We start from the raw sequence: 57,308 nt of genomic DNA on the forward strand, positions 1-57,308 counted from the left end.
GCCAACGAGCCCGGCATCGTCGCTCCTCGTGACCGCGAGGAGCGTGGGTTGAAACAACTGCCAACGTCGCAGCGGCCAACGCCGTGGGAGTCGCTCCTCGTGACCGCGAGGAACGTGGGTTGAAACAAGTCCGGGGAATCAACGCTCGCCCGCGAGGGACAGTCGCTCCTCGTGACCGCGAGGAGCGTGGGTTGAAACACCGTGAAGGACCAGTCCGCGCTGCTGCCCAGTCGCTCCTCGTGACCGCGAGGAGCGTGGGTTGAAACACGACCTGCCGCGCCTCGACCGCGCCGGAGTACAGTCGCTCCTCGTGACCGCGAGGAGCGTGGGTTGAAACATGGGGTTCCCTGCCGAGGCAGGCGGCCGACTCGGTCGCTCCTCGTGACCGCGAGGAGCGTGGGTTGAAACCTCGGCGGGGGCGGTGTACGAGCCGGTCCAGAAGTCGCTCCTCGTGACCGCGAGGAGCGTGGGTTGAAACAGGAAGTACGGTTTGGCGCGCAGGTCCGCCACGAGGTTGCTCCTCGTGACCGCGAGGAGCGTGGGTTGAAACTGACGCGCGCCGCGCAGAACCCGCGCATCGTCGTCGCTCCTCGTGACCGCGAGGAGCGTGGGTTGAAACAAAACTGCCGCGGCGGCGCTCACGCTGTCGAGTCGCTCCTCGTGACCGCGAGGAGCGTGGGTTGAAACTCGTGGACCTGGTCGAGGCCCTGATGGAGCGCAGTCGCTCCTCGTGACCGCGAGGAGCGTGGGTTGAAACTCGCGGGCGTTGTAGTCGGCGCCGTCGGCACGGGTCGCTCCTCGTGACCGCGAGGAGCGTGGGTTGAAACTCGATGACGGAGCCAAACAGCCCCGCTGCCATGTCGCTCCTCGTGACCGCGAGGAGCGTGGGTTGAAACGGCTCACCGGCGAAGGCGATGACGTCCGGGCTGTCGCTCCTCGTGACCGCGAGGAGCGTGGGTTGAAACGGTGGGCCTTCGCCGCGCCGCTGCTGACTGAGCAGTCGCTCCTCGTGACCGCGAGGAGCGTGGGTTGAAACACATCGCCGCTTCGGGTGATCATCACGTTGTTCGGTCGCTCCTCGTGACCGCGAGGAGCGTGGGTTGAAACCGCTCGCGAGCGAGAGCAGCGCCCTTCGCTCCAGTCGCTCCTCGTGACCGCGAGGAGCGTGGGTTGAAACGGCAACGGTACCCCTCGACTACACCCTCACCGTCGGTCGCTCCTCGTGACCGCGAGGAGCGTGGGTTGAAACGTGACCTATCAGGGGGTGCTGGGAGGCTCGGAGGTCGCTCCTCGTGACCGCGAGGAGCGTGGGTTGAAACCACTCACGCCCGAAGCGCGCCCCCAGGGGCCCGCCAGTCGCTCCTCGTGACGGTGAGGAGCGTGGGTTGAAACGAGGGAGTGCCCTTCGCCGAGCAGGAGGGGCACCTGTCGCTCCTCGTGACCGCGAGGAGCGTGGGTTGAAGCCCCGTCGGGGGCTGGCGCGTCATCGACATCGCGTCGTCGCTTCTCGTGACCGCGAAGGGCGTGGGTTGAAACGAGGCGGGTGATGAGCCGGGCCGGGCGTACTACGTCGCTCCTTGTGACCGCGAGGAGCGTGGGTTGAAACCGTTCCCAGGTAAGTCGCCGCGACGTAGTCGGGTCGCTCCGAGTGACTGCGAGGAGCGTGGGTTGAAACGTCTCCATCGTCATCCTCACGATGGTGAAGATGAGGCGCTCCGCGTGACAGCGAGGAGCGTGGGTTGAAACTCGTTGGCCGTAATCAGGCCACCGAAAATATGGTCGCTCCTCGTGACCGCGAGGAGCGTGGGTCGAAACTATTCGCGGGTGTTGGGGTAGCCCGTAATTCCGCCAGTCGCTTCTCGTGACCGCGAGGAGCGTGGGTTGAAACGACGAGTTGCAAAAGTACGGGACTCACCTCGCGCTGTCGCTCCTCGTGACTGCGAGGAGCGTGGGTTGAAACAAGGTGTACCTGCCCACGGGGCACCTCGCGCCGTCGCTCCTCGTGACCGCGAGGAGCGTGGGTTTAAACGGCATCTCGTCGACCAACGGCGTCAACGACTACGTCGCTCCTCGTGACCGCGAGGAGCGTGGGTTGAAACACGAGCACGCGCGTTGTGCCAGCCGCAACCCGGTCGCTCCTCGTGACCGCGAGGAGCGTGGGTTGAAACCCTGGGTGGCAGGTGGCATCGGATGGCCGGAGCGTGTCGCTCCTCGTGACCGCGAGGATCGTGGGTTGAAACCTCCATATCACTGTTCCGGCGTGACAGCGTGTCGAGAGTCGCTCCTCGTGACCGCTAGGCGCGTGGGTTGAAACGAGAAGGACGTTGGCTTCCAGATGGGCCAGATGGTCGCTCCTTGTGACCGCGAGGAGCGTGGGTTGAAATCACAACATTCTCATCCTCGAGGCTGAGCCGGTTGGGTCGCTCCTCGTGACCAGGAGGAGCGCGGGTTGAAACGCAGACGGCGCTATGCGAGTCGTAGCGAAGCGTCTGTCGTCGCTCGACGTGGCGGCGGGGAGCATAGGTTGAAACGGTGGTCATTGACACCTTTGGTGAACGCGATGTCGTCGCTCCTCGTGACCGCGAGGAGCGTGGGTTGAAATCAGCACGCTGGGCAGATGCACTGAACAAGAAGGTCGCTTTGGGCAACCGGGAGAAGCGTGGGTTGAAATGACGATGTCCTCAAGTCGCTCAATGGGCGCTAAACGCTCCTCGTGGCAGAGCGGCGCTTGATGCCAAGCCAGTTTCTGCGCGAGGGGTATGCAATACCCCAGGTGCTGCCCTCACCCGACGCGACGACAGACCGGAGTGATAGGCCTCGAGGTCTATGCCAAGACTTCGTGCCTTCTGGCTTTCGCTGATCGTCGTGTCCTGGATGGGCTGCTCGACCAACGGAAAGCCTCCCATGCAGCTGGCATGGGAGAGTGCTGAGGTGGAGTGCGAAGACCCTCGGGAGGACCGATGCGTCGTCCTTCTCTGCGCCGAGGATGCCTGCGGTTTCTTCCCCTGCGAGGACAGCCCACGGACTGTCGAACTGGCACGATTTCCACCCGCCAGACCGCCTGTGGCCGCCGCTGCTCCGGGTGGGGGACCTCGGAGGAATTGGGGTGGAGCCCAGAAGCTCCCTCGCGGTGCGCTCATGACGTTCCCCAACTGGAACGGGGCACCCGAACAACTCATCCCTCCTTCACGACAGCTCTCGACGGGGCGATGGGAAAAACACCACCTCTTCCCCCAGGAAGAGGAGCTTCGTCTGTGGTTCGAACAAAGAGGGGCCAAGATCCACGACTACACCATGCCGATTCCGCGTGACCTTCATCAGCGGATTCACAGCACGGGAGGTCGCGGAGGTCCGTGGAATGAAGCCTGGCGAGAGTTCAAGAAGAACAATCCGAGGGCTCCGCCGAGGGAGATCTTCAAGCATGCAGGAGAGCTGATCTACCGGTTTCAGCTCATGGGAGGCCCGATTCAGCCCTACTATGCCAAGCCAGGAGCATGAGGACGAATGACCCGTTTCTACTGGGTGGACGAGGACATCGAAGTCGCCAGGAAGTATGGCGGAGAGGCGCATGGCTCGCCGCGGTGGGCGCTCCCTGGCCTGATGCAGTGTCCTGCTTGCGGAGAAACGTGGAGCGATGTCGGCCACCACTTCCCTGGCGTCGACCTGACCGCCCTTCCTCAGCGGCGCGAGTTCGAAAGAGCCAGACCTGAGCCCTTCCCTGAGTTTGTTCGCCTGCGGGAGTTGGTCCGTCCCCTTGTTCCGCCCGAGGAGGCACTTCCTCCTGGCGCTGGCTTTGGGCCTTTGGTGGGAACTGCTGTGGGAACGTTCCCTGCCTTTGCCTGGATCATCGAGGTGCTGCTCATCCGGGCTGAAGTGCTGGGCCAGCTCCATGCCCAGGGAATGAGGAACCTCCAGGGACATCCCACGGCGCTTCGGTCTCGGCGCAATCCGCCACCCGAGTTGCTGGAACTGCACGTGCTCCCGCGCGGGCGACTTCATGGCGATTGCCTTCCGCCAGATGAACCTCCTCCGTGCCCCACTTGTGGCTGGTTTGGCCTCCGTCGACCCGAGGAGCCCATCCTGGACGAGGCTTCCCTCCCCTCGGACATGGAGCTGTTCCGCGTGGGCAACTTCGCCACGATGGTCATCGGCACGGAGCGCTTCAAGGACACCGTCGAACAGCTCGGCCTCGATGGCCTCACCTTCCTCGAGGTCCCCACTCGCTGAGCCACAACGACAACGAGGAGACCCTGCTCATCGCGGGGCCTCCTCGCGGGTTCTTGGACTCGAGTCGCCTCAGAACTTGAACAGGCTCGACACGCCGTCCTTGATGCTCTTGCCGACGTCCTTCGCTCCGTCCGCAATCTTCTCACCGACGTCCTTGGCGCCCTCGGCCACCTTCTCGCCGACGTCCTTGGCTCCCTCGGTGACCTTCTCCTTCACGTCCTTCACGGCCTCTCCCACCTTGCCGTTCGTGACGTTGTCCACCGTGTTCTTCAGCTTGTTGAAGTCGATGGTGTACGTCGTCCCCACTCCCACGCCCAACCCCAACGCCGCCTTCGCCTTCGCTCCAATCGTCAGCTTCCCATCCTCGAACGCGAACTTCCCATCCACCGCCGCCCCCACCCCTGCAATCGCAGTCCCCGTCACCGAGCCACCCACCGGACCGAACTCACCCTTCGCCGTCGCGCTCGCCTCCGCACCCACCAGCGCGCCCGCCCCCGCCTCCACGCCGACGTCCCCATCCTTGAGGTTGAAGTCCGCCTTCGCCTTCGCATCCGCGTTGGCTCCCACCAACGCCTCACCGTGCACCCCGCCGTAGACCTTCCCGTCCACCTTCCCCAACCCGATGTCCTTCAAGTCCTTGCCGAACCCCGCATCCCCTCGCAGGCTCGCCAGGTTCGCCTCCGCTCCCGCCCTGCCTCCAATCTCCCACGGCATGATTCGATAGGACGCGTCACCCTGCGCCTCGAGCGCGCTCGCCTCGAACTGCGCTCCCGTCCCGCTCTTGTCGAACCCCGTGCCCGTCTTGAACTCGGCCACGTCCTTCTGCCAGGACACGTAGTTGCCACTCTCGTTGCCCGCCACCTGCCCAGGCCCCGAGTTGCCCTTCGTCACCTGACGCCCATCCTTCTTCGCCGCGCTGGCGTCCGCCTTGTCGCCCTTGCGCGAGTCCAGGAAGATGTCCTGCCCCCACTGCCCATCCAGCTTCGTCTCCGGCTGGTGCTTGTCGATGAACCCCTTCTTCCCCGCCGCGGAGTCAGCGCCGGAAGTCGCAGGGGAGGATGACGGAGGGGGGCGGGGGGACTGGGCGACGCGCATGGGAGCTCTCGGGGGACCGCGGGGGCGAGGGCGGCTAGAGCACAGCCCATGCCAGGGGTTCCGACACCCCTCGCGCCACCGTCCCTCCTCTGAAGCCACCCACCCGGGAGCACCCCGCCGCCCCCTTCTCCTGATGACGGGAGCCATCACCCCTGATGGCGAACGTCACCAGACCCGCCGCGCCCTCACACGCCCCAGGGGCGCAGGAACGTCGCCGTCTGCTCGAGGATGAAGGGCAGCGACGCCGTCAGCTCGTGCCCGTCGTCCACCTCCACCAGCTTCACGTTGCGACGGCCCTCCGCCCACTGGCGCGAGTTGGCGATGTCACACGTGTCGTCCGCGCGCCCGTGGATGAGCAGCGTGGGCACTCGCACGTCGGGCCAGTTCCCCAGGCGCTCGTCCAAGCGCTGCGCGTCCTCGACGAAGCTCCAGTGGACTTTCGACGTGCGCTTCTCCACGAAGTCCTCCGTCGGAATCCAGCCCGACGTCCGCCAGTGCTCCCAGAACGCCTCGCCCATCCGCTTGCGCAGCTGCGTCACGATGTGGAACGCCGGCGCCATCAACACCAGGCCACACACGCGCGCGTCCTCCGCCGCGATTCTCGCCGCCGTCAGCCCTCCCAGGCTCGAGCCCAGCAACACCACCCGGTCCTGCTGGCCACCCAGCGCCGCTCGCACCGTGTCGGTGATGGCGCTCAGCTTCAGCTCCTCGAACGAGGGCACCCGCAGGTTCAGCCGCTCGATGTGGATGCCCAAGGGCTCGAAGTGACGGCTCAATGCCAGACCCTTCGTCGAGTTCGGTCCGGACGCGAAGCCATGCAGATACATGAAGCGAGGAGCCAGGGGCACGGGCACTGGAGGTAGGTCGCTCATGGCCGTCACTGTAACGTCGGCCCCGGCCCCCGGCTCACTTGATTACCGCGTCACTTCACCTCGCGCGCGAGCCTCGAGTCCCACGGGCACCAGTGGCCGCCGGGAAGGAACGCGCCTCCCGCCTCGTCCAGGTGGTCCTCCACGTACACCATGTTCGCGTCGCAGACCTCGATGGCCATCTGGAAGAAGCGGATGGTCGACGGGTCCAGGTGGAACGAGAACTTGGGGTTGTACGGCTGGGTCCGCTTGATGATGCGCCCATGCACGTGAACCTCGTTCCGCTCCTCGCCGGAGAGAATCTTCCGGGCGTGGGCAATCGTGTTCTCGTCCGTCAGCTCGATGATGAACTCGACACCGGGGGAGCTCGGCTGCGTGAAGGCGAAGCGGGCGGCGTTGGCCATGGGGCAACTCCTGTGAGGGTGAGGAGCGCCGATGTAGAAGCCTGACAACTCCCGCACCACCCGCCCGCAGGGCAGGTGTGCAGAAGCAGTGGGTTCTCAGGGCTCACCCGCTGCCTTTTCGACAGCGGGCCAATCACCCTCGCGGCTTGCGTCGCCTCGCGAGACGAGCTGCGTGCTCCGGATTCAACATCTTCACGTACGCCAGCATCCCGTCGATGCGCGCGCGCTGCTTCGCGTCCCCACCGTCCTCCTGGTGAATCATCGCCCGCAGCTTCCGCCGCTCCTCGCGCGACAGCCCGAGCCCCGCGTTCACCGTCACGCCCGTGACGCGCTGCCGTCCCCCCTTCCGCTGCACCCGCGTCTTCGCGGCGTTCACCTCGAAGCCCTCGTCCTTCACGTACCTCGCGGCGAGCGCTCGCACCTTCTCCAGCGCCCCCACGTCATCCCCGGAGAACGTCAGGTCATCCGCGTAGCGCGTGTATGTGTATCCATACCGCTTCGCCAGCCCCGCGAGCCTCCGGTCCAGGCGCATCACCACCGCGTTGCACAGCCCGGGGCTCGTCGGCGCGCCCTGCACGCACGCTCGCGGCCCCACTGGCACGTGGAACACCGACCCCTCCACCTCCACCGGTTGTCGCTCCGCCTCCGTCATCAACACCGACAGCGTCGCCGCCACCGGATAGCCATACCCCAACGCGAGCAACAGCCCGCGCACCCGCCCCACCGTGACGGAGGGGAAGAAGTCCTTCACGTCCAGCTTCAACACCACCCGGCGCCCCACGTGCGGCGCGGCGCCCGTCTTGATGGAGCGCCCCGACACGAAGCCGTGCGCGTGCTCGCTCTGGGGCAGCTTCGCCACCAGCAACGTCAGGAGCCGGCGCTGCAAGGCCTTGAGCTTGCGCTTGGGCGCATGGAGCCGCCGCGTGCCTCCCGAGCGCTTCGGCACCGAGAACGTCACGTAGTGTGACACCCGCTCCCGGACCCGGTGCGTCGCGTAATGCCGGAGCTGGCCCACGGTGAGCTCCAGCGCCGCCGCGATGTCCTCCTCCGTCCGCCATACCGGCAGCCCGTAGCGCGTCAGCTGCGCCTCGTCCGTCAGCAGGTCGCGCACGTCGCGGTTGCGCGTGCGGAACGTCGTGGAGAAGAAGCGCCTGGCCTCGCCTCGCGTCAACAGCCGCTCGCGTCCCGGCTTGTAGACGCGCTTGCCCTTGGGCAAGAGCCGCGCGTCCCGGATGATTTCGCGCCGGTGTCCGGGCTTCAGCGGGCCCGAGGTGGCCACGGTCTCCCGCACCCTGTCCGCCGCGCGGCCGCTCGCATCACGCGCGGAGGCGTCGAGCCGCGAGACGTCTCGCGTCACCGGCTTGGGGGTGAAGAGCCCCTTGAACCAACCCAGCGTCGAGTCGAACCAGCTCATGGTGCTCCGGGAGGGGCCAGGGGACGACCTGCGAGGCGCTGGACCCGGGGCTCCCTGCGTTCCGTACGCAGGGACCCTGGAGAAGAAGTGGGGACAAAACACCGCCGCGGCGAAACACCACGGCACCGACGGCTCATCTGTGAGCCCCAGCCCTTCCCGTGAGCGTCACCGGTTATCGTCATCGCCGCCGTCCTCGTCAAGCGTCTCGCCCTCGTCCTCGCCGTCCTGCTCCCGCCGGGCCCCGGCGCCCTCGGCCTTTGCCTGTCGGAGGGCCTCGAGCGCGGCCTCCGAGGGCGCCGCCGAGCTCGCCCGCTCCTGACGCCGCGTCTTCGCCAGCCGCAGCAGCGCGAGCAGGTGCGCGCATGGCCCGTGGTTCATCAGGTGCTCGCGGAAGAACTCGCACTTGCACGTGCCGAACAGCAGCCGGTCCTCGTCGTTCAGCACCAGCTCCACCGCGGGCTCGGTCCCCACGCTCCCGTGCACCACCCAGTCGCGGTGCACGACTTCGCGCAGCACCGGGCCCTCGGGGGTCGGCAGCTTGCGCACCTTGCGCGTCTCGCGCACGTCCTCGCTCGTCACGCGCACCTGGCCCGCCGCCGTCAGCCGCTCCGCCTCCTCGCGCCTCGGGTCCGGCGGATACATCCGCCCCAGGTCCACCGGCGTCGCGAACAGCTCACGGTGCCGCCAGCGCCGCGCCTCGACGTCGAACATCACCCGGCCCGCCGCGCACTGCGCCGCCAGCGCCGTGGCCACTCGCGCCTTGTCCGCTCCCAGGGCCTGCGTGACTTCCTCCGTGGACGCGTGGAAGCGCTCGCGCAAGAGGCCGAGCACGCGCTGCGCCAGGGCCTCGTCCCGCTCGGGCTCCAGGAGCAGGTCCATCCCCGCCGTGCCCGTCCACCGGTTCGCCGTCCATCCAGACAGCCCCAGCACGAAGCGCACGCGGGGCCCCAGGTGCACGCTGTAGAAGTGCGGCAGCGCGCGGCCCTTCAGATAGACATCCACCGAGTCCGCGTATGGCAGCAGCGGCTCCAACAGCCGCAGCCGACGCCGTCCCCACGTGCGCACCGTGCGCGGCTCCGTGTGGCCATGCACCGCGCCTCGCAGCGGCACCCCTTGCTCCCAGGGCTCCAGCACCAGCCTCGCGTCCTGGTCCGGCGTGAACTCGTACCGCAGCGCTCGCGGTGACACCCGCGCCTTGGTGAAGGTGAGGAAGCGCACGGCGGCGAGCAGGTCCACCGGACGCACCGTCAGCTTCGTGCCCGGCATCGCCATGCCGCCCTGCAGTTGCAGGAAGCCGCGCACCCAGTCGTCCGGCACCTCTACCTTCTGCTCGAAGCGTCCGCCCGCGCCGCCGGTGCGCACCTCGAAGCCCTCGGCGCCCACGCGCAGGTGCGTGTCCCGGCTCGTGCGAAGCTCGCCCAACGCGGACCACAGCCACGCGGTGAAGTCCACGTTCGTCGTGCCGCAGGCCACCTCACCCTCGGGCTCGAAGCTCTCGCGGTCCACGATGACCAGCCCGTACGCGCTCTGGTCCTGGCTGAACGCCTCGAAGAAGACGCGGTCCGGATGCACGGTGATGATGGGGTCCAGCACTCCCCCCAGCTGCGTCCACTCGTCCGAGTGCCAGATGAGCTGCCCCAGCGCCTGCAGCGCCAGCCGCAAGGGCAGCACGTCCCGGGCCACCTTCGCGTGGAAGCGCACCGGCCGGTGCTGGTCCACCGACAGGCCCAACAGCGCGCGCTCGCGGGTGGACTCGAAGACGGAGGGCGTCGCGTACAACAGGCCGAGGGTCGTCACGAGTGGACCTCCCGCGGGGGCGCGGAGAAGACGCGGGGTGTCTCGGCGGGGCCTCGCAGCTCGGGCCAGCGTTGCAGCACCTTCGCCAGCACCTCCACCAGCTCCTCCTTGGGATAGCGCTGGTCGGGCAGGGCGAAGGCGTCGCGCATCCGGGAGAGCAGCCTCCGCGCCGTGTCCACGTCATGCAGCGCCGCGTTGGTCAGCGCGGTGAAGGCCATCATCCGCGTGCGGCGGTGCAGGGGACGCAGCAGCGCGGCCTGGAGCACGTCCGTGTTGCCCGCGGCCAGCTCGCGAGCGCGCGGTGAGTCGCGACCGAGCAGCCGGAACGCGAGCGCCTGCACGTGAATCTGCGGCGACTCCAGCAAATCTCTCACCGCGCGCGGGTCCGCGAGGTAGAGGTCATCCGAGCGCATGAGCAACAGCCTCGCGAGCCGGTTCTGGGACAGGAGCCGCTTGTCCGCCCAGATGGCGTACGCGGGGATGGCCCCGAGCACGTTGGCGGCGCGGCGCGCGAAGACCCCGTCCTCCTTCGGCAGCTCCTCGTAGTGCGTGGCGAGCGCGTCCAGGACGCGAATCCACTCGCGCTGACGCTTGTTCCCCGAGTGCGCGGGCAGGGCCTGTGTCGCGGCGCGGCTCGCGAGGAAGTCCAACAGCTCCTCGTCCCGTCGCTCCAGCGCGCGCCCCACCAGCTCCGGGGACGACGAGTGCCAGCCGGAGGACACGTGCATGCGGAACGGTCCGCGCAGCAGCTCCGGGAAGCGCGCGTACAGCATCACCGCCGTGGTGTCCGTCAGCGGCAACACGCGGGTGATTCCGAGGCCGGGCTGGTTCCACTCGCCGCCCGTGCCCGCGACCTGGAGCAGCCGCCCGCGCGTCACCGTCGGGTCCGCCTTCGCGTCGTGCAACAATGAGAGCACCTCCTGGTCGAAGGTCTCCGCCGTCGCCGACGTGCGCAGCGCCGTGCCCCACACGTCCTCCCAGCCACGCACCCGGCACAGCTCCAGCAACTCCGGCAGCCCCTTCGCGTTCTTGCGCTTGCCCCGGAAGCCGTAGCCCGACCAACGCGGGAAGACCGCGGACAGGTGCGCGAGCAGGTAGGGCACCACGTCGCGCCCCCGCTTCTCCGCCAGCTCCACGAAGACCTCCGCGGCCCCCTTCGGCGCGCTGTCCGGGTGGCGCTCCTCCAGCGCGCTCACCAGCGCCTGTGGGTCCTTCACCGACTGCGTGAGCGCGAACACGTCCGCGCGCCACGCGTCCTCGGTGACGAGCCGGCGATAGATGGCCCAGGCCAGCTCGGTGTCGCCGCGCGCGAGCAGCCGCTCCCGCAGCGTGGTCCACATCGCGTGCTGCTTCTCCTGGGGAACCCACGGGCCCCACGCGAAGGGCAGGCGTTGACGGATGAAGGGACGGGCCAGCTCCGCGTCCACGTCATCCAGCGCGAGCGCCGTCGCCTCGTCGAGGCGCCCCGTCTCCACGTCCAGCTTGCTCAGCACCCGGTGCCGGGCCGCCCGGGTCCTCGCGTCGCCAAAGCGCTTCGTGACGTCCTCGCGCCAGCGCGCCTCGGCCTTCTTGTTGCCCAGGCCCTGCTGTCGCCACTCGTACAGCCGGCGGAAGACCTCCACGTCGTCGAAGCGGTCCGCGTCCGCGAGCCACGTCTCCAGCGCGGCGGCGTTCTCCCCCTGCCAGGGGTCCACCCACTTCCCGTCCGCGGTGAGGTTGCCCACCCTCAACCACGACAGGATGAGCGGGCGGAACAGCACGCGGTCCCTCACGTGCAGCGATGGGCCCCACAGCCAGGAGAACTCCCGGAACCAGGGCCGCTGTGCGAGCGCCTCCAGCTCCGCGCGCAGCTCCGCGTTGGAGTATCTGCGCGCGAAGGTGCTCCGGATGGCGGCGTCCATCTCCCGCGCCTCGCGTCGTCTGCGCTGCTCCCAGCTCTCGCTCACACGCGGAGGTCTACACCGTCCGGCCACGGGCGCGCACGAGGGAACGTGGCGCTCAGAAGCGGACGACGGGCCCGACAATCACGGACTGGAGGAGCTTGGCGCACTCGTTCACCGACTCGCGCGAGAACTTCACGTCGCAGAACTGGAACGCGGTGGCGGCGGAGATGCCCCAGCGCGAGCTGAACCAGCCATCCACGCCCACCCGGAAGGCCATGCTCGTGGTGTCCACGTTCTTGCGCAGGAAGGTGCCGAACTCGTCCGGCGCGAAGGTGCTGCCCCAGCTCTTCGACAGCCGCGCGCCGACCCACGGGTTGATGGGCTTGTCCCGGAAGAAGCGCAGCCGCGCCTCGATGCCCACCGCCTTGTAATCCAGTTGCGTCCGCTCCAGGCGGTCCTGCCTGGCCGCGTCCCGCAGCTCGTTGCCCCACGTCTCCGAGACTTCCGCGAGCAGGCCGATGGACAGCCCCGGCGGCGACTCCACGCCCAGGTAGCCGTGCAGCGCGGGGCCCTTCGCGCGCAGGTCGCTCAGGTGGTCCAAGGTGATGCCCGCTCCCAGGGACGCGTAGCCATGCCAGCCGTCCGCCACCGCTTGCGTGCCCACGCCGAGCACCCCCACCAGCGCCACCCACTTCGACATCTTTTTCATGGAACCCAGTCTATGTCCGACCTGGCGCCGGGGCATGAAGAGGTGTGCGGTGTCATGAAGGGCGGCGGCTCGTCACGGAGGCGCCCCCGGCCGGCGACCTGGCCATTCCTCTCGCGCTGGAATCCCGGCACCGCGAGGCAGGCGGGTGTCGACTGGCGGGTGTCCGGAGACTCTTCGCGCCGGCCAAGTCCGGCGGTTAGGCTTTGCCGCATGTCCGTCTCTTTCGAAGCCGCGGCCGGCGCCGTCCGCGATGCCCTCTCCGACGCGGGTCGGGGGCTCGTCGAGCGCGAGGCCATGGTGGAGCTCATCGCGCTGTCCGCGGTTGCAGGTGAGCACCTGCTCGTCATCGGGCCTCCGGGTACCGCCAAGAGCGAGGCCGTCCGTCGCACCGCTCGCGCGCTGGGCGGCTCCTACTTCGAGTACCTCCTGGGCCGCTTCACGGAGCCCTCGGAGCTGTTCGGTCCGGTGGACCTGCGCAAGCTGCGCGAGGGGCTGGTGGAGACGCAGACCACGGGCATGTTGCCGGAGGCGGACGTCGCGTTCCTCGACGAGGTCTTCCTGGGCTCCACCGCCATCCTCAACACGCTCCTGGGGTTGCTCAACGAGCGGACGTTCCGGCGGGGGCACACGCGGATGAAGTGTCCGCTGCGCGTGTGTGTGGGCGCGGCGAACGCGCTGCCGGAGGACGAGTCGCTCGCGGCGTTCGCGGACCGGTTCCTGGCGCGCATCTTCGTCGAGCCCGTGCCGGACCCTCGATTGGAGGACCTGCTCACGGGGGGCGCGATGCCGTGGGATTCGGAGGGGGGGCGGTGGGTCTCGTTGGAGACGCTCGATGTGCTCTCGCAGGCGGCGCGTGAGGCGGACCTCGCGGGTGTCCGGCCGCAGCTGGCGCATGCGCTGCGCTCGTTGCGCGCGGCGGGGCTGGGGTTGTCGGACCGGCGCGCGGTGAAGGCGCAGCGCCTGGTGGCCGCCGCGGGAGTGCTCGCGGGACGCTCCGTGCCCACGGCCTCGGATTTGTGGCCGCTGGTGTACGTGGTGCCGACGAAGGAGGGACAGGCGCTCGCGCGCGATGTGCTGCGGGAGGTGCTGGCCTCGTCGGAGAACCCCGCGCTCGCGGCGGCGGCGCTGGAGGCCAGTGCCGGTCCCCGGGCGCGCGCGCAGCGGTTGGCGCAGGCGGGGCAGGCGCTGCTCGCCGAGCGGCCCTCGACGGATTCGGCGGAGGCGCTCGCGGTCTGGCGTTTGAAGCTGGAGGGCGTGGCGCGGGAGATGGACGCGAGCTTCGCTCCGGAGTCGCTGAGTGATGACCTGAAGGTGCTGCGCGCGGGGCTCACGGAGGCGCTCGCCCTGAATGGGGCGGTGGCTTCCGAGACGGTGGCCCGGGTGCAAGGGGTCTGAGGCGCACCGAGGGGTCTTCACACCCCGGTGCCTGTGGGCCGCGTGTGTGTCGAGGCATGGACAGGCGCGGCGTGACGCGGGTGCTCGCGGGAGCCGCTGTGGGTGGACCGGAGTGCTCGTGGTGGACGGGGCGAGGCATATGTGTGGTGGAGCAGCGACAGGTGCGGTGGGATGCAGGGCGCCTCGCTGGTGCGGCAGGCTCGTCCCCGGTGTTGCTCGCCGGAAGGCGCGCGCGGTGGAGCACGGACATGCGTGGTGAGTCACGGGGCGCTTCACCGATGCGGCGGGCTCACCCTCGGTGCTGCTCGTCGAATGGCGCGCGCGGTGGAGCAGGGACATGAGTCGTCAGATTGAGGGCGCCCTGCCGGTGCGGTGGGGCCCTCGCGCGCAGCCGCTGGAGCCGCTGGCCGTGGTGGGCGTGGGGGACGTGGCCCATGCGCTCGCCCGGCGTGTGCTCCTGGAAGATGACGCGCGGCTCTCCTCGTGGAGTGGTGTCTCGGGGCGGGGCGTGCTCGTGCTGCTGGGCGCCGCCGAGTCCCTGCCTTGGGTGGATGGCGTCACGTACCTGGGGCGCGAGGTCTCCGCGCCCTCGCTGCTGTTGCCGTGTGCGCTGGCTCCCGAGGTGCTGGTGTCCGTGCTGGAGCGCGCGCTGCTCTCGCGCGTGGAGGTCGGGGGAACGCCGTTGGCCGTGTTGCCATCGGGGCCGTGGTTGCTGTCGGTCGCGTCGGCCCGGCCCGTGCACCGCGCCACGCTCGCCGCCTGGCTCGCGGATGAGGAGGGCGGGGCTTCATGAGCGCGCTGCCTCCCTCGCTGAGCCCCTGGGCCGAATCCCTGTCGCTGTTCCCCGAGCCCCTGTCGCTCCACGTGGGCGCGTATGTGGCGCGACTGGCCGCGGCCGTGGGTGGGATGCGCTCGCGCTCCAACGTGGAGGGCGGTGAGCCGGAGGGTTATGACGGGCTGTCCCGGCGCGGCTCGTTTGATCGGCTGCTCGTCAGCGAATGGCTCTGGGCGCTGGAGGCTCCCGAGGAGCTGGTGCGTCGCGCCGCCTTCGGAGAGCTCTCCTACCTGAAGCCCTCGTTCCGACAGCCGCAGGGCGCGCGTCGCACGGTGGTGTTGCTGGACGCGGGGCCGGACCAGCTCGGCAACCCGCGCATCGCGCATCTGGCGTTGCTCATCGTCATGGCTCGCCGCGCCGAGGCCGCGGGCGCGGCGTTCACCTGGGGCGTGCTCCAAGCGCCTCCTCCGAAACAGCGCCCGTACTCGGAGGTGACGTCGTCGTTGGTGCTGTCCTGGCTCGGCGCGAGGGACGTGGCGCCGCCCTCGGAAGCGCAGCTCGCCGCCTGGCGTGAGGCCCTGGCGTTGGAGGCCACCCCGGAAGATGCGTGGCTCGTGGGGGATGCTCGGCTGGCGCGGCTTCCGAGCGCCCGCGGGTTGTCTCGCGTCGAGGTGGGCGAGGTGATGGAGCCCGGTGAGCGCAAGCTCCAGGTGGACGTGCGTCCCGCGTCGCGTGAGACGCGCTCGGTGGTGTTGGAGTTGCCGCCCGCGGACGACTGCATCCGGCTCTTGCGAGACCCGTTCCAGGCGCGCGTCGCGAAGCCCGTGGTGCGCCTGTCCGAGGACCGACCCACGTCGTTCCACTTCTCCGCGGAGGGCCGCCGGCTGGTGACGTTCCACGCGGATGGCAGTGTGTCCGCGATGGCCATCCCCGCCTCGCCGATGGCCACCCTCCCCAAGCCCCGACGCATGAAGGTGAAGCCGAACCAGACGGTGCTGGCCGCGGGCTGGCGACCGAATGGTGGGCTGCTCACGTTGATGGAGCGCGAGGACCGCTACGTGCTCCACGGCACGCTGTCGCAGCCGCGCATCCATCGAGGCGTGGGCTCGGCCGAGGTCATCGGCGGGTGGACGTCCGGATATGCGCCCACGTTCCCCTCCGCGACTCCAGGTCCGGGGCGACTGTTCTCGTGGCGAGACAGGGGCCGTCACGAGATGGTGCTGCTGCTGACGCGCACCGGTGGGCTCTTCCTGGTGTATCGCGTCGAAGCCGAACAGCGCGTCGAGATGGTGGCGCTCGACTACCCGGTGACGGCGATGGCGGAGGTGGGCAACAAGCTCGTCTACATCCGTGGCGGCGCGAAGGTGCCCGTCAGCTCGCGCCTGGAGCGACTGAGACGCGAGCCCCCGCAGTGGGGCGACAACGGCAAGCCGGTGTTCGTGCTCGCGCCGCAGGAGGACGCGCCCCCGCCTCCGGCCCGGACGTCGTTGCACGTCATGGGCACCTGGGACGCCGAGGACGTGGTGCTGAACGTGAAACAGGGCGAGGCCTGTTTCGGTTGGGCGCGTGATGTCCCGGTGGTCCAGGGGATGGGGCTGCTCGCGGCGCGGCATTCGTCGACGGTGTGGCGGATGTTCCTCGCGGACCACCATGTGGACATCGCCGTGCCGGAGGGCGCGCGCGTCGTGGGCACGGGGGTCTGCCACTTCGTGGAGAACCAGGTGGGACTGTTCGTCCTGGGCGCGGACCAGCGCACGCTCCTGTGGCTGACGGGGAAGCGCGAGTTCGTGTTGACGAAGGCGTCGGATGGGGTGACGCACGCCGAGGTCAGCCACGCCGGGCCGCTGCTCGCGTGGCTGACGCGGAGTGGGGAGTTGGTGGTGATGGAACTGACGCTGGGGCGGGTGCTCTATCGCGCGACGACGGGAGGGAGGTGATGCGGACGCGTCCTTCGACCTCGCCACGTCAGCACCTGCATCGGGGCACGGTGAGCGCCGTGGCGTTCTGGTTCGACCCGGTGCTGCTCTCGGAGGACGAGGCGCGTCGGCGGGTGATGTCGCTGTGGGCGCCGGGGGCTTGCGTGCTGTGGGTGGCGGAGGGGTATCTGCTGCGCCTGCCCGTCTCGCGTCGCTGTGATGCGGGGACGAGCCCGGGCCTCGCGCTCACGCTGGAGCGGGGGGTGCTCGTCTCGGCGCCTCTGTCGTCCGCGGAGTGGGAGCGGGTGGAGGCGCGGCCGGGCTCGCTCGTGCTCGTGCGGGGCGGACAGGCCTGGGTGTATCCGGTGACGGGCGCGCTGCCGGTGGACGTGTCCTCGTGGCTCGATGTGTCGGCGTGGACCGTGGTGCCCACGCGGGGCCTGGGGGCGCCACCTGCTCCCGTGGTGTCCGCGGTGGAGCCGAAGGCGCCGCTCACGCGGGCCTTCTTCGGCTCCGCGGTCCCTGAGTTGTCGACGGAGGCGAAGGAGGTCCTGGCGCGCATGCAGGGGCGCGTGGTGGAGGCTCCTGTGGTCGTGAAGCCTCTGGGCTGGCGGGAGCGGCTGCGCGCGGCCCTCGGGCGGGGTGGTGCGACGGCGCGCGGTGGCTTGCTGTCGCGGCTGCGCGCGGCCCTCGGGCCCGGAGATGCGGCGCGGCCTGATGGGTTGTCGCGGCGGCGTGAGGGGGATGGCTCGGCGTCTGGTGCGGGAACGCGTCCGGGTGTGCTGTCGCGACTGCGCGCCGCGTTCGGTCGAGGCAAGGACTCCGGCTCCGGTGAAGGGACGGGTCCCGGCATGCTGTCGCGACTGCGCGCCGCGTTCGGTCGAGGCGAGGACTCCCGCTCCGGTGAAGGGACGGGTCCCGGCATGCTGTCGCGACTGCGCGCCGCGTTCGGTCGAGGCGCTGCTTCCGAGGGTTCTCGGCCGGGTGGGTTGTCGCGTCTGCGCGCGCTCTTCGGTCGAGGAGAGGGCGCTCGTCCCGGTTCGACGTCGAGCGCACCCGCCGCTGGGCGCGAGGCCTCGACGGGGTGGTGGAGTCGGCTGCGCGCCGCCTTCGGCGCAGGTGCGGGTGGCGCGGAGGCACGTGACCCATCGGCGTTGGCTCGGGCCTCCGGTGAGAGCACGGGAAGCTGGCTCGGCCGGTTCGCCGCGTGGCTCGGGCGCGGTGTCACCTCGAGCGAGGGCTCGCACCGTGATGCTCTGTCCACCTCCAGGAATCCATCCTGGTTGGGTCGATGGTTGTCATCCCTGTTCTCCTCGGTCGAGGACGCGCAGCCCTCGGGGACCAGCACCGGCGCTCGCGCCGAGGCTCCCGGTCCGCCTCCCACGCCTCCGGGCCCGGGCCTGCTCTCGCGCCTGTCCCGATGGCTCACCCACCAGTCGCCGCTGAGCCACCTGCTCCTGCGTCGCAAGGCGGATTACCTGCGCCGCCTGTTCGAGATGTTCGAGGACGGAGACCTGCAATCGGCCCTGCGCCATGCCGTGCCGCTGGGCGCGGGTGCTCCCGACGCGAACACCCGCGAGGCGCTCGGACTGCCGGGCCCTCGCGAGAAGCTCACGCTGCAACTCGGACCCCGAGGTCCCGCCACCACCTTCGCGGGCGGCGAAGACCTCTACGAGGCGCTGCGCCAGCGCTACCGCGCGGCCTTCCAGCGCTTCGAGCGCGAGGGCCGCATCGACGAGGCCGTGTTCGTGCTCTCCGAGTTGCTCGGCGCGCACGCGGAGGCCGTCGCCTTCCTGGAGAAGCACGGCCGCTTCCAGCTCGCCGCGGAGCTCGCCGAGGGCCGCGCCCTGGACCCGACCATCGTCGTGCGCCAATGGTTCCTCGCGAAGGACCCCCAGCGCGCGGTGGCCATCGCCCGACGCAGCGGCTGCTTCGCGCACGTGGTGGTCCGGCTGGAGCGCACGCACCCCGAGGAGGCCCGCGCGTTGCGGCTCCTCTGGGCGCAGGAGCGCGCGGACGCGGGCCATTGGGCGATGGCCGTGCATGTCATCTGGCCCGTGGTGGAGCAGCGGGAGCTGGCGCGCGAATGGCTGGAGCGCGGCGTCGAGGTCGGTGGCGGCATCGGCGCGCACCTGCTGGCCCGCTGGGCCTGCGCGCTCCCGGACGGCCTGTCCTCCACGCACGCTCGCGTGGCGGCCCTGCTGGACGACGAGACACCCCAGGGCGCCCAGGAGCGGCTCACGTTCGCCGAAGCCCTGTCCCAGGAGTCCGTCTCCGCCGCGCGCGCGACGCTGCTCCAGCCCACCGTGCGCGCCCTGCTGAAGGACCGCGCCGCGGGCCGCGCCCACGTCACCGTCGAGCTCCTCGAGCGACTGCTCAAGGAGCTGCTCGACGGCGCCTTGCGCGCGGACCTCCCCACGCTGCCCACGCAGCGCCTCGCGGCCTGGGGCTCGGACCCGAGCCTGCCTCCCGTCGTGGCGTCCGCCTCGCTCGCCGACGCGGGGCCTCACCTCATCCACGACGCCGTGGTGCTGTCCGGCGGCCGCGTGCTGCTCGCGCTGGGCGAGGCGGGCGCGGTGCTGCTCAACCCCGAGGGCCGCAGGCTCGCGCACCTGGATGTCCCCGCCTTCTCGCTGGTCGCCTCGCTGCACGCAGACCGCGTGCTGGCCCTGGCGCCCCGGGGCGAGCTGCATCGCGTGTCCCGCGTCGACGTGATGTCACGCAAGGCCACGCACTGGTGCGACCTCGCCATGGAGAGCTGGGCGCCCACCTACGACGGCGGGAGCTGGTTCGTCGTGTCCGGCCACACGGTGATGATGCTGGACGCCCAGGCCCCCGACGCGCGGGCCCTGTGGCGCGTGGCGGAGGTGCCCGGCACCGTGCGCTCCCTCGCCGTGGACGATTCGTGGCTGAGCTTCACCACCAGCCACCTGGAGCGCTGGACCTACGAGCTGCACAACGGCCCCACGCTGCGCGCGCGCGGACCGCTGGTGTCGGGGCAGGCGGAGCAGGTGCTGGGGCTGCGCTCCTGCGCGCTCACCCCGGACGGCGAGGCCCGCGCGGCCGTGCTCAGGGTCGACGATGGAGGACCCCTGTTCCGCCGCGTCGACTGGCTGTGGCTGCCACCCACCATCCCCCGTCAGGCCACGCCGTGGGTCTCCGACGCGGAGCTCGGCGAGCCCGTGCACCAGGTCCTCACCCCGACGTGGCGCGCGGAGGTGGTGCGCTGCCTGGAGGGCTGGGACGCGCGACTGCTCGACGCCCGCGGTGTCCTGCGCGCCCGGCTCACCCTCACCTTCGAGGGAGACACGCCGCCGCGCGTCCGGCTGGGCCACTCGACGCTGCTCGTGTACGACGTGCACGGCCGCGTGCTGTGTCTGGACCTGGTGCACGGCACCGTGCGCCACGTCATCGCCACGTGACGACGCGCGCTCAGGAGTGGGTGAGCAGGCCCGGCGGCAGGTCGACGGAGGTGGCGCGCAGCACGCGCGCCTCGTCATCCACGTCCAGCACCACCCGCACACCTTCGACGCAGACGAGCAGCGCGGGGGGCGTGCCCGGCAGCGCCATCAACCACGTGGACGCCATGGGCAGCTCGGTGCCCACCAGCTCCGCGGCGCGCAGCAGGTGCATGCGCACCGAGTGGGCCACCGGCGCGGGCAGCAGGCGCAGCGGCAGGGACACGTCCTCGCGCAGCTCCAGCGCATACGTGCCCGAGGGCTCGCGCGCGGGAATCTCCTCCGCGAAGCGCAGGCGCGAGCGCACCGCGCCCATCATCGACTCGGGCATGGCGGGCTTGTGCAGGTAGCCCACCACGCCGCCCAGCGGCACCTCCTGGCCGTGCAGCGCCTCGGAGAACATCAGCACGTTCAGGTGCCGCAGCCGCGCATCCGTGCGCAGCTGCCCGTACAGCTCCCAGCCATCCATGCGGGGCAGCATCAGGTCCAACAGGATGAGGTCGGGGTGCCCGGCGCGCGGGTGGGTGCGCAGCCAGTCCAGGGCCTCCACCCCGTCCGAGGCGTGGCTCACGGCGACGCCCTCCGCGTGGGCGGCATCGGCCAAGCGCTTCCGCCAGGAAGGGTCGTCCTCGACGAGCAGGAGGTGGCGTACGGAGTGAGACATGAGGGATGGGGGGGAAATGACCCTGTCTAATTAGCGCGCGCCACCTTTTCGCGCTCGCGACGGGCCCATCCTCCCGTTGGCTGGAGGACAGCCCGCCGCAGGACGCGCGGCGGCTCACGGGGAATCCAGATTCGTGGAAGTTGGAAACGAACGAGTGCCTTGGACCCCAGGCACGTCTTGTTCCAGGGGGCGCAGGTGGTCAACCTGACATGGACCATGGCACTGCGACTCCAGCTCATGCCCGAGGCCTTGTGTACGCTCTCCGAGTGTTCCGCGCCGGTCCGGCAGCAGCTCCAGGGGGAGCTGGCCGCGCTGGCCGCGGGGCTCCCGCTGGAAGGTCCCTTGTCTCCAGGACAGGCGGGCCTGGTGGTCCTGGGCTCGGGCTTCCGCGTCCACTACCTGCTGGAGCAGGAGCACCGCCTGCTGCGGCTGACGGAGGTCACCGCGCCCACCTCCCCGTGGGGGTGAAGGACGGGGCGTGAAGTGTGGGCTGGATGGCGCAAGCCATCTGGGCGGTTGTCCGGACCCGGGGAGTGACCTAGACCCAGGGGCCTCCCCCCTGTGCCCGGAACCCCACCCCGACACGCCCTTGCCCATCCCCCTGGCTGATTTCCTGCTGAAGCACCGTGACGCCATCATGTCGGCCTGGGAGGAGGAGGTGCGCTCCATCCCCGCCGCCAAGGCGCTGGCGGGCCCCGCGCTGCGCGACGGCCTGCCCCGGTTGTTGGAGACCCTCGCGTTGATGATGCGCGAGCCCCGGCCGGAGCTGGCCTCGAGGCTGGGCGCCATCAGCGACCACCACGCCCTGGAGCGGCTGGGAGAGGGCTTCGACCTGCGCCAGGTGGTGGCGGAGTACCGGCTCCTGCGCTCGTGCGTGCTGGGCCTGTGGTCCTCGCGCGAGGGCGCCACGGCGCGGCCGGAGGAGGAGCGCGTCTTCCACGAGGCCATGGACGAGGCGGTGGCCGCGTCCGTCAGTCGCTACACCCGCGCGCGTGAGCGCACGCTCCAGGCGTTGGACCGCATCAGCACCGCGGCGCTGGGCAGCCCCGACGTGGCGGGCTTCCTGCCCCGGCTGCTCCAGGTGCTGCGCGAGACGGTGGTCGCGGTGGACGTGGCCGTGGTGCTGCTGCGCGAGGGCGACGACCTGCTGCGCGTGGAGAGCGGCGTGGGCGAGGGCGTGGACGTGGGAGGCCGCGTCCCGGTGGGCCAGGGCTTCGCGGGCACCATCGCCGCCACCCGGCAGCCCCTGCTGGTGCACGACGCGAGCAGCGACCCCCGCGCCCACTCGGACGTGGTGCGCACCTCCGACGTGCGCGCGCTGTACGGCGTGCCGCTGGTGCTCGACGACGCGCTCATCGGCGTGGCGCTGATGGGCAGCCGCGCCACCAGCGAGCTGTCGGAGGAGGACTTGCTGTTGTTCCGCGCGATGGCGAACCGGGCCACCGCGCTGCTCGCGCAGGCGCAGGCGCACGCCCGCGAGCGCGAGGCCCACGCGGAGGCGGAGGTGTCCCTGGTCCGGCTGCGCGAGAGCGAGGCGGGCCTGAGGCGCTGGGAGGAGGTCTTCTTCCGGCTGGGCGTGGGCGTGGTGGTGGTGGCCGGCGAGCACGACGTGCTGCTGGACGTGAACCCCGCCTTCGCGCGCATGCACGGGGCCACGCCGGAGGAGCTGGTGGGCAAGCCGCTGGAGACCGTCATCGCCCCGGAGGCGCGCGGCATGCTCCCGCGTCACGCGGCCGCGGCGCGCTCCAAGCCCTCGCACGAGTACGAGTCCTTGCACCTGCGCAAGGACGGCAGCCGCTTCCCCGCCTTCACCCACGTGACGGCCTTCCGCGACGAGACGGGCAAGGTGGCCCAGCGCGTGGCCACGGTGATGGACATCACCCAGCGGCGCGCGGTGGAGACGGACCGGCAGCGGCTCTTGTCCACCATCGAGTCGGAGCGCGCGCGGCTGGCCGCGGTGCTCGAGCAGCTCCCCGCGGGCGTGGTCATCGCGGACGCGGCCAGCGGCCGGCTGGCGCTCGCCAACCGGCAGGTCTCCGCGCTCACCGGGCGCCCGTTCCAGCCCATGTCCCACGTGGACACCTTCGCGGGGGACTACGGCGCCTGTCACCTGGACGGGCGTCCGTACGCGGCGGACGCGTGGCCCTTGTCGCGCAGCCTGCGCACGGGCGAGGTGGTGCAGGGCGAGGAGGCGATGCTGCGGCACGAGGATGGCCGCTCGATGACGGTGCTCGTCTCCAGCGCGCCCATCCGCGACAGGGAGGGGGACATCATCGCGGGCGTGGCCACGCTGACGGACGTCACCGAGCGCCGCCGCGCCCAGGAGGCCGCGCTGCAGGCGGCGCGCTTCGGCGAGCGGCTCATCGCCATCGTCAGCCACGACTTGCGCAACCCCCTCAACGCCATCCACCTGTCCACCACGCAGCTGCTCCACAGCGAGGCCCTGCCCGAGCGCGAGCGCCGGCTCGTCACGCGCATCGCCCGCTCCAGCGCGCGGATGACGCGGATGATTTCGGAGCTGCTGGACTTCACGCGCGGCCGGCTGGGCGGCGGCATCCCCATCCACCGCACGGCGGGGGATTTGCGCGCCGTGGTGCGCCAGGGCGTGGAGGAGCTGGAGGCCGCGTGGCCGGAGCGCACGCTGCGCGTGGCGGGCGGCGCGGGGCGCTACGAGGGACAGTGGGACGCGGACCGGCTGCTGCAGGTGGTGAGCAACCTGGGCGGCAACGCGCTCCAGTACAGCGCGGCGGAGGTGCCCGTCACCCTCACGCTGACGGACCAGGGCGACACGGTGGTGCTGGAGGTGCACAACCCCGGCGAGCCCATTGCCCCGGACGCGCTGCCCCACCTGTTCGACCCGTTCCGCCGCGCGACGCACAACCACCCGGTCAGCGGCAACAGCGGGGGCCTGGGCCTGGGGCTCTACATCGTCGAGCAGGTGGTGAAGGGCCACGGGGGCCACATCGAGGTGACGTCCACCCCGGAGGCCGGCACGGTGTTCCGGGTGACGCTGCCGCGCGCGCCGCCTCCGCCGGCCTGAGCGCGCTTTTCAGCCCTGCGCGCTCACCACGCGGGCCAGCGTGGCGCGCAGCTCGGTGAGGTCCACCGGCTTGGGCACGGTGCCCTGGATGCCCTCGGGCATGGCCTGGTGGTTGCCCGCGCCGGACACGACGACGACGGGGACCTCCCGCAGGCGATCATCCTCGCGCACGTGGCGCATCAGCTCCCAGCCGCTCATCACCGGCATCATCAAGTCGAGCAGCACCGCGTCCGGACAGGGCGGGCGTGACAGGCGCTCCAGCGCGGACTGGCCGTTGCCGGCCGTCTCCACGGCGAAGCCCTCCAGGGTCAGGAACTCCTCCAGGAGCTCCCGGCTGTCGACGTGGTCTTCCACCAGGAGGACGAGGCTGGGCGTGCACATGGAGACTCAGCCTCGTACCGGCGTCCGACATCCGCCAGCCGCGGCGCGTCGAGACGTCCTGGCGTGGACGTCCCGGGTGTCCGCCCGTGAACATCGAGGGCGTCGGAGGTGGGCGCCGCTCAGCTCGCGGGGTCCTCCTCCGGCAGGAGCCTGTCCTCCAGCACCTCCTCGGGGGACTCGCCCGCCTGCACGCGCAGCGCCGCGTAGCGCAGCCCCGTCACCTCCGCGAGCGCCTCCGCCCGGCCGAAGACCAGCCCCGCGCGGCGCGCGTACAGCCGCAGGGCCCGCGCCAGCTCCGCGCCCGTGGCGAAGCGCTCCTCGCGCGCCGGCGCCAGCGTGCCCCTCAGGAGCGACTGGAAGGCCGCCGGCACCGCGCGCAGCGCGTCCTCCAAGTCGTCGTGTCCGTAGGCGCGGATGCGGCGGCGCAGCTCCCGGGCGGCGGCCAGCCCCACCGCGTTCTTCATGGCGTCCTCCAGCGCCTCGCCGGCGTCGGACGGCGGCTGGGTGAGGGCGCGCTCGTGGTGGTGGCGGCGCTCGGCCTCGAAGCGGTCCGCGCCCTCGAAGAGGTGACGGCCGGTGAGCAGCTGCAGCAGCACCAGCCCCAGGCCGAACAGGTCCGCGCGGCCGTCCAGCGGCTGGCGCGCGACGTGCTCGGGCGCGGCGTAGGCCAGGCTCACGGGCGGCGCGGCGCGCGCGGCGTCCCCGGAGAGCACGGAGGTGGCGGCGCCGAAGTCGAGCAGCTTCACCGCGCCGTGCTCGGTGACCAGGATGTTGTGGGGCGCCACGTCGCGGTGGACCACGCGCAGGGGGTGGCCGTGCTCGTCGGTGAGGGTGTGGGCGTGGTGGAGCGCCTCGGCGATTTCGGCGGCGACGTAGAGCGCGAAGCCCTCCGAGAAGGGCAGGTGCGAGCGGGCGGACGCCTCCAGCAGCGAGTCCAGCCGGTGGCCGGGCGTGTGCTCGAAGACGAGCACCGGCGTGTCGTCCGGGCCCTTGAGGTGGTGCACGGAGACGACGTTGGGGTGGTGCAACAGCGCGCTGAGCCGGCCCTCCTCGAGCAGCCGGTGGATGGCCGCGTCGTCCTCGCCCAGCGGGCGCTTGATGACCGCGTAGCCGCAGAAGTCCGCCTCGTAGCGACGGCGCGCGAGCAGCAGCTCCCCGTGGTGCGCGGCCCCCAGCGACTTCACGAACTCATACGACGCGCGGCCGGAGCGCAGCAGGACTTCCGGAGGCATGGAGGCGTCGGACGACGGGGGCGACATGGGCGGCTCTCCTTGCGACGGCGATGGGCCCGATGGGCCCGTGGGCTCACCTCGAAAAGTATGTTCGTCCTCCGGCTGGAAGTCACCCCATGGGTAGTGCGTGCCCCGTCCACCGCGGCTGGCTCCGAGCGCTCGTTCCTGTCGCGCTCCATCCGTCCGCTGAGGGTGGAGGCCGTGTCCGGGGTGCTTCCTGTTTCCGTCCCTGAACAGTTTCGGGACGAAGTCTTGATTTTCAGTTTTTCGAATGGGAGGTGTGAGGTGGGCTCCGAGGGGTGTCCAGGACCTGGGAGGACGGTACTGGCTGGCCGGAGAAGTCCAGAGACGAGTCCTGAACGTCCCAGGTCGAATGGGAAGGGAGCTGTCGAGTGGCGGAGAGGGGAGGGCGTTGGCCCGTCGGGACCCGGGTGGGAGGGGCGGTGGGCGGGCTGAAACCGGGTCCGGGGACTACCCGGCGTATCGGTATTTCGCCTGATGACGTGGTGGGTTATAAGTCGCGTCGGACACACGTCCGAGGGAGGCCTGAGGCGGTGCAGGCCGGGGCCTCGGTCCGAACTCACAAGGTTGACGCGGTGAAGACCCACCCTGAAGGTTCCTCCACGCCTCGCAAGTCGTCCCGCGCGTCCAGCAAGGGGCGGCCGAGCGACCGTGCCCGTCAGTCGCGTCAGCAGTTGGAGCGGCGGCTGGCGGTGAACGTGGGCGAGGAGGCCCGGTCGGCGCGGATGCGCGCGGGGCTGACCCAGGCGGACGTGGCCGAGCGCATCGGCATCGCCGCGGAGGTCTACGGGCGGATGGAGCGCGGGAAGATGATGCCCAGCGTGCCCACGCTGTTCCGGCTGTGCCTGGCGCTGCGGCTGTCGGCGGACGTGGGGCTGGGGCTCGTCACGGCGGCCTCGGTGGGGGCGGCGCTGTGGGAGGAGGACTCGCGCGACAAGGACCACCTGCCGGAGATGCGGCGCCTGCTGCGCACGCTGCGGCGCATGTCCCGGGGCCAGCTCAAGCTGGTCAACCAGGTGGCCGCCGCCATCCTGCCGCAGCGCTGAGCGTCAGCGACTGGGCAGGCAGAGCGTGTCGGCCGGGCAGCGCTCGGGGAACGGTGCCCCGGTGCGCGCGGGCTGTCCCGGGGGCGTGGGCGTCTCCCGGAGCACCGGGGTCTGCTCCGCGGTGAGCGTGTCGCGCGCGGAGGACTCGGCCGAGGCGGAGGGCATGAGGCTCAGCGCCACCAGCACCAGCAGCACGCCCAGGAGCAGCTGGAGCAGGCGACCTCGAAGGACGCGGAGCGAAGGCGGGGCGATCATCTCGCGAGCCTCCGGGCGCCGCATGCGCGCGCGCGGACGACGCCCTGGCCCGCCGGAGAGGCCGAGGACGCGACGGGAGACGGGGACGACGACGGGGCGAGGACGGCCCGCCGGCACCAGGACTGGGACAGACGAAAACGCATGACGCGGGGCTCCGGAGTGCGGGGAAGTTGGTGAGCCCACCCGCTGGTGTCCTCCCTCCCTTCAAGACATGGCCGGTGTCCACCCACGGACGCGCCGCGCCCTGTGCGTCGGGCACCCGACGTGGGACGCGCCTGGCGGTTGCCTGTGCTCGGCGGGTGACGCCTCGGTGGCCTGGGTGCTTGTCACCCTGCCGCGTCCCTGGCCTCATGGAGCCTCAGGGGCCGACGAGAAGCGACGTGACGGATTCGATTCGGGGAAGGCTGCGCGCACGACGCTGGCCGCGCGCGCTCATGGCGGTGTGGCTGCTGGTGCTGTGCGCGCCGGTGGGCCGCGCGAGCGCCCAGGCCCCGTCCACCCCCGACGCGGGAGTGCCTCCCGTGCCCACGGAGGTGGAGCTGTCGCGCACGGACGCGGGGTGGGCCGTGGACACGGGGCCCTCCGACGCGGGCGCCGCCGGGACCGTCTTCCTGCCGCCCACGCTCGCCCAGGACGCCCCCGCGCCGTATCCGCCCCAGCTCGCCGCCGAGCGCGTGTCGGGCGTCGTCCGGTTGGAGCTGCTCATCGACGCTGCTGGCGAGGTGGAGTCCGCCACCCTGGTGGAGGGCATCCACCCGCTGTTGGACAGGGCCGCGCTGCACGCCGCGCCCGGCCTGCGCTTCACGCCCGCCACCGTGGACGGCCAGCCGGTGCCGGTGCGGCTGGGCTTCGAGTACCGCTTCGAGGCGCCCGTCCTCTCACCCGACGCCGTGGCCCAGGCCCCCGTCACGCTGAGCGGGCGCGTGCGCACCAAGGGCAACCGTCGCCCCGTCGTCGGCGCCACGCTGGTGTCCGAGTCCGTCCCCGACGCGCCGGTGCAGACGGACGCGCAAGGGGCCTTCCAGGCGCGCTGGCCCGCGGGAGAGCACCGCGTGCGGGTGTCCGCGCCGGGCCACAAGGCGGGGAACTTCCGCGAGGTGTTGAAGGCGCAGGAGGCGCTGGAGGTGGTGTACGGGCTGGAGCCGCTCGTCATCAACCCGTACGAGACGGTGGTGCGCGCGGACCGCGAGCGCACCGAGGTCAGCCGCGTGACGTTGCACGACGCGGAGCTGCGCGAGGTGCCCGGCACCATGGGCGACCCGTTCCGCGTCGTCATGCTGCTGCCGGGCGTGGGCAGCATGTTGTCCGGCGTGGCCTACCCGGTGGTGCGCGGCAGCCAGCCCGCGGCCACGGGCTACTTCCTGGACGGCATCCGCGTCCCCATCCTGTTCCACCTGTTCCTCGGCCCGGCCGTCATCCACCCGGACTTCATCGACACCATCGACTTCTTCCCGGGCTCGCCGCCGCCGCGCTACGGGCGGCTGTTGGGCGGCGCCATCGAAGGTCGGCTCAGTCGTCCGCGCGATGACCGGGTCCACGGCAGCGCGTACGCGGACCTCATCAACGCGGGCTTCTTCCTGGAGACGCCGTTCCCCTCCACCGGCACCAACGTCAGCGTGGCGGGCCGCTACTCCTATACGCCGTGGCTCATCGCGCTGGCGGCCAACAAGCTGCAGGACCCGCCCGCGCCCGGACGGCTCAACGAGAAGGTGGTGCTCGACTTCTGGGACTACCAGCTGCGCGTGGAGCAGGACGTGGGCAAGGGCAAGCTGCGGCTGTTCGCGTTCGGCTCGTCGGACACCTTCGGCACCGAGGCCCAGGACGAGTTCGGCGACACCGGGATGCAGTCCGTCATCTTCCACCGCATGGACCTGCGCCACCGCCACCCGCTCGGAGGGGGGGAGCTGGAGCTGGGCGTGACGTGGGGCCTGGACCGCTTCGCCATCGTCAGCAGCAACCCGCCCAACGACGCCACCGCCATCCACATCGACCAGGGCACGTGGGCCGCGCGCGTGGGCTACACCGTCCCGTTGGACTCCGCCGTGACGCTGCGGCTGGGCGGGGACGTGGACCACAAGCGCGCCATCGTCGACTTCTACGAGCTGACGCCCGACGAGGAGACCGAGCAGCTGGCCCCCGTGGCGCTCGCCACGTTCATGGGCGCGTGGGCGGAGCTGGTGTACCAACCCACGCCCCGGTGGTCCTTCGTCCCGGGCCTGCGCGTGGACAACTACCACCTGTCGCCCGGCATCGACCACGCGGTGCTCGAGCCCCGGCTCACCGTGCGCCACCAGTTCAACGACGCGCTGGTGCTCAAGGGCTCCGCGGGCCTGTTCCACCAGCCGCCCACGTCCCTCATCAGCCTGCCCGTGGTGGACGTGGGCAGCCTGCTGTTGGGCCTGCAGCAGGGCGTGCAGCTGTCGCTGGGCGCGGAGTGGAAGGCGTTGAAGGGCCTGGAGGTGGGCCTGGACGCCTACGTCAACCCGCTGGTGCGCACGATTGAGCTCACGCCCTTCTCCGACGAGGGCCTGACGGACGAGGAGACGCCGCTGCCGGACCAGGAGCCCGGCATCCCCGGCCGGGACGACATCGACTTCCCGGACTTTCAAAGCAGCGGGGTGGCCTACGGCCTGGAGCTGCTCATCCGCCACCCGCTGGGGGACAACTGGTTCGGGTGGCTGTCGTACACGTTGCAGCGCAGCCTCCGCCGCACGCGCTTCTACCGGTACGACTTCGAGGGCAACGTGATGGGCGAGGCGACGGGGGATTTGCCCTTCGCGTTCGACCAGACGCACGTGCTCAACCTGGTGCTCAGCTACAAGTTCTCCAACAGCGTCACGCTGGGCGGGGTGGTGCACTTCAACACCGGCCGCCCCGAGTACGGGACGCTGGGCACCCAGACGCATCGCCCGGGGCGGGACGGCTCCGGCAGGCCGTCGTGGGTGAAGGCGGACCGGGACGCGGTGGACCGGCTGCCGCCCTTCTTCCGCTTCGACATGCGCCTGTCCAAGTCCTGGGTCTACGAGACGTTCAGCCTGGAGGCCTACCTGGACATGCTCAATGTCACCATCAGTCAGGAAACGGTGAGCTTCGAGTACGACGGGGGGGGCGGCCGGCCGCTGTCCAAGAAGGCCGTGGGGCTGCCCATCGTCCTGCCCATCCTCGGGGTGAAGGGGCGATACTGAACCTGGCGAGTGATGGATAGCGCACGCTTGCCGGGCCTCCGCGCGAGCGGCTTGCCCCAGGAGGAGACGGGCACGGTTTGATTCGGGCCCCAGAGCGTGTTGAAGGGAGCCGACCTGCCCCCAGGACGGATGGACACTCCCAGGCTCGACGGTGGACCGCCCGACACCAGGTGAAGACGCCATGTTCCACGAAGGGATTGCAACGACGATGTCGGAACGGCTGCCTCGGCGGGAGACGTCCCCTCGCGGGGTGTTGGGGCTGGCCAGCCTCCCCGCGCCGCAGGAGGGCGCCTCCGACAACACCCTGCAGCAGGGCGCCGAGGCGCCTGGCGTGCTGGTGGTGGACGACAACCCCGCCAACCTCGTCTCGCTGGAGGCCATCCTCGAGCCGCTCGGCGTGCGCCTGACGAAGGCGAGCTCGGGGGAGCAGGCGCTGCGCTTCCTCCTGCGCGAGGACTACGCGGTCATCCTGCTGGACGTGCGGATGACGGGGATGAACGGCTTCGAGACCGCGTCCCTCATCAAGCAGCGCGAGCGCACGCGCAACGTGCCCATCATCTTCCTCACCGCGTACGGCCGCGACGACACGGAGCTCGTCACGGGCTACTCCACCGGCGCGGTGGACTTCCTGCAGAAGCCCTTCCCGCCGGAGGTGCTGCGCTCCAAGGTGTCCGTCTTCGTGGAGCTGTTCCGCGCGCAGCACCAGGTGCGCGCGCAGGCGGAGCTGCTGCGTCAGAAGGAAGCCGAGGCGCGCGAGCTGGCGCACCGGGCCGCGGGCCACATCGACCGGCTGCGCGACTTCACCGCGCGGCTGTCGGAGGCGAGCACCGTGACGGACGTGTGCCGGGCCCTCTTCGAGCAGGGGCTGGTGGCCGCGGGCGCCAAGGCGGGCGCGGTGAACCTGTTGAGCGATGACGGCGAGGCGCTCGAAATCGTGGACGCGGTGGGCTACCCGGAGCAGGTGCTGTCGCGCTGGCGCCGCATCCCCCTGTCCCAGCGCGTGCCCCTGACGGAGGCGGTGCGCGAGCAGAAGCCCATCTGGCTGGGCTCGCTGGAGGAGTGGACCGAGCGCTACCCGCACCTCAACGCGCACGGCATCCACGAGTCCGCCATCGCGCTGCCGCTGCTGGTGAAGGGGCGGGCGCTGGGCGTCATCGGCCTGTCGTTCGCGCGGGCGCGGCTGTTCACGGAGATGGACCGGGCGTTCTTCTCCGCGCTGGCGCACGCGTGCGCGCAGGCGCTGGAGCGGGTGCGCCTCATCACCGAGGAGCGCCGCGTGCACGAGGAGCTGCGGCGGCGCTCGGAGTTCGAGCAGCAGCTGGTGGGCATCGTGTCGCACGACTTGCGCAACCCCCTGGCCGCCATCGCCATGTCGGTGGGGCTGCTCGAGAAGAAGAACGAGCTGTCCGACAGCCAGAAGCGCACGGTGCAGCGCATCGGCCAGGCCTCCGAGCGGGCGGCGCGGATGATTCGCGACCTGCTCGACTTCACCAAGGCGCGGCTGGGCGGCGGCATCGCCCTGCACCGGCAGACCACGACCTTGAAGGACGTGGTGACGCAGGTGCTGGACGAGGTGCAGCTGGCCCACCCCGGGCGGCACGTCGACGTGGAGGTGGCGTCGGACGTGCGCGGGGAGTGGGACCCGGACCGCATCGCCCAGGTGCTCACGAACCTGCTCTCCAACGCGCTGGCCTACAGCCCCCAGGGCGCGCCCGTGCGGCTGCGCACCTTCGCCGAGGGCGGCCACGCGCTCGTCAGCGTCTACAACGGCGGAGACCCGATTCCGCACGAGCTGTTGTCGCGCCTGTTCGAGCCGATGACGCGCGGGGCGCTCAAGGAGGGCCAGTCCAGCCGCAGCATCGGCCTGGGGCTCTACATCGTCCGGGACATCGTCCGGGGCCATGGGGGCAGCGTGGACGTGGTGTCCTCGCAGGTCGACGGGACGACCTTCACGGTCCACCTGCCCCGCCTGACGGGGTGAGTCGCGTCCTGGCCCCTGTGGGTGCGGCGCCTTCCTGCCCCTGGGGGCAGTGGCGGGTGTCGCCCAGGGTGCATTTTGCTTCGGGGCGTGGGTCGGTAGGGGGCCGCGCCCTGGGGAACATCGGGGCCGCGGGGCGGAGTCTGTCTCGCCAGCGCAGTGCTTACGGGTGAGCACTGCGGGATGGGCTGTACCCGAGGACAAGTTCGCGACACCTCGGACATGGCACTCTCTGCCAACGCGCGGTGCGCGCCCCGGTCCTCGCACGTGGGCCCCTGGGGTGCCGCTCGCCGGGGGGAAGTCGATGGTGAGCCTGTCGTCGCTGCCGGGGCATGCCCTGGCACGGTCGCTCCATGCCGCAAGTCCCGCACCGTGCATCCGCCTGGAAGTCATGCGGGGGAGCTCGGGAGAGGTGCTCGACTTCGAGAGCGCGTCGCTCAACGCGGCCGCGGAGCACCTGGTGCGCGACTGGGGCGTGCCCTCCTGTGTCTCGCGCTGGGCCCAGCACGGGCTCATCGGCGTGGAGCTGGAGGCGTGCGTGCGCACGTGGTCCTCCGGCGTGCCGCTGTCCGCGACGCTGCGGCTGTCGCGCGACGGGCTGCGCGGGCGCTTCCAGGTGGTGGGCGTGAAGGAGGCGGAAGCGCTGGTGCTGTGGCTGCTGGAGCCGGCCGGGGAGGACCCGGCGGTGGTGGAGGGCGCGCTGGAGCGCGAGCGCGAGGCGCGGCGCCGGGCGGAGGCGGCGCTGGAGTCCGCGCGCGACGCGCTGGCCCGCGAGGAGCTGCAGCGACAGGCCCTGTCCAAGGCGCGCATGGTGGCGTGGGAGTGGACCGAGGCGCGGCGCGCGGTGACCTGGACGCAGGACGCGGCGGCGTTCTTCGGCCAGTCGCCGGGCGCGCTGGGCGGCTCGCTGCCGTCCTTCCTGTCCTGCGTCGTGGTGGAGGACCGGCCCCGGGTGGCGCGGAGCATCGAGCAGGCGCTGGCGATGGACGGCGCGTACGCGCTCAAGTTCCGCTGCCGTCACCAGGACGGCACCACGCACTGGTACGAGGCGGTGGGCCAGAGCTTCCACGAGGGGGAGCGGCCCCACCGCATGGTGGGCGTGGTGGCGGACTGCACCGAGCGGGAGCTGGCGGAGGCGGTGCTGCGCGAGGCGGAGGAGCGCTACCGGCTGGCGGCGCGCGCCACCCATGACGTGTTGTGGGATTGTGATTTGGGGACGGGCCGGGTGCGCTGGGACGGGGGCCAGGAGGAGCTGTTCGGCTACGGACCCGAGGCGGCGGACCACGACTTCGCGTGGTGGACGCAGCGGCTGCACCCCGACGAGCGGGAGGGGGTGTCACGCGGGCTGCACGACTTCATCGCGTCCGGCGAGGACGCGTGGCAGGCGGAGTACCGCTTCCGCAAGGACGACGGCGGCTGGGTCCACGTCCTGGACCGGGGCGTGCTGTCGCGCGACGCGGCCGGGCGGCCGGTGCGGATGATTGGCTCCATGATGGACATCACCGAGCGCAAGCGCACGCTGGAGCGGCTGGCGGAGGAGGCGGAGTTCCGCGAGCGCTTCATCGGTATTCTCGGCCACGATTTGCGCAACCCCCTCAACGCGATAACGCTGTCCGCCCGCGCCCTTCGCCGGCGCGCGCCCCTGAGCTCCACCCAACAACAGATGGCCCAGCGCATCGAGGCGAGCGCCGAGCGCATGGGCACCATGATTTCGGACATCCTCGACTTGACCCGGGCCCGACTGTCCGGCGGCATCCCCTTGCAGGTGGCGCCCGCCAACCTGTCCACCGTGTGTCGACAAGTGGTGGAGGAGCTGTCCCTGGCGCATCCGGACCGCTACATCGCCTTCGACGTGGACGGTCGCTCCGACGGGCTCTGGGACGCGGACCGGCTGGCGCAGGTGCTCAGCAACCTGGTGGGTAATGCCCTGGAGCACGGCGCCCAGGATGCCCCCGTGCTGCTGCGATGTCTGGATTTGGAGACCCGGCAGGTGGTGGAGGTGCACAACCCCGGGGCGCCCATCCCCGCGCCGCAGCTGGCGACGCTGTTCGACCCGTTCCGTCAGGCGGGCGCCGCGCGCGAGAAGGGCCGGCGCCGGAGCGGGCTGGGCCTGGGGTTGTTCATCGTCCGGGAAATCGTCCACGCGCATGGCGGCAGCGTGGACGTGCGTTCCTCCGAGCTGGACGGCACCACCTTCACCGTGACGCTCCCGCGCGACGCGCGCCGCGCGAGCCGGTAGATGTTTCACCGACGGCTCGCGGTGTGACACGGGCGGTGAATCATCGTCCACCGTGAGGCGATACACGGCTGAAGCGTCAGCCGTCTCACGCTGACGCTGTCTGACGAAAGACTTCCTCCCAGGAATTGGACGAGAGGACACCTGTCACCCTTGGCGACAAGCACTACCCGTTGACCTAGCCGCGAGACACCGCGGTGACCCCCAACGCGGAGCCTGTCCCATGCGCTTGTCCTTCATCCGTTCCCAGTCTCGTCGTTTCTCGTCGTGTCTCATCCGCGCGTGGGCCCTGCCCGCGCTGCTCGCCGTCGGCTGTGGCCCCGAGGGCGTGGGTGCCGTCGACCCGAGCGAGTCGGTGGCCACCCATGAAGACGGCCTGGTGTCGACGAATGGGTTGTCGACGAACGGGCTCTCCACCAATGGCTTGTCGACGAACGGCCTGTCGACGAATGGGTTGTCGACGAACGGGCTCTCCACCAACGGGCTGTCGACGAACGGGTTGTTCAATACATGGTTCAGCTCGAACCCGGCCGCGAGCGCCCAGCTCATGCGCTACGTGGCGCGCTGCGCTTTGTCATCCTCTCAAACCCTGACGTACACCCATAACGGAACGACGTACTCGTGGCCCGGCTCACTGGGCCTGGCGCCGACCTGGTCCACCACGAACCAGCCCGCGTCGTTGGCGGAGCAGCAGGTGGTGTCCTCGTGTCTGGCGGCGCACGCGAACAAGTTCGGTGTGCACGTGAACATCTCCGTGCAGGGGCGCGGCGCGACGAACGTGAGCATCCCCACCACGACGGAGGAGGTGCAGACGTACAGCCAGAAGGAGGCGTGCTTCTTCGGCAACCTGTTCAACGGCGAGGGCCTGTTCGCGGCGAACGACGCCAACTACCTGGCCTATGACCAGAGCACGGTGCGCACCTGCGGCCTGTCGTCGTGGAGCGGCGACGCGGCGTGCGCGCCCACCATCCAGCACGTGGGCTCCTGCCTGGACCACTGCCAGCTGGACGCGACGCGCACCCACTACTCGCGCTGCACGTACAACGGCGTCGAGTACAAGCCGCTCGTCACGCGCATCCGTCCCCAGGACATCTACCGCTGCGGCGACGGCGTCTGCCAGGTCTCCGAGAAGTGCGGCACGGGCGTGACGCCGGACAGCTGCAAGGCGGACTGCGGCACCTGCCAGTAGGCTTCCTGGCGGAATGCCAATGATTCGCGGCTCCCCGCGCCGCGCGGAAGCGTGAGGCCCATCCCCGGGTGTCCTCTTTCTTCCCGACGAAGCACCCCGCGCGTCTCCCCCAGACGCACGAGTCGAACCCTCCCCCGTCAGTGCGCCCAGGTCTTCGCGAGGGACTTCCCCCAAGTCTCCGAAGCCCGGGTCCCCCTCCCCGGTGAGTCGGCTGCCCCTGGTTCCTGACCAGGCGGGCGGACGTGTGCGCCGGGATGACGGGGGGGACCCGAGGGCGCCGCTGGCGGGGGGATGGCGATATGTCCGGATTCCGGCGGCGTTAGCGACCCGGGGACTTCCGCCTGACGGCGGACATTCCCGCCGCGACAACATGCCACAGCCGGCGGGTGTCCCCTTGCTGGTACCCATGCCTCATCGCTGGAGTCACCGTCCTGGAGGTCACCTCGATGAACGCCGTCTGGAAGCCCCTGTCGCGAGCCCTGCTGCCCGCCCTGCTGCTCGCCGCCCAGGGCTGTGGCGGAGACGATGACGTCGAGTCCAAGACGTACGCGGTGCGCTTCAGCCCGCAGGTCCGTCAGGAGGCGCTGACGTGCGCCACCAGCTTCACGGACATCGGCACGTCGCGCGGCGTCATCGAGCTGTTGGACTTCCGCATGTACGTGCGCGACGTCACCCTCATCCGCGCCAACGGCGAGCGCCACGCGCTGAAGCTCGCGCAGGACGGCGAGTGGCAGCGTGACGCCATCGCGCTGTTGGACTTCGAGGACGGCACCGGCACCTGCCGCACGGGCAGCCCCGGGACGCACCGCGAGGTGACGGGCACGGCGCCCGCGCACGACGACTACACGGGCCTGGAGTTCAAGGTGGGCCTGCCCCCGGACAGGAACCACCTGGACGTCGAGGCGGAGGCCGCGCCCCTGGACGTGCGCGACATGTGGTGGAGCTGGCAGGGCGGCTACAAGTTCGTGAAGCTGGACATCCGCTCGCAGCAGAACGCGACCTACTACTTCCACCTGGGCGCGTCCGGCTGTCAGGGCTCCAACGCGGACGGCTACACGTGCGGCGCGGCCAACCAGGCCACCATCGCGCTGGACGGCTTCGACCCGGAGACGAACCAGGTGGTGCTGGACGTCGCGGGCCTGCTGTCGGAGCTGGACGTGAATCGCACGCCGACGGGCTCGGACATGATGCCCGGCTGCATGTCGGGCCCCACGGACCCGGAGTGCCCGCCGCTGTTGTCGCAGTTCGGCCTGAACGCGGATGGCACCCCCAAGGCGCTGCCGAAGACGTTCTTCAAGGTGCGCTGAGGGAAGGAGCGGGTGATGTCTTCGCGTGCGGGGAAGCTGAGCGTCGTGGTGGCCCTGGTGTCGGCCGCCGGCTGTGGTGGCGACGCGCCGGGACGTCCGGCGCCGCCTCCTTACGCGTGGAGCCTGCCCGTGGGCTTCCCCGAGCCCTTCGTGCCCGAGGACAACCCCATGTCCGCGGAGAAGGTGGAGCTGGGACGCCACCTCTTCTACGACGCGCGGCTGTCGGGCAACGGCACCATGGCCTGCGCGAGCTGCCACGAGCAGGCGCGGGCCTTCTCCGACGGCAAGGCGACGCCCACGGGCTCCACGGGGGACCACGTCGCGCGCAACTCGCCGGGGCTGGCCAACGTGGCGTACCTGAGCACGTACACCTGGGCCAACCCGCTGTTGGAGACGCTGGAGTCGCAGGCGCTGGTGCCGCTGTTCAACGAGTTCCCCACGGAGCTGGGGCTGACGCCCAAGCTGGAGGAGGCGCTCGAGCGGCTGCGCGGTGACGCGAGGTACCCGGAGCTGTTCCGCGCGGCGTTCCCGGACGCCCAGGAGCCGGTGAGCCAGGGCTCCCTCGTGAAGGCGCTGGCGTCCTTCCAGCGCACGTTGCTGTCGGGCAGCTCGCCGTATGACCGCTACCTGCAGGGCGACAACGCGGCGCTGTCGCGCTCGGCGCGGCGGGGCATGGAGCTGTTCTTCGGGGAGCGGGCGGAGTGCTACCACTGCCACAGCGGCCGGCACCTCTCGAACTCGTTCCGCGCCAAGGACACCAAGCCCCAGGTGGCGCAGTTCTTCAACACGGGCCTGTACGATTTGGACGGCAAGGGCGCGTACCCGCCGGACAACCCGGGCCTGTTCGAGTTCACCCACGACGCGCTGGACCACGGCCGCTTCCGCGTGCCGCAGCTGCGCAACGTGGAGCTGACGGCGCCGTACATGCACGACGGCAGCATCCCCACGCTGGAGGCCGTCATCGACCACTACACGTCGGGTGGCCGCAACGTGACGGAGGGGCCGCTGGCGGGAGACGGCCGCAACAACCCGAACAAGGACCCGCTGGTGCGGCCCTTCGAGTTGTCCGACGAGGAGAAGCAGGACCTCATCGCCTTCTTGAAGAGCCTCACGGACACCGACTTCACCACGGACCCGCGCTTCTCCAATCCGTGGAAGTGAGCGCCGCCGCTCAGCGTGGCTCGGAGGGAAGGCCCCACAGGCTCACGGTGCCGTCGTCCTCGCCCCAGGCGATGACGGTGCCGTCCGGGCTGAAGGCCGCGTTGGCGGCGTAGAAGTCGTTGTCCACCTCGTGGCGGAACACGCGCGCGCTCGTCCGCGCGTCGAGCACGCTGAAGCCGTACCGGGTGACGCAGAGCAGCCCGCCGTCGGGGCTGAAGGCCGCCTGGCTCGAGCCCGCCACCGGGCCCTGCAGCGTCCCGGCGAGGCCGCCGTCGCGCAGGCGGAAGCGCTGGATGCGCGGGCCGGTCGTCGTGGCGACCAGCTCCGTGCCCGCGGGGTGGAAGGCGACCGAGACGAACTGCTCGTCGGCCTCCACGTGCACCAGGATGGGCTTGCCGCTCGCCACGTCCCAGACGACGACGTGGCCTCGCAGGCAGGCCGCGGCCAATCGCTGCCCGTCCGGTGAGAACGCGAGCCGGGTGACCTCCTGCTGGGGACCCTGGAGCTGACCGAGCGAGGCCCAGGTCCGCGTGTCCCACAACAGCACGCTGCCGGTGAGGTCGTGCATCGCGAGCCGGGTGCCGTCGGGGCTCACCTCCAGGCCGCGCACCTCGTAGTCCGGTACGCGGCCCCGCCGCAGATGCCGACCGTCCTCCAGCGAGTACAGCCCGACCTGGAAGTGCGCGTCCGTCACCGCGATGCCGCCGAGCGAGGGCAGCACCTGCGCCGCCACGCCCTGGGAGACGGTGACCTCGCCCAGCGGATGCTCATCCCGCCAGCGCCACCAGCGCAGCCGCTCGCCGCCTTTGTGCTCCAGCGCCACCAGCAGCTCGCCGTCGGAAGAGAAGGCGACCTGCTGGAACTCGACGCGGCCGGGCGCGGGCGTGCCCAGACGGGAGCGCTGCATCCAGCGCGGGCCATTGTCGGAGCGGAGGACCTGCGTCATTCGGCGGACTCCCGATACAAGAGACACGAAGGCCCCGGGCCACCCGTGGTGTGTCACGGACGGCCCGGGGATTCATCATCGCACTACGGCAGCAGGTCGAAGTGCGTCTGCTTCACCCAGACATTGTTGAGCTCGTTGAAGGCATCGGGGAACTTGCCCATCACCTCATCGGGTCGCACGTTCATCTTCGCGGCGAACCAGTTGCGCATCTGGTTCATGGCGCCGGCGCTGTCCGTCCACTCGGGCGGGCTGAAGACGTCCTCGTCGATGGGATACCCGTCCTCGTCGAACTTCTTGGCGCCCGTCACCTTGGCCACGATGGCGTCCCGGTTGATGTTGCCCGCCGGGTCCGCGATTTCACGTCGGAAGTAGGGGGCCCGGCTGGGCGTCCCCCCGGAGATGCGGACAACGGAGCCGTCCACGTGGACCCAGTTGCCGGAGCCCGCCGGCGCCAGCTCGGTGAAGTTCAGCTGCTGGAGCCGCGTCTTGAGCTCCGCCACCGTCTTGCCGGGCATGGTGCCCAGCGCCTTGACCGCCTGACCATGCGTCAGGGCGTACTGGCGCTTGAGCGCGGGGAGGCTGAGCATGGACAGCTCCTCCACGGCGCGCAGCCCATCCTTCTTGAGGTGCTTGGCGAGCGTCTTGACCGCCGAGTCCCCCAGGGCGTCGAGGATGCGGCGCACCTCCTTGCCGGACAGACCCACCACGCTGCCGATGGCCTCGGGCCCCAGCCGCTGCACCATCTGCTCGCGCAGCAGCTTCTCCGGGATGTCGCCCCAGCTCCGGATGAGCGCCTCGCACTGGTCCGCCACCGCCCGGCCCAGCGGGCCCACGGCGTCTCCGACCCCGCGCCAGAACATGCCGCTGCCGACGACCACGCCCAGCGCGGAGAACATGCGCTCGTGCGGCTCGAGCATCTTGCCGCCCGGGATGCAGTGCTCCCAGCCGGTGATGACCTCGCACAGGTCGATGAAGTCGCCGACCGGCGTCAGCGCCGCGCCGAAGAACGCCACCTCCTTGATGATGACCTGGGCCTCCTCGCCGATGCCGAACAGCTGCGTGATGAGGTTGGGGTCCTCGGCCGCCGCGCCGTTCTCCACCGCCTGCCAGCCGCCGCGCAGACCGTCGAGCGTGTCCAGGATGGCGCCCTGCTGCGCGGTGGGCGCGTCGCCCTGCCAGAGGTTGAGGTTGGCCTGCAGCCCGTCCGCCTGATTGCGGGTGTTCGTGCGCCCGCGCAGGTACTCGATGAGCGCCTTCGTCGACGGGCGCACCGGCGTGTCGAGGAACCATCCCTCCTCGTCCATGTGCTGCCGCACCGTGTTCAGCACCAGGGTGCGGGCGTTGATGAACGCGCCCACCTCCTCCTGGGACACCGCCGAGCCACGGGCCTGGAGGGCCTTCTCGAAGATGTCCTGGTTCTGCCGCCAGGAGCGGGTGATGGTCATGAAGCCCGAGCGGTTGACCACCACGCCGCCCTGCCGCGTCGTCTCCAGTTGCTGGAGCACCTGCTGCGCATAGGCGAGGTACGGGTCGTTGTCCGGGTCGAAGTCGTCGGGCACGTTGAGGTCCGGCAGCTCCACGTCGGGGATGTCCTCGGCGTCCTTGCCCGGCTGGTAGGTGCCGGAGTCGCCCAGGTCCGGGCCGCTCGGCGGAGGCGTGCCCGCGAGCCAGTCATCCAGTCCGCCCATCTGCCCGCGGAACTCGTCCATGATGCGCGTCAGCTCCGTGCGCAGCGCCTCCAGGTCCTTCTTCAAGTCCCGGAGCAGCTGCTGGAGCGCGCTCCGCACGCGCGGGTCGATGTCGGTGTAGCGCGAGAGGATGTCGTTGAGGTCCGCCTCGGTGATGGAGTCGAGGGGGCGCTTGGACAGCTCGTCGATTTCGCCCTTCAGCTCGGCGAGCCGGTCCAGCTCCTGTTGCGCGGCCAGGAGGTCGCCGCCGAGGGTGAGCAGCTGGGCCTTGCGGTCCTGCAGCGCCTGCTCGAGCCGCTCCAGGTTCGCCGACAGCCCGGGGTTGATCTCCTTCAGGTCGAGCGTCACCGAGGACTCACCCTCGAAGTGGGTGCCCCGGCGCTTGACCATGAAGAGGGGGCGGGCCGACAGGCCGTTCGTCTCCAGCGTGACGAAGTCATCCGCGATGACACACGTCTGGGTGGAGCCGGTGACGGCGGCGCCGAAGTAGAAGTGGTTGGCGCCCCAGCGCAGCAGCGTGGCGTTGAATCGCGCCGCGAAGATGTTGGAGTCGTCGCCGTTGCCGTAGACGACGTAGCGGTTCGGCTCCGTGTACGTGGGCAGGGGGACGGCGTTGATGGAGAAGTTCGCCTGGCCCTCCTGCGCCAGCCCGGTCGTGACCTGGCAGCTCCCCTGGCTGCGGAAGGACGTGGACTTCCAGGCGATGGCGTAGCTGCGGTAGTTGGCGTCCGCGTGGTCGGGCACCAGGGCCGCGGACGCGACGAGCAGGGCCAGGGCCCGTGACAGGAAATGTCTCATGGGTGGGGTCCTCACATGTCCGAGGCGCGCAGCGCGACGTCGTGCGAGAGCACGGCCTGGCGCAGGTTGCCGTTGTTGAGATGGGTCTCCACGTCCACCAGGAGCGCCTCGGTGACACCGGCGCGGCGCATCTGGGTGACGTTGAGCCGCACCATGTTGGGCAGCGTCGTGTTGATGTAGTTGCGCGCGCTGGTGAACTGGCGGCGCAGCGCGATGCAGCCCGACTCCATCCAGCCCGTGGCGTTGGGGCCCACGTGCAGGCACAGCGGCTCGAGCTGGAGGATGCTCTCGAAGTCCACGTGCTTGCCGGCGAGGAAGAACAGGTTGAGCGTCTGGCTGCGCGGCGGCAGCTGCCACAGCGCGGTGGTGCGCGCGTTGGCGCTGGCGAGGAACTCCTGGGAGGCCTTCAGCGTGGCCGCGTTGGCCATCGTCTGGCGCGTGGCCAGGTCCGCCTGGGCCGCCACGAGCGCCGTCTGTCGCGCCGTCAGACCCTGGAGCAGCTTCTTCACCACGTCCGCGACGCGGGCGTAGCGCGCGTCCGAGTAGCCGGCGATGTTGTTGAGGATGGTGCCGGAGCGCTCCGTGAGGTTCACCCGGGGGATGGCGTGCCGGGTGACGAAGTCCGCGTAGTGCTCCAGCCGCGCGTGGTGCAGCGTCTGGAGTTGCGACAGCGCGTTGCCCAGCCGGCGCGACTCCATCCAGAGCTCCTGGGGCCGCTGGCTCTCGGTGCGGGCGAGCGTCACCAGCTCCATCTGCAGGGGACCCATCTGGGCGATGGTCGAGGTGGAGGCGCGCTGGGCGATGTCCTCGAGCTGCGCGAAGACGCCCGCCTCGGTGCCGCGGTAGGTGACGAAGTCCTCGTAGACGTCGGTGATGGCGGGCGCCAGCGCCTGCACGGCGGATTGATAGGCGTTGAAGGTGGCCTCGTAGGCGGAGAGCAGCTCACGCTGCTCGGCCAGGTCCGCCTTGGCGGTGCCCTGCTCGGCGGTCGCGCGCGCCCTCAGCTTCTCACCCAGCTGTCCCCGGCGCTCGGTGACGCGCGTCCGCAGCCGCTTGAGCTCCGCCTCGGACGGGCCGGTCATCTCCGCGGCGAGCTGGTCCATCTTCCACAAGCTCTCCTCGTAGATGGTCATGGAGGCGCCCAGCGAGAGCCGGAAGTAGGCCTGCACACTCTCCACGTCGGAGATCCACTGGAGCGGCGCGGCGGGGTTGCCCTTCGGGACGAAGACGTAGGGCGACTTGTTGTGGCACTGCTGCCGCAGCTCGGCGTTCTGCTCCTGGTTGCACATGCCCTCCTGCAGGGGGCGGAACTCGGACAGGAGGGTGTCGATGCTGGTGCCCAGGGGCTTGCACAGCTTGCGGTCCCTGCCCCAGAAGAAGACCTGGGCGCAGACGTCGCTGTTCGACAGGGATTGCTCCTGAGCGGAGGGGGGCTGGGGCTCGGCGGCGGGCGGAGTGCTCGCGTCGGTGCCGCAGCCGGCGGCCCCCAGGCAAAGCAGCAGCGAACCGAGGACGCGAGTCCTCGCGGGTCTTCTCGACATGGTGTGACTCCGGTGTTCGGAAAAGAGGTGGGAGACGGACTAGAGGCAGGCGCCGCCGTTGGCGAAGTCCGGGTAGCACTGGGCGCCGAACATGCGGACCTTCCACAGGATGTATTGGAGCTCGTGGTCCGCGCGGCCCTTGGCGCGCACCTCGAACCTCACCTCCTGGTTGTGCTGCACCAGCGCCTGGACCTCATGCATCTGCCGCAGGTTGGTGATGGAATTGCGGCTGGTCGCCTTGTCCACCCAGACGCCGTTCTCCTTCACCTGGACGGCGATGATGATTTCGCTGGTGAGCGGACCGGGCAGGGGCCACTGGTTGGGGACGATGAGCTCCACGGAGCCGCGCACCAGGCCGGGCACGTTCTCCGGGTGGGTGTAGTAGCCGAGCGCCTGCGCGATGGGCACGAAGCCATCCGTCTGGGGCAGCTTCGTCACGAGCCGGCTGAAGTAGAAGGTCGAGTCGTCGTACCAGCTGTCACGGCTCGCGTGGAACACGGCGTTGCCGCCGCGCCAGTCCATGGTGGCCGTGCCCGCGCCGTTGCACGGCCAGATGTGTCCACCTCCGCCGATGTCGACGTAGCACCAGCCCGCGGGCAGCAGCGCCGGCTTGAACAGCGGCAGGTCGATTTCATAGCCGTGCACGATGATGGGCGGCGGCGGGTCCTCCCCACCGCCTCCGCCGCCTCCGCCCGGACACGTCTCGCAGCGGGCCTGCTGCTCGGTGGTGTCGAGCGACGCGCTCGAGTCCGAGTCGTCGATGGAGGACGGGGCACCGCACGCGGCGGCGCCGAGGAACAACAGGGCGCACAGGCCCTGGATGAGCGTCTTCATGATGGGAGTCCCGGGAGTCGAAAGGTCAGGGATTGAGCCAGGGGGCGAGCTGCGTGGTGGCCAGGTCGACCTGGGCCTGCGCGGCGGCGGCCTCCTGGGCGGCGACCAGGTACTGGGCCTGGTACTGCTCCTTGGCGCCGGCCGCGGAGAGCAGGGAGAGCTTCTGGATGACGGGCAGCGCCGCGGGGCCGATGAGCTCCTCGAGCGTCTTGGGCGAGCCGTCCGGGTGGTGGTACTTCGTGGGGTCTCCCAGCGAGCCGAGCACGAAGTAGAAGTTGGTGAGGGTGATGCTCTCCTCGGCGGTGAGCACGCCGCCGCAGCCCATGGCCGCCTGGAAGATGATGGGGCCGGCCTCCAACGACTGGACGTGCAGCGCGTGCGCCGTCTCGTTGTTGAGGTCCACGAGGAAGCTGTTGGACAGCGCCTTCATGTAGTCGAAGGCGGCGCTGTATTCGACGAGGCTGGCCAGGTGCTCGCGCTGCGCCACCTTCGTGGCGAGCGTGCCTTGCAGGCCCTGGAGGATGGCCTGTGCCTGGGCGGTGGAGTCCACGTCCACCTCGTTCCAGGTGACGTTGAGCGACACGCGGCACGTCTCGTTGAAGGCCGCCGCGTTCGTCCACGGCGAGGAGTCCTTCAGCTCCAGCGAGGCGATGAGCTCTCGGTCCAAATCCCTCAGGACCAGCTCCGGGGTGCCCAGGAAGGTGTAGCGGGTGCCGGGGTTGCCCGGCGGCGTGAGCGTGACTTCCAGCGGGTACTGGGTGGAGCAGTTGCCGGTGAGCACGCGCCGCACGGTGGTGCGCAGCGGCACGGCGCTGGTGAACGCCGTGGCGTTCAGCGTCTGCGTGGGAATGGCGCAGCGGGTGAGCCGGCCGCCGCTGAGCGTGCAGCGCGACGGGGAGATGAGGTCCACGATGGACGTCTCCGCGAGCGCGGGCGCGCTCCAGACGAACGTGGACAGGACTCCAACGGAGAGTGCGGTGGTGAGTTTCATGGCTGTCTTTGCGCGCGCTCCCGCTGACCGGAGAGGTCAGGGAAAAGCCGCGTGGAATGGCCCCCGCCGCTATACGCGCCGATGCGCCCGGGTTGGTCGTGGAGGGGGTCGCCGGGAAAGTTTCGGGCGAGGGTGGCTGGTGGACAGTCGGGGTGGCGGGTGGCGCACACCGGGCCACGTCCGTGGGGGGGTGTGAGCGTCCGTCAGCGTCGCTTGTGCGCCGGGTCGGATGGGCTTGCCGGGGCGGGCTTCCTATCTGGGGGGAGCAACGCGAAGTCGGGAGTGGCCATGCGCAGAAGTCTGTTGGCGGCGGGGATGGTGCTTCTCTCCGCGCTCGCCCTCACGTCGACCTTCGATGTGTCGGCGGGGAGTGAGGAGGAGGAGCGTGGGGCGTCCCGGGAGCCGGTGGCCGCCGTCGCCGAGCCGAGCGCGAGGAGCGAGCTGGGGTCCGTCGTCGTCACGTGCCCGGTGGGGGTGAGCCAGGCGTCGTACCTGCCGGGGCTGACGGAGGGGACGAAGGACGTGACGGTGGCGGGCGTCACCACGTTGAGCAACTGCGTGACGATTCCGTCCTCCGGGGTGAAGTCCGCCAGCCTGCCGCTCGAGTCGAGCCTGCTCACCGGCTACTCGTGCGCGGATTTGATGACGCCCCGGACGGTGCGTCAGGTGGTGCGGTGGAACACGGGCGAGACGTCCACGTTGGTGTTCAGTCAGTCGCGGGAGCTGACGCAGGGGCCGCTGACGGTCTTCACGCTGACGGGCACGGTGGAGTCGGGGGCCTTCACGGAGTCGATGGCCATCCTGACGGTGACGTACCTGAACTCGGACATCGAGAAGGGCTGCGACGCGCCGGGCGGGCTCATCTGGTTGAGCGGGCCGGCGACGCTCGAGCTCATCCGCACCGTGACTTGAACCAGGGGGATGCGCATGCGTGGGACGTCAGGGTGCGGGGTGTTGCTGCTCGGAGTGCTGGCCTGTGGTGGTGAGGGGCGACAGGGGACGGGGCCGCTGATGGAGGGCACGGGTGGGAGCGGGATGGCGCTGGAGCGTCCCTTGGAGAAGGTGCTCATCACGTGCCCGCTCGGGTTGGGCGAGGCGAAGTACGGCACGGGGCTCAAGGGGGAGCCCGGTGACAGCGAGGTGTCGTTCCTGGCGAGCGTGAGCGGCTGCGTGACGGTGCTGGGCTCGGCGGTGACGTCGGCGACGCTGGGCTCGGAGACGCCGAGCCTGGTGCGCGGGCTGTCGTGCGCGGACCTGTCGCGCGCGGGGGCGGGCCGGCAGGTGGTGAAGTGGAACACGGCGGAGACGTCCACGGTGTTGATGGGACAGTCACACGTGTCCGTGCAGGAGGCGACGACGGTGGTGACGCAGACGGGGAAGGTGCTGTCGGGCAAGTTCCAGGGCGCCACCGCGGTGCGGACCACCACGTACATGACGGCGGATGTGGAGCGGGGCTGCCATTCTCCGGAAGGCTTGAAGGACCTGAAGGGACCGGTGACGTTCAGCGTGACGTATCCCTGAGCCGGTCGCTATCGTCCGGCGCAATGACGACTGCCAAGCGCCCCAAGGATGTGCCTCCCAAAGCGACCTTCGATGCCGAGGCCCGGCTCTGGCGGGAGGGAGCACCTGGCGCCGCGCATGAGCGCCTGTGGATTCATCCGTCCGGCATGTTGTTGCTGGATGCCCGGCGCAAGGACGGCAAGCTCGATGGCGAGGTGATGTGGTCGCTCGGCATCCATGAGATGTCCGAGCATGCGCCGCGCCTGGCGATGCAGAAGGCGCTCGGGTTGCCGGTGGGGCCGAGCCCCACGCTCTTCGCGACGTTCGTGGAGGGGGTGCTGGTGGAGACCCGCTTCATGACGGGCTTCGAGTCCGACGTCGAGCTGAAGGTCCCGATGCGTGACGGGGCCATCGACGGCGAGGTCGAGTGGGTCATCGGTCCGGTGGACGGCGCGCTGTTCGAGCTGGGCGACTCCGCGCTGTCGCACAAGATTTTCAAGGTGCCGAAGCCGTGGCCGCATCGGCTGAAGGCGGTGTTCGCCAAGGGCAAGCTGAAGAGCACGGCGTTCTTCGACAAGAAGGGCAAGCCCCTGGACGTGAGCACGCCGAAGCTCACCGAGTGGGGTGAGGGCACGAAGGCGGCGGCGCTGGCGGGCTACATCGAGCGAGGTGACTTCGCGGCGGACGCGGCTCGCTTCTTCCCGAAGGCGAAGCGGGTGTCGAGCTCCGGCAGCAAGAAGGTTCGCGGCGCGGAGGCGGGGAAGGTGCTGGATGACGTGGTGAAGGGGGGAGGCGTGCCGACGATGACGCTCGCCTTCGACTTCAGCAGCTACGGCTTCGACTGCAAGAAGGAGAAGCTGCACGGCGCGGCCGAGGCGAAGTACGTCGGTATCGCGAGCGATGGCTCGGGCGAGATGTTCCTGCTCGATACCAGCACGGGGAAGGTCGTCCGCTACGCGCACGAGGAGGGCACGGTGTCGCCGGCCTTCGACTCGCTCGACGAGCTCACCTTCGCGCTGCTGCGAATCGAGGCCGCGGCGAAGAAGCTGATTCCCAAGCCGAAGCTCGCCGCGCTGTTCAAGAAGCTGGGCCTGAAGACGGCCGAGAAGCTCTTGAAGGAGTACTGAGCACCGGGGCGGGACGCTCGGCCTCCCGAGGGCTGGGCGTCTCGCGGTTCGTGCGCGCTGGGGGTTTCATCCAGACGTGCTCGAGCGCATCGTGGGTCACCGCGCCGGCGGGTACTTCTGGAGCTTGCGCTGGAGCGAGCGGCGGTGGATGCCGAGCTTGCGCGAGGCCTCGGAGATGTTGCCCGCGCAGTCGGCGAGCACACGGTGGATGTGCTCCCACTCGGCGCGCGCGAGCGAAGGGGCCTCGAAGGTCTCCGGTGCCGCGAGCGAGGGCTCACCGCTCGCGCGTGCGAAGGCCGCGAGGATGTCGTCCACGTCCGCGGGCTTGGGCAGGTAGTTCACCGCGCCCAGGCGGATGGCGTCCACCGTGGTGGCGATGCTCCCGTAACCCGTGAGCACGATGGCCTTGGTGGACGCGTCGACGGCCAGCAGGTCCTTCACCACCTCGAGCCCACTGCGTCCCGGCATGCGCAGGTCCACGACGGCGTACTCGGGTGACTCGCGCTTCGCCGCTACCAGCGCCTCGTCGTAGTCGCCCGCCGTCGTCACTTCCCAGCCACGCTCACGAAACGCCCGCGCGAGCCGCTCACGCAGCGTCGCGTCGTCATCGACGAGCAGGAGGCTCGGGTGGTGGCCATCACCGACAGGGGTGCTCATGACGCCACCTCCGTGACCGCGGGCGCGCCGAGCGGAAGCGCCAGGCTCGCCACCGTGCCCTGTCCAGGCGTGGAGCGCAGCTCCAGCGAACCGCCGAGCTGCTCCGCCAGCGTGCGCGCCAGGAACAACCCCAGGCCCATGCCCTCGCCCGGTGCCTTCGTGGTGAAGAACGGCTCACCCGCGCGCGCGAGCACGTCCGCGGGCATCCCCGCGCCGCCATCGCGCACCTCCAGCCTCGCGCCGCCCTTGCCCTCCACCACCCGCAGCTCCACCGCCTTCGACGGAGGCGACGCCTGCAGCGCGTTCTTCACCAACCCGCGAACCACCCGCGCCAGCGCGCGCGGCGGCCCCTGCACCCACCGTCCGCTCAGCTCCGTCGGCAGCTCCACCTTCACCCGCTCCACGCCCGACAGCTCCGCCAGCGAGTCCTCCACCAACCTGCCCAGTGGCATCGGATGGAAGGCCTCCCCCGTCGTCTGTCCCGCGTCCGCGGACATCTGCACCAGCACGTCGCGGCAGCGGTCCACCTGCTGCCGGATGAGCCTCAAGTCCTCACGCACCGCCTCGGACGTCCCCGCCGATGCCAGCGCGCGCTCCACTTCCTTCGACACCACCGCGATGGTCGACAACGGCGTCGACAGCTCATGCGCCGCGCCCGCCGCCAGCGTCGCCAACGACGCCACCTTCTCGCGACGCGCATGCTGCACACGCGCCTGCGCCAGCTCCTGCTCGCGCTCCTCCAGCGCCCGCGTCACCCGCTGCACGAAGTACGCGATGAAGCCCGCCGCCACCGCGAACGCCACCCACATGCCGTTCAGGTGCAGCCGCATCAGCGCCGCGTGGTCCGGCCGCGCCAGCCCCGGCACCAGCTCCACGTCCTGCAACACGAACAGCGAGCCGAACGCCGCGAGCGTGAAGCCCAACAGGCCCCACATCCACCGCGCCGGCAGCAGCACCGTGCCCAGCACCACGTTCACCAGGTACAGCATCGTGAAGGGGTTGTGCGTCCCTCCGCTGAGCGCCAGCAGGCCCGTGAGCACCAGCGTGTCCCACAGCATCAACTTGCCGATGGTCGCTTCACTCACCCTCGCCCGGCCGAGCCACGCGCGCACCGCCAGGTTCGTCGCGGCCTCCAACCCCAACAGCCCCGCCAGCACCGGCACCGGCAACGCCAGCTCCAACCCATACGCCGCCAGCGCGATGACCAGCGCCTGCCCGAGCAGGAGGCCCCAGCGCAGCCGCAACAGCCACTCCAGGTTGATGCGGGCGCGAGAGGCGGGCTCGTGGGCGACAGGAGGCGTCATGGCACGACAGGAGGCTGCAGCGAGGCGGACCGGGCCACGTTGCCCAGCATGTCCACGTTGCGCGGCGATTCGCCGGGGCCCACGCCATCCAGCCACGAATCCCACGCCAGTGTGAAGACCCGCTCCGCCCTGGGCGAGTCCTCCGACAGCTCCACCCCGTCCAGCACCACGTCCACCGACGAGCGCCCGCGCGTCTCGAACTCGAAGTCGCGCGCCTCGCCGTCGTCGAGCGTCCCCCGGACATGCAGGCTCAACCCCAGCATGTCCACCGGCTTGGAGCCCTGCAGCGCCGCGCCCAGGCCCTCCGCGTCCGAGTCCGCCGGCTCGAAGGTCAACCGCGCCCGGCAGTACCGCCCCGGCGGAGGATGCAGCACCCCGAGCGCCACCACCGTCCCGTCCGACTCACCCAGCGACACCACGTGCGGGATGCCCAGCCGCAGCGCGTTCGTCGTCGAGTGCGCCCACGCGGTGCCCACCGGCGACAGCGCCCGCAGCCACCGACGCAGGCCCGTCTCCTCGCACTTGAACAGCTCCACGCTGCCCAGCGTGACGAGCGCCCCGGAGAGCGTGGCGCGAGCCCCCTCATCCGTGACGAGCGTGCGAGCCCCCGCCGCCTCCGGGACACTCCGCGCGCGGCCCGTGGTGAGCCCCAGGCTCAACTGCATCCCCTCGATGCGCTCCCCGCCACCACAGCCGGTGAGACACAGCAGCAGCACGAACGGCTTCACGACAGAGGGCATGGCGTCAGAGGTCGTACGCGACGGACAGCATCGCGATGGGAGTGGGCGCCACGCGACCGCGGAGCCGGTTGAAGAAGGGGACCCGCACACCCGCGGCCACCACCAGGTCCATCCGAGGGCTGAAGAGGATGTCGGGAGACGCATATCCGATGACGCCCCCGCCGTTCTCCTCCTTCTCACCGTCGATGTCCGACGCGGCCTCGATGCGCCCGTCGAGCCCCAGCCGCAGGGCCCACCGCTCCGCCGGCTGGTACTGCGCCGCCATCGTCGTGCGCACCGACGCGCCCGCCCGGTAGCCCAGGATGCCGCGCGTGGGGAGGAAGCCCGTGGCGCTCACCAGGAACGACCAGCTCCCCCGGAAGTGCTGGTACGCCAGCCCCGCCAACGGGTCCACCGAGCCGCTGCCCAGCTGCGTGTCCAGGTCCATCAGCGTGCCGTCCTCCAGGCGCAGCTTCGGCGCGGTGGGCAGCTTCACGCCGACCAGCACGCTGAAGAGGTGGTCCGCGGAGAACGCGCGGTCCTGGTACAGGAACGCCTTCGCCGTCAGCTCCACGTCGCCCACGCCCCAGCCCCGCTCGCGCGCCAGGCTGACGGAGCGCACCTCGCGCGCCTGCAGGGGCAGCGTGGCCGACAGGAACAGCCACGGCAGGGGCGCGTACGCCACCGCCACGTCCATGCGGGCCTCGCGCAGCCGCAGCGCGTCCACGTTGTCCTGTCCCACCGTGTGCCCCCAGCCCCGCAGGGTGGAGGAGAAGCGCAGCCGCCCCGAGAACGGCTGCTCGGTGCCCATGGACATGAGCGTGGGGTCGCCACACGCACAGGTGGCACACGCCCAGGCGGACGACACGGGCGCCAGGGCCAGCACCGCGCCCAACAGGGAGGACAGGAGGGAGAGTGGGGCTTTCACGACGAAGAGGACCCTACGCCCCCCACCCGCCCCCCGGCGTGTGGCGTGTTGTCGCAGCTGTCCGGGACACGGGGCGGCGGCCCCGCGGGCTCACCGGAGGGCAGGCAGGAGGCCGGGCGCTGGCTGCCCCGCGGGAAGTCATGGGCAGGTTGAGAATGACTTCCACGCCCCGGCGTTGGTGGGACACAGGAGGCCATCCATGGGAGTGCTCGTGCCGCTTGCCCGGTTGCTGTTCTCAGCCATCTTCATCACCAGCGGCTTGAATCACTTCATCCAGCTCGACGCGCTGACGACCGTGGCCCAGGGCGCGGGCGTGCCCGAGCCCCGCTGGGCGGTGCTGGTGTCCGGCGCGGCGCTGGTGCTCGGGGGGCTGTCGGTGCTGCTCGGCGTGTTCGCGCGCCTGGGCGCCGCGGCCATCGCCATCTTCCTGGTGACCGCCGCCTTCATGGTCCACCGCTTCTGGCTCGTCGCGGACCCGATGCAGGCGCAGGACCAGCTCATCCACTTCATGAAGAACCTCTCCATGGCGGGGGGCGCGCTCTTCATCGTGTACTTCGGCTCGGGCCCCTTCAGCCTCCGGCGCGGAGGGCGGCAGGAGAGCGGCCTGGGCGGTGGTCGGCTGGGCTCGCCCTTGAGACACTGACCTCGCCCCCTGCGCGCGAAGGCGCTCGGGCCCTCGCGCGCTCGGGTGAAGGCTGCTTCAGCTGGCCACGGCCACGTGCGCCTGGGCGCGCAGGGTGAAGAACGCGACCTCCGGCTCGCTGCCCCGGCGCAGGTACGGCCCGCCGAAGCCGAAGCCCAGGCCCCGGTTCACGTACAGCTGGTTGCCGTTCACGTGGTAGTGGCCGCGGATGTACGGCTGACCCGCGCGGCGGAAGAGGGCCTCCGTCAGCCCCTGCACGATGAACTGGCCGCCGTGCGTGTGCCCGGAGAACTGCACCAGGCCCGCGTGCGCCGGCAGCTTGTCCACCGTGGGCGGCGTGTGGGCCAGCACCAGCCGCGTGCCGGACTCCGGCGCGCCCCGGAACGTGGCCTCCACGTCGTCGCGGCCCGTGCGCCCGTCGTCCACGCCCAGCACCGTCAGCGGCGCGCCCTTCACGTGCACCACCCGGTGCTCGTTCTGCAGGACGGTGTAGCCCAGCCGCTCGAAGCTCTCGCGCAGGTAGGGCGCGTTCACCCAGTGGTCGTGGTTGCCGAGCACCACGAAGACCTGGCCCTTGAGGCCGCCGAGCACGTCGCGCACGCGGGGCAGCGGCTTGGGGCTGTGGGTGACGTAGTCGCCGGTGAGGAAGACCAGGTCGGGGGCCTCGGCGTTGACGGCCTCCACCGCGCGGCGGATGCGCACGTCGCTGGTGGCCTGCCCCACATGCACGTCGGACAGCTGCGCCACGCGCAGGCCGTCATGGCGGTCCGTCAGGTGCGGCAGGTGGAGCAGGTTCTCCGTGAGGGAGAAGTGGTCCCTCCAGCGCAGGCGTCGCTCCGGGCGCAGCGGGTCCGCGCCGCTCCAGGCCACCACCTCGTTACGTCCTCCGGCGATGGGCTCCAGGGGGGACTCACTGGACGGGGAGGCGGGGCGACGGCGGGCCAGACGTCTCAAGCGCATGCGGTGCGGTTCCTTTCCGGGCCGGGGAGGGACGGCGATTCTACGAAGCCAGGGGAGGTGGGTTGAAGCAGGTGTCCCGCGCACGCCTGCCCTCCTGTCGGCCGGCTCACGGGGTGAGGGAAAAACCCCAAGGATTCGAGGAAGATTCCGGGCGAGCGTGGGAGCTTTCTTCCACCATTGGACACACGGCCAGGGGGCGAGCGGTGACGGCGTCCAGCGACGTTGGTACACAGCCGAGGACGATGAGCCCCCGGCTTGGAGTGGCCCCTGATCTCGGCCCGGACGTGACGATGCCAGCCGGTGAGAGACCGCGGAATGCATCGCTCGGTCCGGGCTCCGTCTGTCTCGCGGACCTGATGTCCACCATGCCCGTGGGCATGGCGGTGGTGGACCGGGAGCTGCGCTTCGTGGAGGTCAGCGAGACGCTCGCCGCGCTCAACGGCCGACCCCGCGAGGCCCACCTCGGGCGCCACATGGACGAGGTGATGAACCCCCACTCCTCGCTCGGCGACACCTCGCGCCGCGTGCGCCGCGTGCTGGAGACGGGCGAGCCGCTGGACGGCGTGGAAATCATCCACCGCGAGCCGGGCGGCGGCGTGGAGCGCACGCGCGTCTTCCGCGCCAGCTACCACCCGGTGCGCCGCGACGGCGTCGTCGTCGCCGCGTGCCTCTACGTGGAGGACCTCACCGAGCGCCGCCGCGTGGAGGCCCAGCGCGACGCGGGCGCGGCCCGGGAGCGCGCCGTGCGCGAGCAGGCCCTGCGCGAGACACAGGAGGCGGTGCGCGCCCGCGACGAGTTCCTCAGCGTGGCCGCGCACGAGCTCCGGACGCCCCTCACCAGCATGCGGCTGCACCTGCAGCTGCTCTTGCGTCAGGTGTCCGGCGCGCAGCCCGAACTGGGCCAGGAGCTGGCGCCCCGGGGCCAGGTGCTGGAGCGACAGCTGTCGCGGCTGGGCAGCCTGGTGAACACGCTGCTGGACGTGTCGCGCCTGGCGGCGGGCAAGCTGAGCCTGGAGCCGCGAGAGCTGGACCTGGTCCAGGTGGTGCGGCAGATGGTGGACGCCTTCTCGGAGGAGTTCTCCCGCGCCGGCTGCGAGCTGTCCGTGCACGTCTCCGGCACCCTGCCGGGGCAGTGGGACCCGCTGCGCGTGGAGCAGGTGCTGGTGAATCTGTTGTCCAACGCGGCCAAGTACGGCGCGGGCCGGCCGGTGGAGGTGTCGCTGGTGGGCGAGGGCACCATGGCGGTGCTGGCCGTGAAGGACCACGGCATCGGCATCTCCGAGGACGGCATGGCGCGGCTGTTCGGCAAGTTCGAGCGCGCCGTCTCCGAGCGCCACTACGGCGGCCTGGGCCTGGGGCTCTACATCACCCGTCAAATCGTGGAGGCCATGGGCGGCAGCATCACCGTGCGCTCCGCGCAGGGCCAGGGCTCCACCTTCATCCTGCGGCTGCCCACCCAGCCCCGCGCGGCGACCGCGCAGAGCGCCTCGGTGAATCGGGTCCGCTGACCCCACGACGCCAGCGGGCGCCCCCGGAGTGTCCCGGAAGGCGCCCGCCGTTCTTCAGCGTGTCACGCGCGGCCTGTCAGTGGCCGCGCAGCACGTACAGCTTGCCGTCGACCAGGACGTACAGCGCGCTGGGCGTCACGCGCGGGTCGTAGACGAGCTGCTGCACCTTGGAGCCGCCCACGCCCTGGACCTTCTCCAGCTGCTTCTGGGGCGTCAGGCGCCACAGGCCGCGTCCATCCGTGCCCACGAAGAGCGAGCCGTCGTCGGTGGCCGCGAGCGCCGTGTAGCGGTCCGTGCCCGCGCCGTCGATGCGCACGTAGTCGGTGTCCGCGTCCTTGTTCGGGTCGTGCCGCGTGGGCTCGGCCTTGAACTGCCACAGGCCGCTGTTGAGGCCCGCCACGTAGTACAGGCCGTCCTTCGTCTGCTGGATGCCGCGCCAGTGGTTCTCCGGCGCGGGCTGCGAGCGCTCCACGTCGTTGCCCGGGTTGACCGGGTCCACGAACGTGTTGAGCCGGTAGAGCGACAGCTCCGTGCCCTCGGGGATGCCCGACTCCTGCTGCTCGCGATCCCAATACTTCAGCTCGCGGTTGGGCGGCAGGATTCCAATCTTCCAGTTGTTGGCGATGAGCAGGTGGCCCGCCTGCGAGTAGCCCAGGCCGTAGGTGTAGCCGGCGCGCTGCGAGCGGGTGGGCGGCTGGCTCGGGTCCGCCTTCGGGACGAGCAGCCACCAGGCCGGGTGGCGGTGGCTGCTGTACTCGAGGTCGCGGATGCGCGTCACGCCGTGGTTCGTGCCGATGTAGACCTCACCCTCGTACGGGCCCTTCATCACCCGCATGCACGAGTAGACGGAGCGGTCCTCGTCGTAGTGGAAGTCGTTGCTGTTGCGGATGCCGATGGCCTCGTTGCGGCTGGGGCGGCTGGTGCCCACCGAGCGGTACAGGTGCTCACGCAGCACGATGTCCGTGCCGTCGCCGTTGAGCTGCACCAGGTCCATGTCCCCCTTCTGGAACTCGAAGTAGTGCGCCTCGGAGAAGTCCGGCTCGCCGCGCCCGGCGATGCGCTGGCCTCCCGGCACCGAGTCGCTCGTCATGTAGCCCACGTAGGCCTCGCCCGCCTTGCCACCGCAGATGACGGTGGAGCCGGTGGCCAGCTGGTGCTGCGCCGAGCCGAAGCCCAGGCCCGCCTGACCGATGGGTTGGCTCGTCCACACCAGCCGCTGCGTGTCCGCGCGCAAGACGCCGATGCGGTCCCCATCCAGCACCCAGATGTTGTGCGCGCCGTCCACGCCCACCGAGGCGACCTTGGGGATGCCGTACTTCGACGAGTAGTCCGTCAGGCCGTCCGTGGGCCACGGGCCCTCGGGCGTGGTGGGCACGACGACGCCTCCATCCGGCACCGGGTCCGTGCCGCCATCGCCACCCGCGTCGGGCACGGGGTCCGTGCCGCCATCCCCCGCGTCGGGCACGGGGTCGGTGCCGCCATCCCCCGCATCCGGAGCCCCCGCGTCATCCGGAGGAGCCTGGACGTCGCCGTCCCTTGGCCCCTTGCCGGTGCCGTCCGAGCTGTCGCAGGCCACCGCCGTCATCATCACCGCCACACCGACACACGCGCCCAACAGTCGTCGAATCACCGCTTCCTCCCGTCCCCGGTGTGGAGCAAGCGGCGTACCGGCCGTTGCGCACATCCACCGTCATGGAAAGAGGGAAGCGGGCTTCCCACCGTGGGCACTCGGGCGGCGTGACGTGGCGCCGGAAATGACCAGGCCCGCCCCCCGAAGGGAGCGGGCCCGTGGATGCTGTCACCCGCGCGACGGTGCTCGAATCAGTGCACGGCGTCGTCGACGTCCTGCTTCACGTCGTCGCCGGCCTGCTCCACCTTGTCGCCGGCCTTCTTGGCGTCCTTCTTCACCGTGTCCACGGCGCCGGAGCCGCCCGTGCCCTTCTTGGGGCTGGTGGCGCGCAGCTCCACGGCGACGGCGTCGTCACCGTCCAGCTGGAAGCGCGCGCGCACCTCGGAGCCCTCCGGAATCTCGTCGGCCCGCACCTTCTTGCCGTCCAGCATCACCACCGTCTGGGCCTTCACGTCCAGCTTGGCGTCGGGCAAATCCTTGCGCGTCAAATCCACGCTGTCGTTGTGCGCCTTCTTCACCGTGCCCTTGAGACTGAGCGCGTGCTCCTTCTTGAAGAGGTTCTCCTGCGCTTGTGCGTTGGAGGCCTCGCGGGTGGCGCCGTTGAGGCCGCGGCCCACGTCGGTGGCGTTCACGCCCGTGTCCACGCGCGTGCCCGAGCTTGGAATCTGCGTCTGCGACGGCGCCGGCGCGCTCTGGGCGAAGGCGGCGGTTCCCAGACACACGGCGAACGTGGCGATGAGCTTCTTCATATGAGCGTCCCTCTCCCTTGGGTCCGTTGGATGACTTCTGGGAGCAAGGGTGGGGAGGCTGCCTCCCTTCGCCAACCTGCCCCGCGCGGCCGGATGGGCGGCCCGTCCGGAGAGCAGCCGGGCGGGGGCGGGACGTGCTCAGTCGCCCTGGCTCAGCCGCTTCACCGTGGACAGCAGCTCGTGCAGGTCCAGGGGCTTTCGCAGGCAGCCGGCCACGTCCAGCTCGCGGGCGGCGGACTCCAGGTGCAGGTCCGCGCTGGCCACGACGACGGGGATGTCCGCCAGCGCCGTGTCATGGCGCAGGGCCTCGCGGAAGGCGAAGCCGTCCATGCGGGGCATCATCAGGTCCAACAGGATGAGGTGCGGCGGCGTGTCCTGTTGCCGCAGTTGCGCGAGCGCCTCCAGTCCGTCCGCGGCCAGCAGCACCGCGTAGCCCTCCAGCTCGAAGGCGTCCTGCAGCGCGTCCCGGATGTCCAGGTCGTCGTCCACGACGAGCAGTGTCTGAAGCGCTTGCACCGGTCTCCCCACCCTGGTCGGGGCCGACTCGCTCCCACACCACCTCAACCATGGGGCCGCCCGTGTCGGGACGGAAGCACCCGGCGGCCGGGTGGGGTGAATCACGGTTCACCAGCCGACGCCCGCCCCCTCGCCGGCCCTCGCTGAGTGCCGGATTTGCAATGGAGTTGCTTTAATCGAGTTACACGGAAGCTGTTTTTATATCGGTTTGCTCGTATTCCCGGATGCCGTGAAGATGGCGGTGGCGGCCCGTCTCCCAGGCGGGCGCTCATTTCCAGGGAGCAGTCCTCATGCGAACCATGTCTCGAGTTGCGGGCAGGAAGCTGTTGGGAACGATGCTGTGCGCGCTGACGATTTCGGCCTGTGGGCCGGCGCCGGAGCAGCAGGCCGAGCCGCAGCCGGAGCAGCCCCAGACGGACACCACGCAGCAGCCGGTGGTGTACGGCACGGATGACCGCCAGGACGTGTACGCGCACCCGGACGCGACGCTGCGCCAGCGCGCCGAGCAGTCCACCGTGGCGCTGATGACGACGTCCGACTACACGGTGGGGAGCAACGGCAACGTGACGTTCAACGCGTCCACGCTGCAGTCCGCGTACAACCTGTGCTCCACCCAGCGCTTCCTCACCGAC

The 57,308-nt window shown here is 70.6% G+C and carries 45 protein-coding genes (1 of these 45 running past the window's edge); 21 read left to right on the forward strand and 24 right to left on the reverse strand.

Translation table 11 applies throughout. The annotated features are described in order from the left end of the window. Positions 1-2,826: 2,826 nt before the first annotated feature. Positions 2,827-3,498: a SitA6 family polymorphic toxin lipoprotein gene (gene sitA6 / locus LXT21_RS09400; RefSeq protein ID WP_254037783.1), complete on the forward strand. Its 672-nt coding sequence runs from the start codon at positions 2,827-2,829 to the stop codon at positions 3,496-3,498. Between the two features lie 6 nt (positions 3,499-3,504). After that, positions 3,505-4,227, forward strand: coding sequence for a SitI6 family double-CXXCG motif immunity protein (gene sitI6, locus LXT21_RS09405; RefSeq protein WP_254037784.1), 723 nt, complete (start codon positions 3,505-3,507; stop codon positions 4,225-4,227). Positions 4,228-4,296: 69 nt separating this feature from the next. On the opposite strand, the gene LXT21_RS45160 is transcribed toward sitI6, so the two are convergent. From LXT21_RS45160 to LXT21_RS09440, 7 genes are all read right to left on the reverse strand, one after another. Then, positions 4,297-5,322 (reverse strand): hypothetical protein, encoded by a 1,026-nt coding sequence (locus LXT21_RS45160; RefSeq protein WP_267145401.1) that lies wholly within the window; start codon positions 5,320-5,322, stop codon positions 4,297-4,299. A gap of 185 nt (positions 5,323-5,507) precedes the next feature. After that, positions 5,508-6,194 (reverse strand): YqiA/YcfP family alpha/beta fold hydrolase, encoded by a 687-nt coding sequence (locus LXT21_RS09415; protein ID WP_254037785.1) that lies wholly within the window; start codon positions 6,192-6,194, stop codon positions 5,508-5,510. 50 nt (positions 6,195-6,244) lie between these two features. Then, positions 6,245-6,595 (reverse strand): BP74-related protein, encoded by a 351-nt coding sequence (locus LXT21_RS09420; RefSeq protein WP_254037786.1) that lies wholly within the window; start codon positions 6,593-6,595, stop codon positions 6,245-6,247. Positions 6,596-6,728: 133 nt separating this feature from the next. Then, positions 6,729-8,009 carry a reverse transcriptase family protein gene (locus LXT21_RS09425; protein ID WP_254037787.1) on the reverse strand — a complete coding sequence of 427 codons (1,281 nt, stop codon included), beginning with the start codon at positions 8,007-8,009 and terminating at the stop codon, positions 6,729-6,731. 165 nt (positions 8,010-8,174) lie between these two features. After that, complete coding sequence (locus LXT21_RS09430; RefSeq protein WP_254037788.1) at positions 8,175-9,806, reverse strand: SWIM zinc finger family protein; 1,632 nt, start codon at positions 9,804-9,806, stop codon at positions 8,175-8,177. After that, positions 9,803-11,752, reverse strand: coding sequence for a gliding motility protein (locus LXT21_RS09435; RefSeq protein WP_254037789.1), 1,950 nt, complete (start codon positions 11,750-11,752; stop codon positions 9,803-9,805). Before LXT21_RS09435 ends, LXT21_RS09430 begins: the two co-directional genes overlap by 4 nt. Positions 11,753-11,804: 52 nt before the next feature. Next, entirely contained in the window at positions 11,805-12,398 is a 594-nt protein-coding gene (locus LXT21_RS09440; RefSeq protein ID WP_254037790.1) for a hypothetical protein, read from the reverse strand. Between the two features lie 210 nt (positions 12,399-12,608). Here LXT21_RS09440 and LXT21_RS09445 point away from each other — a divergent pair, with 210 nt between their 5' ends. The 4 genes from LXT21_RS09445 to LXT21_RS09460 all read left to right on the forward strand — a co-directional run bounded on the left by LXT21_RS09445 (position 12,609) and on the right by LXT21_RS09460 (position 19,906). After that, positions 12,609-13,793 carry an AAA family ATPase gene (locus tag LXT21_RS09445; RefSeq protein WP_254037791.1) on the forward strand — a complete coding sequence of 395 codons (1,185 nt, stop codon included), beginning with the start codon at positions 12,609-12,611 and terminating at the stop codon, positions 13,791-13,793. 337 nt (positions 13,794-14,130) lie between these two features. After that, positions 14,131-14,586: a bpX5 domain-containing protein gene (locus tag LXT21_RS09450; RefSeq protein ID WP_254037792.1), complete on the forward strand. Its 456-nt coding sequence runs from the start codon at positions 14,131-14,133 to the stop codon at positions 14,584-14,586. Further along, positions 14,583-16,505, forward strand: a complete 1,923-nt coding sequence (locus LXT21_RS09455) for a hypothetical protein (protein ID WP_254037793.1) — start codon at positions 14,583-14,585, stop codon at positions 16,503-16,505. Before LXT21_RS09450 ends, LXT21_RS09455 begins: the two co-directional genes overlap by 4 nt. Then, entirely contained in the window at positions 16,505-19,906 is a 3,402-nt protein-coding gene (locus tag LXT21_RS09460; protein ID WP_254037794.1) for a bpX6 domain-containing protein, read from the forward strand. The genes LXT21_RS09455 and LXT21_RS09460 overlap by 1 nt, the downstream gene beginning before the upstream one ends. 10 nt (positions 19,907-19,916) lie before the next feature. Here the strand turns inward: LXT21_RS09460 and LXT21_RS09465 are convergent, their stop codons facing one another. Further along, on the reverse strand, positions 19,917-20,606 hold the full coding sequence (locus LXT21_RS09465) for a response regulator (protein WP_254037795.1): 690 nt from the start codon (positions 20,604-20,606) through the stop codon (positions 19,917-19,919). Between the two features lie 216 nt (positions 20,607-20,822). On the opposite strand from LXT21_RS09465, the gene LXT21_RS09470 reads away from it, so the two are divergent. Beyond that, complete coding sequence (locus LXT21_RS09470; RefSeq protein ID WP_254037796.1) at positions 20,823-21,074, forward strand: hypothetical protein; 252 nt, start codon at positions 20,823-20,825, stop codon at positions 21,072-21,074. A 121-nt stretch (positions 21,075-21,195) separates the two neighbouring features. After that, positions 21,196-23,646, forward strand: a complete 2,451-nt coding sequence (locus LXT21_RS09475) for a PAS domain S-box protein (RefSeq protein WP_256571481.1) — start codon at positions 21,196-21,198, stop codon at positions 23,644-23,646. A gap of 9 nt (positions 23,647-23,655) precedes the next feature. On the opposite strand, the gene LXT21_RS09480 is transcribed toward LXT21_RS09475, so the two are convergent. Continuing rightward, a complete protein-coding gene (locus LXT21_RS09480) occupies positions 23,656-24,027 on the reverse strand; it encodes a response regulator (RefSeq protein ID WP_254037797.1) in 372 nt (123 codons plus the stop codon). A gap of 119 nt (positions 24,028-24,146) precedes the next feature. Next, the gene (locus tag LXT21_RS09485) at positions 24,147-25,286 is read right to left on the reverse strand and encodes a protein kinase domain-containing protein (RefSeq protein ID WP_254037798.1); all 1,140 of its coding nucleotides are present in this window, start codon (positions 25,284-25,286) and stop codon (positions 24,147-24,149) included. A gap of 569 nt (positions 25,287-25,855) precedes the next feature. Between LXT21_RS09485 and LXT21_RS09490 the strand changes: the two genes are divergently transcribed. Further along, positions 25,856-26,326: a helix-turn-helix domain-containing protein gene (locus tag LXT21_RS09490; protein WP_323394269.1), complete on the forward strand. Its 471-nt coding sequence runs from the start codon at positions 25,856-25,858 to the stop codon at positions 26,324-26,326. A 3-nt stretch (positions 26,327-26,329) separates the two neighbouring features. Here the strand turns inward: LXT21_RS09490 and LXT21_RS09495 are convergent, their stop codons facing one another. Beyond that, entirely contained in the window at positions 26,330-26,581 is a 252-nt protein-coding gene (locus LXT21_RS09495; RefSeq protein WP_254037799.1) for a hypothetical protein, read from the reverse strand. A 434-nt stretch (positions 26,582-27,015) separates the two neighbouring features. On the opposite strand from LXT21_RS09495, the gene LXT21_RS09500 reads away from it, so the two are divergent. From LXT21_RS09500 to LXT21_RS09525, 6 genes are all read left to right on the forward strand, one after another. Next, entirely contained in the window at positions 27,016-29,766 is a 2,751-nt protein-coding gene (locus LXT21_RS09500) for a TonB-dependent receptor domain-containing protein (RefSeq protein ID WP_254038524.1), read from the forward strand. Between the two features lie 208 nt (positions 29,767-29,974). Next, entirely contained in the window at positions 29,975-31,747 is a 1,773-nt protein-coding gene (locus LXT21_RS09505; RefSeq protein WP_254037800.1) for a hybrid sensor histidine kinase/response regulator, read from the forward strand. A 388-nt stretch (positions 31,748-32,135) separates the two neighbouring features. Further along, a complete protein-coding gene (locus LXT21_RS09510; protein ID WP_254037801.1) occupies positions 32,136-33,983 on the forward strand; it encodes a sensor histidine kinase in 1,848 nt (615 codons plus the stop codon). Between the two features lie 220 nt (positions 33,984-34,203). Continuing rightward, positions 34,204-35,169 carry a hypothetical protein gene (locus LXT21_RS09515; protein ID WP_254037802.1) on the forward strand — a complete coding sequence of 322 codons (966 nt, stop codon included), beginning with the start codon at positions 34,204-34,206 and terminating at the stop codon, positions 35,167-35,169. Between the two features lie 446 nt (positions 35,170-35,615). After that, positions 35,616-36,476, forward strand: a complete 861-nt coding sequence (locus tag LXT21_RS09520; RefSeq protein WP_254037803.1) for an MbnP family copper-binding protein — start codon at positions 35,616-35,618, stop codon at positions 36,474-36,476. Positions 36,477-36,491: 15 nt separating this feature from the next. Further along, complete coding sequence (locus LXT21_RS09525) at positions 36,492-37,637, forward strand: methanobactin export MATE transporter MbnM (protein ID WP_254037804.1); 1,146 nt, start codon at positions 36,492-36,494, stop codon at positions 37,635-37,637. A gap of 10 nt (positions 37,638-37,647) precedes the next feature. On the opposite strand, the gene LXT21_RS09530 is transcribed toward LXT21_RS09525, so the two are convergent. From LXT21_RS09530 to LXT21_RS09550, 5 genes are all read right to left on the reverse strand, one after another. Further along, on the reverse strand, positions 37,648-38,583 hold the full coding sequence (locus tag LXT21_RS09530) for a WD40 repeat domain-containing protein (RefSeq protein ID WP_254037805.1): 936 nt from the start codon (positions 38,581-38,583) through the stop codon (positions 37,648-37,650). A gap of 83 nt (positions 38,584-38,666) precedes the next feature. Further along, positions 38,667-41,069, reverse strand: a complete 2,403-nt coding sequence (locus LXT21_RS09535) for a hypothetical protein (RefSeq protein ID WP_254037806.1) — start codon at positions 41,067-41,069, stop codon at positions 38,667-38,669. An 11-nt stretch (positions 41,070-41,080) separates the two neighbouring features. After that, the gene (locus tag LXT21_RS09540) at positions 41,081-42,610 is read right to left on the reverse strand and encodes a hypothetical protein (RefSeq protein WP_254037807.1); all 1,530 of its coding nucleotides are present in this window, start codon (positions 42,608-42,610) and stop codon (positions 41,081-41,083) included. Between the two features lie 39 nt (positions 42,611-42,649). Beyond that, positions 42,650-43,444, reverse strand: a complete 795-nt coding sequence (locus tag LXT21_RS09545; RefSeq protein WP_254037808.1) for a hypothetical protein — start codon at positions 43,442-43,444, stop codon at positions 42,650-42,652. 25 nt (positions 43,445-43,469) lie between these two features. Then, a complete protein-coding gene (locus LXT21_RS09550) occupies positions 43,470-44,435 on the reverse strand; it encodes a hypothetical protein (protein WP_254037809.1) in 966 nt (321 codons plus the stop codon). A gap of 288 nt (positions 44,436-44,723) precedes the next feature. Between LXT21_RS09550 and LXT21_RS09555 the strand changes: the two genes are divergently transcribed. Genes LXT21_RS09555 through LXT21_RS09565 form a run of 3 tightly spaced genes read left to right on the forward strand, consistent with a single transcriptional unit; the run spans position 44,724 to position 47,062 of the window. Beyond that, the gene (locus LXT21_RS09555) at positions 44,724-45,347 is read left to right on the forward strand and encodes a hypothetical protein (RefSeq protein ID WP_254037810.1); all 624 of its coding nucleotides are present in this window, start codon (positions 44,724-44,726) and stop codon (positions 45,345-45,347) included. A gap of 15 nt (positions 45,348-45,362) precedes the next feature. Further along, the gene (locus LXT21_RS09560) at positions 45,363-45,956 is read left to right on the forward strand and encodes a hypothetical protein (RefSeq protein ID WP_254037811.1); all 594 of its coding nucleotides are present in this window, start codon (positions 45,363-45,365) and stop codon (positions 45,954-45,956) included. Between the two features lie 23 nt (positions 45,957-45,979). After that, complete coding sequence (locus LXT21_RS09565; protein WP_254037812.1) at positions 45,980-47,062, forward strand: SMI1/KNR4 family protein; 1,083 nt, start codon at positions 45,980-45,982, stop codon at positions 47,060-47,062. Positions 47,063-47,158: 96 nt separating this feature from the next. On the opposite strand, the gene LXT21_RS09570 is transcribed toward LXT21_RS09565, so the two are convergent. The 4 genes from LXT21_RS09570 to LXT21_RS09585 are packed head-to-tail and all read right to left on the reverse strand — an operon-like array spanning position 47,159 to position 50,670. Further along, entirely contained in the window at positions 47,159-47,719 is a 561-nt protein-coding gene (locus tag LXT21_RS09570) for a response regulator transcription factor (protein ID WP_254037813.1), read from the reverse strand. Then, positions 47,716-49,023 carry an ATP-binding protein gene (locus LXT21_RS09575; RefSeq protein WP_254037814.1) on the reverse strand — a complete coding sequence of 436 codons (1,308 nt, stop codon included), beginning with the start codon at positions 49,021-49,023 and terminating at the stop codon, positions 47,716-47,718. Before LXT21_RS09575 ends, LXT21_RS09570 begins: the two co-directional genes overlap by 4 nt. Continuing rightward, positions 49,020-49,763, reverse strand: a complete 744-nt coding sequence (locus LXT21_RS09580; RefSeq protein WP_254037815.1) for a hypothetical protein — start codon at positions 49,761-49,763, stop codon at positions 49,020-49,022. The genes LXT21_RS09575 and LXT21_RS09580 overlap by 4 nt, the downstream gene beginning before the upstream one ends. Positions 49,764-49,767: 4 nt before the next feature. Beyond that, positions 49,768-50,670 (reverse strand): transporter, encoded by a 903-nt coding sequence (locus LXT21_RS09585; RefSeq protein ID WP_254037816.1) that lies wholly within the window; start codon positions 50,668-50,670, stop codon positions 49,768-49,770. A gap of 199 nt (positions 50,671-50,869) precedes the next feature. On the opposite strand from LXT21_RS09585, the gene LXT21_RS09590 reads away from it, so the two are divergent. Beyond that, positions 50,870-51,313 carry a DoxX family protein gene (locus LXT21_RS09590; protein ID WP_254037817.1) on the forward strand — a complete coding sequence of 148 codons (444 nt, stop codon included), beginning with the start codon at positions 50,870-50,872 and terminating at the stop codon, positions 51,311-51,313. A gap of 57 nt (positions 51,314-51,370) precedes the next feature. Here LXT21_RS09590 and LXT21_RS09595 read toward each other — a convergent pair whose 3' ends face one another. Beyond that, positions 51,371-52,273 carry a metallophosphoesterase gene (locus tag LXT21_RS09595; protein WP_254037818.1) on the reverse strand — a complete coding sequence of 301 codons (903 nt, stop codon included), beginning with the start codon at positions 52,271-52,273 and terminating at the stop codon, positions 51,371-51,373. Between the two features lie 356 nt (positions 52,274-52,629). Between LXT21_RS09595 and LXT21_RS09600 the strand changes: the two genes are divergently transcribed. Then, complete coding sequence (locus tag LXT21_RS09600) at positions 52,630-53,781, forward strand: sensor histidine kinase (RefSeq protein ID WP_254037819.1); 1,152 nt, start codon at positions 52,630-52,632, stop codon at positions 53,779-53,781. 76 nt (positions 53,782-53,857) lie between these two features. Here the strand turns inward: LXT21_RS09600 and LXT21_RS09605 are convergent, their stop codons facing one another. The 3 genes from LXT21_RS09605 to LXT21_RS09615 form a co-directional block, all read right to left on the reverse strand. Then, a complete protein-coding gene (locus LXT21_RS09605; protein ID WP_254037820.1) occupies positions 53,858-55,411 on the reverse strand; it encodes a hypothetical protein in 1,554 nt (517 codons plus the stop codon). Between the two features lie 191 nt (positions 55,412-55,602). Next, positions 55,603-56,160, reverse strand: a complete 558-nt coding sequence (locus tag LXT21_RS09610) for a hypothetical protein (protein WP_254037821.1) — start codon at positions 56,158-56,160, stop codon at positions 55,603-55,605. A 138-nt stretch (positions 56,161-56,298) separates the two neighbouring features. Beyond that, positions 56,299-56,676, reverse strand: coding sequence for a response regulator (locus LXT21_RS09615; protein ID WP_046716766.1), 378 nt, complete (start codon positions 56,674-56,676; stop codon positions 56,299-56,301). 290 nt (positions 56,677-56,966) lie between these two features. Between LXT21_RS09615 and LXT21_RS09620 the strand changes: the two genes are divergently transcribed. Then, on the forward strand, positions 56,967-57,308 hold the beginning of the coding sequence (locus LXT21_RS09620) for a serine protease (RefSeq protein ID WP_254037822.1). 966 nt of this gene lie beyond the right edge of the window; 342 of the gene's 1,308 nt are visible here — the first part of the coding sequence; the start codon lies at positions 56,967-56,969; its stop codon lies off the right edge, out of view.

The organism is Myxococcus guangdongensis, from assembly GCF_024198255.1.
In the GTDB taxonomy this organism is placed as follows: Bacteria; Myxococcota; Myxococcia; order Myxococcales; family Myxococcaceae; genus Myxococcus; species Myxococcus guangdongensis.

What these genes read in the sequence shown, in the direction of transcription:
- LXT21_RS09505 (WP_254037800.1), top strand. Translation starts at nt 29,975, where the DNA reads ATGTCGGAACGGCTGCCTCGGCGGGAGACGTCCCCTCGCGGGGTGTTG.
- LXT21_RS09450 (WP_254037792.1), top strand. Translation starts at nt 14,131, where the DNA reads ATGAGTCGTCAGATTGAGGGCGCCCTGCCGGTGCGGTGGGGCCCTCGC.
- LXT21_RS09515 (WP_254037802.1), top strand. Translation starts at nt 34,204, where the DNA reads ATGCGCTTGTCCTTCATCCGTTCCCAGTCTCGTCGTTTCTCGTCGTGT.
- LXT21_RS09420 (WP_254037786.1), bottom strand. Translation starts at nt 6,595, where the DNA reads ATGGCCAACGCCGCCCGCTTCGCCTTCACGCAGCCGAGCTCCCCCGGT.
- LXT21_RS09565 (WP_254037812.1), top strand. Translation starts at nt 45,980, where the DNA reads ATGACGACTGCCAAGCGCCCCAAGGATGTGCCTCCCAAAGCGACCTTC.
- LXT21_RS09535 (WP_254037806.1), bottom strand. Translation starts at nt 41,069, where the DNA reads ATGAGACATTTCCTGTCACGGGCCCTGGCCCTGCTCGTCGCGTCCGCG.
- LXT21_RS09595 (WP_254037818.1), bottom strand. Translation starts at nt 52,273, where the DNA reads ATGCGCTTGAGACGTCTGGCCCGCCGTCGCCCCGCCTCCCCGTCCAGT.
- LXT21_RS09455 (WP_254037793.1), top strand. Translation starts at nt 14,583, where the DNA reads ATGAGCGCGCTGCCTCCCTCGCTGAGCCCCTGGGCCGAATCCCTGTCG.
- LXT21_RS09520 (WP_254037803.1), top strand. Translation starts at nt 35,616, where the DNA reads ATGAACGCCGTCTGGAAGCCCCTGTCGCGAGCCCTGCTGCCCGCCCTG.
- LXT21_RS09560 (WP_254037811.1), top strand. Translation starts at nt 45,363, where the DNA reads ATGCGTGGGACGTCAGGGTGCGGGGTGTTGCTGCTCGGAGTGCTGGCC.
- LXT21_RS09465 (WP_254037795.1), bottom strand. Translation starts at nt 20,606, where the DNA reads ATGTCTCACTCCGTACGCCACCTCCTGCTCGTCGAGGACGACCCTTCC.
- LXT21_RS09495 (WP_254037799.1), bottom strand. Translation starts at nt 26,581, where the DNA reads ATGATCGCCCCGCCTTCGCTCCGCGTCCTTCGAGGTCGCCTGCTCCAG.
- sitA6 (WP_254037783.1), top strand. Translation starts at nt 2,827, where the DNA reads ATGCCAAGACTTCGTGCCTTCTGGCTTTCGCTGATCGTCGTGTCCTGG.
- LXT21_RS09590 (WP_254037817.1), top strand. Translation starts at nt 50,870, where the DNA reads ATGGGAGTGCTCGTGCCGCTTGCCCGGTTGCTGTTCTCAGCCATCTTC.
- LXT21_RS09575 (WP_254037814.1), bottom strand. Translation starts at nt 49,023, where the DNA reads ATGACGCCTCCTGTCGCCCACGAGCCCGCCTCTCGCGCCCGCATCAAC.
- LXT21_RS09445 (WP_254037791.1), top strand. Translation starts at nt 12,609, where the DNA reads ATGTCCGTCTCTTTCGAAGCCGCGGCCGGCGCCGTCCGCGATGCCCTC.
- LXT21_RS45160 (WP_267145401.1), bottom strand. Translation starts at nt 5,322, where the DNA reads ATGCGCGTCGCCCAGTCCCCCCGCCCCCCTCCGTCATCCTCCCCTGCG.
- LXT21_RS09480 (WP_254037797.1), bottom strand. Translation starts at nt 24,027, where the DNA reads ATGTGCACGCCCAGCCTCGTCCTCCTGGTGGAAGACCACGTCGACAGC.
- LXT21_RS09540 (WP_254037807.1), bottom strand. Translation starts at nt 42,610, where the DNA reads ATGTCGAGAAGACCCGCGAGGACTCGCGTCCTCGGTTCGCTGCTGCTT.
- LXT21_RS09550 (WP_254037809.1), bottom strand. Translation starts at nt 44,435, where the DNA reads ATGAAACTCACCACCGCACTCTCCGTTGGAGTCCTGTCCACGTTCGTC.
- sitI6 (WP_254037784.1), top strand. Translation starts at nt 3,505, where the DNA reads ATGACCCGTTTCTACTGGGTGGACGAGGACATCGAAGTCGCCAGGAAG.
- LXT21_RS09425 (WP_254037787.1), bottom strand. Translation starts at nt 8,009, where the DNA reads ATGAGCTGGTTCGACTCGACGCTGGGTTGGTTCAAGGGGCTCTTCACC.
- LXT21_RS09555 (WP_254037810.1), top strand. Translation starts at nt 44,724, where the DNA reads ATGCGCAGAAGTCTGTTGGCGGCGGGGATGGTGCTTCTCTCCGCGCTC.
- LXT21_RS09500 (WP_254038524.1), top strand. Translation starts at nt 27,016, where the DNA reads ATGGCGGTGTGGCTGCTGGTGCTGTGCGCGCCGGTGGGCCGCGCGAGC.
- LXT21_RS09485 (WP_254037798.1), bottom strand. Translation starts at nt 25,286, where the DNA reads ATGTCGCCCCCGTCGTCCGACGCCTCCATGCCTCCGGAAGTCCTGCTG.
- LXT21_RS09460 (WP_254037794.1), top strand. Translation starts at nt 16,505, where the DNA reads ATGCGGACGCGTCCTTCGACCTCGCCACGTCAGCACCTGCATCGGGGC.
- LXT21_RS09545 (WP_254037808.1), bottom strand. Translation starts at nt 43,444, where the DNA reads ATGAAGACGCTCATCCAGGGCCTGTGCGCCCTGTTGTTCCTCGGCGCC.
- LXT21_RS09600 (WP_254037819.1), top strand. Translation starts at nt 52,630, where the DNA reads ATGTCCACCATGCCCGTGGGCATGGCGGTGGTGGACCGGGAGCTGCGC.
- LXT21_RS09610 (WP_254037821.1), bottom strand. Translation starts at nt 56,160, where the DNA reads ATGAAGAAGCTCATCGCCACGTTCGCCGTGTGTCTGGGAACCGCCGCC.
- LXT21_RS09470 (WP_254037796.1), top strand. Translation starts at nt 20,823, where the DNA reads ATGGCACTGCGACTCCAGCTCATGCCCGAGGCCTTGTGTACGCTCTCC.
- LXT21_RS09530 (WP_254037805.1), bottom strand. Translation starts at nt 38,583, where the DNA reads ATGACGCAGGTCCTCCGCTCCGACAATGGCCCGCGCTGGATGCAGCGC.
- LXT21_RS09440 (WP_254037790.1), bottom strand. Translation starts at nt 12,398, where the DNA reads ATGAAAAAGATGTCGAAGTGGGTGGCGCTGGTGGGGGTGCTCGGCGTG.
- LXT21_RS09510 (WP_254037801.1), top strand. Translation starts at nt 32,136, where the DNA reads ATGCGGGGGAGCTCGGGAGAGGTGCTCGACTTCGAGAGCGCGTCGCTC.
- LXT21_RS09525 (WP_254037804.1), top strand. Translation starts at nt 36,492, where the DNA reads ATGTCTTCGCGTGCGGGGAAGCTGAGCGTCGTGGTGGCCCTGGTGTCG.
- LXT21_RS09580 (WP_254037815.1), bottom strand. Translation starts at nt 49,763, where the DNA reads ATGCCCTCTGTCGTGAAGCCGTTCGTGCTGCTGCTGTGTCTCACCGGC.
- LXT21_RS09570 (WP_254037813.1), bottom strand. Translation starts at nt 47,719, where the DNA reads ATGAGCACCCCTGTCGGTGATGGCCACCACCCGAGCCTCCTGCTCGTC.
- LXT21_RS09415 (WP_254037785.1), bottom strand. Translation starts at nt 6,194, where the DNA reads ATGAGCGACCTACCTCCAGTGCCCGTGCCCCTGGCTCCTCGCTTCATG.